This window comes from Streptohalobacillus salinus, from assembly GCF_003201605.1.
Taxonomy (GTDB): Bacteria; Bacillota; Bacilli; order Bacillales; family Amphibacillaceae; genus Streptohalobacillus; species Streptohalobacillus salinus.
This window is the reverse complement of record NZ_QJJR01000011.1, coordinates 1-57671: the sequence shown is the minus strand read 5'-3', so window position 1 is coordinate 57671 and position 57671 is coordinate 1. Positions and strand designations below refer to the sequence as shown.

General features: G+C 38.0%; 54 protein-coding genes, 1 tRNA gene and 1 riboswitch (1 of these 56 running past the window's edge). Of the genes, 30 read left to right on the top strand and 25 right to left on the bottom strand.

What is annotated here, in order from left to right:
- A protein-coding gene (gene mreB / locus DES38_RS09290) for a rod shape-determining protein (protein WP_110251846.1) crosses the window boundary here: on the bottom strand, positions 1 to 151 show its 5' end (the start). 854 nt of this gene lie to the left of the window's left edge; the window shows 151 of its 1005 coding nt (coding positions 1-151); it begins with the start codon at positions 149 to 151; its stop codon lies off the left edge, out of view.
- Between the two features lie 214 nt (positions 152 to 365).
- Here mreB and DES38_RS09285 point away from each other — a divergent pair, with 214 nt between their 5' ends.
- The 5 genes from DES38_RS09285 to DES38_RS09265 all read left to right on the top strand — a co-directional run bounded on the left by DES38_RS09285 (position 366) and on the right by DES38_RS09265 (position 5478).
- Positions 366 to 1112, top strand: a complete 747-nt coding sequence (locus DES38_RS09285; RefSeq protein ID WP_110251834.1) for a lysophospholipid acyltransferase family protein — start codon at positions 366 to 368, stop codon at positions 1110 to 1112.
- A gap of 258 nt (positions 1113 to 1370) precedes the next feature.
- Positions 1371 to 3530 carry a sensor domain-containing protein gene (locus tag DES38_RS09280; RefSeq protein ID WP_110251833.1) on the top strand — a complete coding sequence of 720 codons (2160 nt, stop codon included), beginning with the start codon at positions 1371 to 1373 and terminating at the stop codon, positions 3528 to 3530.
- A gap of 161 nt (positions 3531 to 3691) precedes the next feature.
- Positions 3692 to 4168 carry a low molecular weight protein-tyrosine-phosphatase gene (locus DES38_RS09275; protein ID WP_110251832.1) on the top strand — a complete coding sequence of 159 codons (477 nt, stop codon included), beginning with the start codon at positions 3692 to 3694 and terminating at the stop codon, positions 4166 to 4168.
- 20 nt (positions 4169 to 4188) lie between these two features.
- Positions 4189 to 4467: a hypothetical protein gene (locus DES38_RS09270; RefSeq protein WP_110251831.1), complete on the top strand. Its 279-nt coding sequence runs from the start codon at positions 4189 to 4191 to the stop codon at positions 4465 to 4467.
- Between the two features lie 21 nt (positions 4468 to 4488).
- A complete protein-coding gene (locus tag DES38_RS09265) occupies positions 4489 to 5478 on the top strand; it encodes a YihY/virulence factor BrkB family protein (protein WP_110251830.1) in 990 nt (329 codons plus the stop codon).
- A gap of 106 nt (positions 5479 to 5584) precedes the next feature.
- Here DES38_RS09265 and DES38_RS09260 read toward each other — a convergent pair whose 3' ends face one another.
- Positions 5585 to 7516 (bottom strand): heavy metal translocating P-type ATPase, encoded by a 1932-nt coding sequence (locus tag DES38_RS09260; RefSeq protein WP_110251829.1) that lies wholly within the window; start codon positions 7514 to 7516, stop codon positions 5585 to 5587.
- A gap of 320 nt (positions 7517 to 7836) precedes the next feature.
- Between DES38_RS09260 and DES38_RS09255 the strand changes: the two genes are divergently transcribed.
- Positions 7837 to 8724, top strand: coding sequence for a transporter substrate-binding domain-containing protein (locus tag DES38_RS09255; RefSeq protein WP_110251828.1), 888 nt, complete (start codon positions 7837 to 7839; stop codon positions 8722 to 8724).
- Positions 8725 to 8748: 24 nt separating this feature from the next.
- Entirely contained in the window at positions 8749 to 9432 is a 684-nt protein-coding gene (locus DES38_RS09250; protein ID WP_110251827.1) for an amino acid ABC transporter permease, read from the top strand.
- Positions 9433 to 9508: 76 nt separating this feature from the next.
- Here the strand turns inward: DES38_RS09250 and DES38_RS09245 are convergent, their stop codons facing one another.
- Complete coding sequence (locus tag DES38_RS09245) at positions 9509 to 10666, bottom strand: MFS transporter (protein WP_110251826.1); 1158 nt, start codon at positions 10664 to 10666, stop codon at positions 9509 to 9511.
- 145 nt (positions 10667 to 10811) lie between these two features.
- Between DES38_RS09245 and DES38_RS09240 the strand changes: the two genes are divergently transcribed.
- On the top strand, positions 10812 to 11201 hold the full coding sequence (locus DES38_RS09240) for an OsmC family protein (protein WP_110251825.1): 390 nt from the start codon (positions 10812 to 10814) through the stop codon (positions 11199 to 11201).
- A gap of 119 nt (positions 11202 to 11320) precedes the next feature.
- Here the strand turns inward: DES38_RS09240 and DES38_RS09235 are convergent, their stop codons facing one another.
- Complete coding sequence (locus DES38_RS09235; RefSeq protein ID WP_110251824.1) at positions 11321 to 12196, bottom strand: mechanosensitive ion channel family protein; 876 nt, start codon at positions 12194 to 12196, stop codon at positions 11321 to 11323.
- A 202-nt stretch (positions 12197 to 12398) separates the two neighbouring features.
- On the opposite strand from DES38_RS09235, the gene DES38_RS12015 reads away from it, so the two are divergent.
- Complete coding sequence (locus DES38_RS12015) at positions 12399 to 12548, top strand: SE1561 family protein (protein ID WP_170114381.1); 150 nt, start codon at positions 12399 to 12401, stop codon at positions 12546 to 12548.
- A gap of 144 nt (positions 12549 to 12692) precedes the next feature.
- Positions 12693 to 14000 (top strand): Na+/H+ antiporter family protein, encoded by a 1308-nt coding sequence (locus DES38_RS09230; protein WP_110251823.1) that lies wholly within the window; start codon positions 12693 to 12695, stop codon positions 13998 to 14000.
- A gap of 261 nt (positions 14001 to 14261) precedes the next feature.
- Here DES38_RS09230 and DES38_RS09225 read toward each other — a convergent pair whose 3' ends face one another.
- Both DES38_RS09225 and DES38_RS09220 read right to left on the bottom strand, forming a co-directional pair.
- Positions 14262 to 16355, bottom strand: coding sequence for an RNA degradosome polyphosphate kinase (locus DES38_RS09225; RefSeq protein WP_110251822.1), 2094 nt, complete (start codon positions 16353 to 16355; stop codon positions 14262 to 14264).
- A 43-nt stretch (positions 16356 to 16398) separates the two neighbouring features.
- The gene (locus tag DES38_RS09220; RefSeq protein WP_342767375.1) at positions 16399 to 17934 is read right to left on the bottom strand and encodes a Ppx/GppA family phosphatase; all 1536 of its coding nucleotides are present in this window, start codon (positions 17932 to 17934) and stop codon (positions 16399 to 16401) included.
- Between the two features lie 268 nt (positions 17935 to 18202).
- Between DES38_RS09220 and DES38_RS09215 the strand changes: the two genes are divergently transcribed.
- The 3 genes from DES38_RS09215 to DES38_RS09205 all read left to right on the top strand — a co-directional run bounded on the left by DES38_RS09215 (position 18203) and on the right by DES38_RS09205 (position 22706).
- The gene (locus tag DES38_RS09215; RefSeq protein WP_110251820.1) at positions 18203 to 20329 is read left to right on the top strand and encodes an ATP-dependent Clp protease ATP-binding subunit; all 2127 of its coding nucleotides are present in this window, start codon (positions 18203 to 18205) and stop codon (positions 20327 to 20329) included.
- A gap of 454 nt (positions 20330 to 20783) precedes the next feature.
- The gene (locus DES38_RS09210) at positions 20784 to 21590 is read left to right on the top strand and encodes a hypothetical protein (RefSeq protein ID WP_110251819.1); all 807 of its coding nucleotides are present in this window, start codon (positions 20784 to 20786) and stop codon (positions 21588 to 21590) included.
- Positions 21591 to 21863: 273 nt separating this feature from the next.
- Positions 21864 to 22706 (top strand): dimethylarginine dimethylaminohydrolase family protein, encoded by an 843-nt coding sequence (locus DES38_RS09205; protein WP_110251818.1) that lies wholly within the window; start codon positions 21864 to 21866, stop codon positions 22704 to 22706.
- 99 nt (positions 22707 to 22805) lie between these two features.
- Here the strand turns inward: DES38_RS09205 and DES38_RS09200 are convergent, their stop codons facing one another.
- From DES38_RS09200 to DES38_RS09180, 5 genes are read right to left on the bottom strand one after another with little or no spacing between them, the layout of a single operon-like run.
- Positions 22806 to 23579, bottom strand: coding sequence for an ABC transporter permease (locus DES38_RS09200; protein ID WP_110251817.1), 774 nt, complete (start codon positions 23577 to 23579; stop codon positions 22806 to 22808).
- A complete protein-coding gene (locus DES38_RS09195) occupies positions 23569 to 24483 on the bottom strand; it encodes an ABC transporter ATP-binding protein (RefSeq protein ID WP_110251816.1) in 915 nt (304 codons plus the stop codon). Before DES38_RS09195 ends, DES38_RS09200 begins: the two co-directional genes overlap by 11 nt.
- The gene (locus tag DES38_RS09190) at positions 24484 to 24696 is read right to left on the bottom strand and encodes a PLDc N-terminal domain-containing protein (protein ID WP_110251815.1); all 213 of its coding nucleotides are present in this window, start codon (positions 24694 to 24696) and stop codon (positions 24484 to 24486) included.
- Positions 24697 to 24702: 6 nt separating this feature from the next.
- A complete protein-coding gene (locus DES38_RS09185; protein WP_245882001.1) occupies positions 24703 to 25347 on the bottom strand; it encodes an SdpI family protein in 645 nt (214 codons plus the stop codon).
- Entirely contained in the window at positions 25337 to 25612 is a 276-nt protein-coding gene (locus tag DES38_RS09180) for an autorepressor SdpR family transcription factor (RefSeq protein ID WP_110251813.1), read from the bottom strand. The genes DES38_RS09185 and DES38_RS09180 overlap by 11 nt, the downstream gene beginning before the upstream one ends.
- Positions 25613 to 25737: 125 nt before the next feature.
- Between DES38_RS09180 and DES38_RS09175 the strand changes: the two genes are divergently transcribed.
- Both DES38_RS09175 and DES38_RS09170 read left to right on the top strand, forming a co-directional pair.
- Positions 25738 to 25810, top strand: a tRNA-Ala gene (locus DES38_RS09175).
- A gap of 409 nt (positions 25811 to 26219) precedes the next feature.
- Positions 26220 to 26816 carry a membrane lipoprotein lipid attachment site-containing protein gene (locus tag DES38_RS09170; protein ID WP_110251812.1) on the top strand — a complete coding sequence of 199 codons (597 nt, stop codon included), beginning with the start codon at positions 26220 to 26222 and terminating at the stop codon, positions 26814 to 26816.
- Between the two features lie 211 nt (positions 26817 to 27027).
- Here the strand turns inward: DES38_RS09170 and DES38_RS09165 are convergent, their stop codons facing one another.
- Positions 27028 to 28041 carry an LLM class flavin-dependent oxidoreductase gene (locus DES38_RS09165; RefSeq protein WP_110251811.1) on the bottom strand — a complete coding sequence of 338 codons (1014 nt, stop codon included), beginning with the start codon at positions 28039 to 28041 and terminating at the stop codon, positions 27028 to 27030.
- Between the two features lie 133 nt (positions 28042 to 28174).
- Here DES38_RS09165 and DES38_RS09160 point away from each other — a divergent pair, with 133 nt between their 5' ends.
- Complete coding sequence (locus DES38_RS09160) at positions 28175 to 28357, top strand: hypothetical protein (RefSeq protein ID WP_110251810.1); 183 nt, start codon at positions 28175 to 28177, stop codon at positions 28355 to 28357.
- A 75-nt stretch (positions 28358 to 28432) separates the two neighbouring features.
- Here the strand turns inward: DES38_RS09160 and DES38_RS09155 are convergent, their stop codons facing one another.
- The 5 genes from DES38_RS09155 to sppA form a co-directional block, all read right to left on the bottom strand.
- On the bottom strand, positions 28433 to 28624 hold the full coding sequence (locus DES38_RS09155; RefSeq protein WP_110251809.1) for a FeoB-associated Cys-rich membrane protein: 192 nt from the start codon (positions 28622 to 28624) through the stop codon (positions 28433 to 28435).
- 67 nt (positions 28625 to 28691) lie between these two features.
- Complete coding sequence (gene feoB / locus DES38_RS09150; protein WP_110251808.1) at positions 28692 to 30683, bottom strand: ferrous iron transport protein B; 1992 nt, start codon at positions 30681 to 30683, stop codon at positions 28692 to 28694.
- Positions 30674 to 30907 (bottom strand): FeoA family protein, encoded by a 234-nt coding sequence (locus tag DES38_RS09145; RefSeq protein ID WP_110251807.1) that lies wholly within the window; start codon positions 30905 to 30907, stop codon positions 30674 to 30676. Before DES38_RS09145 ends, feoB begins: the two co-directional genes overlap by 10 nt.
- 532 nt (positions 30908 to 31439) lie before the next feature.
- On the bottom strand, positions 31440 to 31922 hold the full coding sequence (locus DES38_RS09140; RefSeq protein ID WP_110251806.1) for an RDD family protein: 483 nt from the start codon (positions 31920 to 31922) through the stop codon (positions 31440 to 31442).
- Positions 31923 to 32939, bottom strand: coding sequence for a signal peptide peptidase SppA (gene sppA / locus DES38_RS09135; protein WP_110251805.1), 1017 nt, complete (start codon positions 32937 to 32939; stop codon positions 31923 to 31925).
- Positions 32940 to 33228: 289 nt separating this feature from the next.
- Between sppA and DES38_RS09130 the strand changes: the two genes are divergently transcribed.
- Complete coding sequence (locus tag DES38_RS09130; protein ID WP_110251845.1) at positions 33229 to 34938, top strand: ABC transporter ATP-binding protein; 1710 nt, start codon at positions 33229 to 33231, stop codon at positions 34936 to 34938.
- Between the two features lie 122 nt (positions 34939 to 35060).
- Here DES38_RS09130 and DES38_RS09125 read toward each other — a convergent pair whose 3' ends face one another.
- The 3 genes from DES38_RS09125 to DES38_RS09115 are packed head-to-tail and all read right to left on the bottom strand — an operon-like array spanning position 35061 to position 38851.
- Positions 35061 to 35495, bottom strand: a complete 435-nt coding sequence (locus tag DES38_RS09125) for a flavodoxin domain-containing protein (RefSeq protein ID WP_110251804.1) — start codon at positions 35493 to 35495, stop codon at positions 35061 to 35063.
- Positions 35496 to 35532: 37 nt separating this feature from the next.
- On the bottom strand, positions 35533 to 36579 hold the full coding sequence (locus DES38_RS09120) for a ribonucleotide-diphosphate reductase subunit beta (RefSeq protein WP_110251803.1): 1047 nt from the start codon (positions 36577 to 36579) through the stop codon (positions 35533 to 35535).
- Positions 36580 to 36589: 10 nt separating this feature from the next.
- Positions 36590 to 38851 (bottom strand): ribonucleoside-diphosphate reductase subunit alpha, encoded by a 2262-nt coding sequence (locus tag DES38_RS09115; protein ID WP_110251802.1) that lies wholly within the window; start codon positions 38849 to 38851, stop codon positions 36590 to 36592.
- Positions 38852 to 39160: 309 nt separating this feature from the next.
- A riboswitch (cyclic di-GMP riboswitch) is annotated at positions 39161 to 39245 on the top strand.
- 103 nt (positions 39246 to 39348) lie between these two features.
- On the opposite strand from DES38_RS09115, the gene DES38_RS09110 reads away from it, so the two are divergent.
- From DES38_RS09110 to DES38_RS09100, 3 genes are all read left to right on the top strand, one after another.
- Entirely contained in the window at positions 39349 to 41451 is a 2103-nt protein-coding gene (locus DES38_RS09110) for a FapA family protein (RefSeq protein ID WP_170114380.1), read from the top strand.
- A gap of 48 nt (positions 41452 to 41499) precedes the next feature.
- Entirely contained in the window at positions 41500 to 41889 is a 390-nt protein-coding gene (locus DES38_RS09105) for a PilZ domain-containing protein (protein WP_170114379.1), read from the top strand.
- Between the two features lie 256 nt (positions 41890 to 42145).
- A complete protein-coding gene (locus DES38_RS09100; protein WP_110251799.1) occupies positions 42146 to 43993 on the top strand; it encodes a methyl-accepting chemotaxis protein in 1848 nt (615 codons plus the stop codon).
- 50 nt (positions 43994 to 44043) lie between these two features.
- Here DES38_RS09100 and DES38_RS09095 read toward each other — a convergent pair whose 3' ends face one another.
- Positions 44044 to 44289: a YuzB family protein gene (locus DES38_RS09095; RefSeq protein WP_170114382.1), complete on the bottom strand. Its 246-nt coding sequence runs from the start codon at positions 44287 to 44289 to the stop codon at positions 44044 to 44046.
- Positions 44290 to 44487: 198 nt separating this feature from the next.
- Between DES38_RS09095 and DES38_RS09090 the strand changes: the two genes are divergently transcribed.
- On the top strand, positions 44488 to 45147 hold the full coding sequence (locus DES38_RS09090; RefSeq protein WP_110251797.1) for a helix-turn-helix transcriptional regulator: 660 nt from the start codon (positions 44488 to 44490) through the stop codon (positions 45145 to 45147).
- Positions 45148 to 45204: 57 nt separating this feature from the next.
- On the opposite strand, the gene DES38_RS09085 is transcribed toward DES38_RS09090, so the two are convergent.
- Positions 45205 to 45636 (bottom strand): helix-turn-helix domain-containing protein, encoded by a 432-nt coding sequence (locus DES38_RS09085; protein ID WP_110251796.1) that lies wholly within the window; start codon positions 45634 to 45636, stop codon positions 45205 to 45207.
- A 138-nt stretch (positions 45637 to 45774) separates the two neighbouring features.
- Between DES38_RS09085 and DES38_RS09080 the strand changes: the two genes are divergently transcribed.
- Both DES38_RS09080 and recX read left to right on the top strand, forming a co-directional pair.
- Positions 45775 to 46032: a hypothetical protein gene (locus tag DES38_RS09080; RefSeq protein WP_110251795.1), complete on the top strand. Its 258-nt coding sequence runs from the start codon at positions 45775 to 45777 to the stop codon at positions 46030 to 46032.
- Between the two features lie 476 nt (positions 46033 to 46508).
- Positions 46509 to 47324, top strand: coding sequence for a recombination regulator RecX (gene recX, locus DES38_RS09075; protein ID WP_110251794.1), 816 nt, complete (start codon positions 46509 to 46511; stop codon positions 47322 to 47324).
- 77 nt (positions 47325 to 47401) lie between these two features.
- On the opposite strand, the gene DES38_RS09070 is transcribed toward recX, so the two are convergent.
- On the bottom strand, positions 47402 to 48388 hold the full coding sequence (locus DES38_RS09070; RefSeq protein WP_110251793.1) for a metal-dependent hydrolase: 987 nt from the start codon (positions 48386 to 48388) through the stop codon (positions 47402 to 47404).
- Positions 48389 to 48502: 114 nt separating this feature from the next.
- Between DES38_RS09070 and mutY the strand changes: the two genes are divergently transcribed.
- Both mutY and ntdP read left to right on the top strand, forming a co-directional pair.
- Entirely contained in the window at positions 48503 to 49609 is a 1107-nt protein-coding gene (gene mutY / locus DES38_RS09065; protein ID WP_110251792.1) for an A/G-specific adenine glycosylase, read from the top strand.
- Positions 49610 to 49730: 121 nt separating this feature from the next.
- Positions 49731 to 50258, top strand: a complete 528-nt coding sequence (ntdP, locus tag DES38_RS09060) for a nucleoside tri-diphosphate phosphatase (protein ID WP_110251791.1) — start codon at positions 49731 to 49733, stop codon at positions 50256 to 50258.
- A 90-nt stretch (positions 50259 to 50348) separates the two neighbouring features.
- Here the strand turns inward: ntdP and DES38_RS09055 are convergent, their stop codons facing one another.
- A complete protein-coding gene (locus DES38_RS09055; protein WP_110251790.1) occupies positions 50349 to 51434 on the bottom strand; it encodes an FUSC family protein in 1086 nt (361 codons plus the stop codon).
- 286 nt (positions 51435 to 51720) lie between these two features.
- Positions 51721 to 53007: a glutamate-1-semialdehyde 2,1-aminomutase gene (locus tag DES38_RS09050; protein WP_110251789.1), complete on the bottom strand. Its 1287-nt coding sequence runs from the start codon at positions 53005 to 53007 to the stop codon at positions 51721 to 51723.
- A 204-nt stretch (positions 53008 to 53211) separates the two neighbouring features.
- On the opposite strand from DES38_RS09050, the gene bcp reads away from it, so the two are divergent.
- The 5 genes from bcp (at position 53212) to DES38_RS09025 (ending at position 57339) form a co-directional block, all read left to right on the top strand.
- Positions 53212 to 53682, top strand: a complete 471-nt coding sequence (gene bcp / locus DES38_RS09045) for a thioredoxin-dependent thiol peroxidase (RefSeq protein ID WP_110251788.1) — start codon at positions 53212 to 53214, stop codon at positions 53680 to 53682.
- Positions 53683 to 53801: 119 nt separating this feature from the next.
- A complete protein-coding gene (locus tag DES38_RS09040) occupies positions 53802 to 54785 on the top strand; it encodes a D-2-hydroxyacid dehydrogenase (RefSeq protein ID WP_245882000.1) in 984 nt (327 codons plus the stop codon).
- Between the two features lie 2 nt (positions 54786 to 54787).
- Positions 54788 to 55354: a cob(I)yrinic acid a,c-diamide adenosyltransferase gene (locus DES38_RS09035; RefSeq protein WP_110251786.1), complete on the top strand. Its 567-nt coding sequence runs from the start codon at positions 54788 to 54790 to the stop codon at positions 55352 to 55354.
- Positions 55355 to 55565: 211 nt separating this feature from the next.
- Positions 55566 to 56033, top strand: a complete 468-nt coding sequence (gene perR / locus DES38_RS09030) for a peroxide-responsive transcriptional repressor PerR (protein ID WP_425450541.1) — start codon at positions 55566 to 55568, stop codon at positions 56031 to 56033.
- Between the two features lie 430 nt (positions 56034 to 56463).
- Positions 56464 to 57339, top strand: coding sequence for a nucleotidyltransferase-like protein (locus tag DES38_RS09025; RefSeq protein ID WP_110251784.1), 876 nt, complete (start codon positions 56464 to 56466; stop codon positions 57337 to 57339).
- Positions 57340 to 57671: the final 332 nt, after the last annotated feature.

Genomic DNA, 57671 nt, shown 5'->3' with positions numbered 1-57671 from the left:
CACTTGCTTCTTTACCTATCGCTTTAACGTGTTGCGTGCGTCGATCGACCGCAACCACTGCAGGTTCGTTAAAGACAATTCCTTTTTCTTTTGTGTAAACCAATATATTTTTAGTGCCTAGGTCAATCCCAATGGTCATTGATTGAAATATCATAGTGCCTCCTTTATCGTGCTGTCGAAATGGTTTTGTTTGACGAGGATTTTCCGTTTGTAAGGTCTGGATGTTCGTGGTTCAGTGTATCATTGCTTGAGCGTTTCAAACAAAAGAACAAAGCACTAGTTCCTAAAAATAGTAGATTTGCTTCACGAATGCGCGACTTTCTTATATAATAGACGATATCGCTTGAGAGAAAGAGGAGAGAAGTATGAAAACATTTTGGATTTATACATATGCCGTTTTACTTGTCGTCAAGTCAATTCCGCAATTGATTAAGGTAAAAAAAATGAACGACCAACCTTTTGAAAAGAAAGCATGGACAATTCATCAGACAGCGGTAGATATCTGTACAAAAGCCATTAGAGAAACCAAGTCAAACGTAATGGTTCAAGGTTTAGAAAACTTACCAGAGGGACCGGTGTTGTTTGTAAGTAACCATCAAAGTTTATTCGATATTTTATTGTTTCTCGGTTATATTAATCGTCCAATAGGCTTTATCGCAAAAAAAGAAATAAAAAAGATTCCGCTTATTAATGCTTGGATGGAAGAAATGCAATGTGTTTTTATTGATCGCAGCAATCGTCGAAGTGCGCTTAAAGTTATTGACGATGGTGTAGAGAGTCTCGAAAAAGGACAATCGATGGTGGTGTTTCCTGAGGGAACACGCTCAAAAGATGGTAGTATTCAACCGTTTAAATCAGGAAGTCTCAGACTTGCCACACGTGCCAATGTACCAATTGTACCAGTAGCCATTAAGGATACCCGTTATATGCTAGAAGCAAATGATGGGAAAATCAACGCAGCAAATATTGAATTATTAGTAGGAACACCGATCATGCCAGAGACATACCAATCATTGAAAGCAACTAAAATTGCTGATAGGGTATACCGAGAGGTGCTTGAGATGTTAGGGCATGAACTTCCTAAATCAAAAGCAACTGAAACTAATGCTTAGCACAGTGTCTTAGTGGACGCATGATGATTAAGAGGTACCTGATCAGAAGCGAAATTTTAGAGTCATAACAAGTGTTAAGAAAGATCAAAATTAAAATTTTTAAAAATTATGTCGATATATAAGAGTGATTGTTTAGCTAGACATCAAGAATAGACAAACATGTGAAGGACTTTTTATTCATTTAAAGCTTTGTATCTTAAAGTTATTTAGGTATAATGGATGAAAGTGATTTGCAAATACTAAACAAAAGGTGACGCTATGACATTGAATGCTATGACTGAACTATTTAATCAGAAAACACTATCGGAAACATTAGCGCAATTTACAGATAACATAGATTTAAAACAAAAACTCGAAACGGTCATTGATAGCTACATAAAAAGTCAAGTTTTTACTGTTGATGCGTTGAACGAAACGGTAAGTCGAGCTTTTCACACGCTTATGATTGATAAGGAAGGCTATATTACATATATAGATAAGGATTTTTGTGAAAAATTAGGTTACGAAGAAGAAGATTTATTAAATCATCATTATCGCATTTTGCATGCAGGCGTCCATGATGACCAATTTTATAATGATCTTTGGCAATCCTTACAAAAAGGGAATTGGTGGCAGGGGGACATTTGTACCTCATCAAAAGATAATGAGGTTTTTTGGTACCGGACAACGATCTTACCGATGCAGAATGAGAGCGACGAAAAGACTCAATTTGTTGTATTTCGGACCGACATTACTGATGTCAAACGTAACGATAAGCGAATCATTGAACAATTAGATGATGATTACCGTAAAGTCCTGGGACAACTAATGAACTTAACTTTTCGTATTCATCAAGATAAAGAAACACATGCGTACCAATTCCGGTTGTTTGAAGGGAAACTGGTGCGGAAATTAAGTGGCTCGCACGAGACCTTTGTCACGCCTGAAGCCGTTTTCTTTAATGACGAGAAAGAACTCTTAGATGTGCACTTTACACAAGCTTTTGGTGGTGAATCTGTTAGTTTCAAACATCAATATCAAGATGCAGTTCTGTATACTACCCTTACCCCGATTTTTGAAGGGGATATGGTGATTGAGGTGGTTGGTTCTTCAAGTGATGTTACATCGTTAGAAGAAGCGAAACACAAGGCGCGACGACTGACATACTATGATTCATTAACCGAGTTGCCCAATCGAAACAAATTTAGGGAAGATCTAAAGGCAACTGTTCACCACCATCGCGAAGGACAATTTGCTGTGGCCTTTTTAGATATTGATCGGCTTAAATACATTAATGATTCATTAGGTGAAACCATAGGGGATCAAGTTATTGATGTGATTTCAAAACGAATTGATACCTGTCTTTCTGGTAAAGGCACCCTTTATCGCTATGGTGGCGATGAGTTTGCTTTGCTAATTCATGCTGAAAATTCAACCATTGCCCGTTTAGCTGACAAAATATTAAAAGACATTAAACAGCCAATTGTTATTCAGGGCCATGAATTTTTTGTAACAGCGTCAATTGGCATCAGTGAATATAATCAAGATGCTTTTAATGTTCATGAACTGGTTAAGCATGCCAGTGTAGCGGTTCACTACGGAAAAGTAAATGGGCGCAATGCTCGCCTTTTCTATACTGAACAAATGAATGAAGACTATCATGAAGTCTTAGTGCTCGATGCAGATATACGAAAAGCACTTCAGCGTAATGAATTTGAACTTTACTACCAACCACAAATTGATGTAACATCGGGTGATGTCATTGGTTTAGAAGCGTTGATTCGTTGGCATCATCCGAAAAAAGGCCCAATATCACCTGCGAAATTTATTCCGCTTGCTGAGGAGAGTGGTGTGATTACTCAAATTGGCGAATGGGTCATAAATGAAGCCTGTCGTCAACACCGCGAATGGGTTAATCAAGGGTTTGTACCGATTCGTATTGCTGTCAATGTATCAGCAATTGAGTTGCAACGTGTTGATTTTGCTGATCAAGTTGCTGAAATTATGCACCAGACAAAAATGGATCCACGTTATTTAGAAATTGAAATCACTGAAAATAGTGTCATGCAGAATACTGAAGATTGTATTCAGACAATGAATACCTTGAAACAAATGGGCATCTCGCTTTCAATTGATGATTTTGGAACGGGGTACTCATCATTTGGTTATTTGAAGCAATTCCCAATTCAGTATTTAAAAATAGATCAATCATTTATTCGCAGCGCTTTGAAAGAACAGAGTAGTGCTGCCATCGTCAAAGCGATGATTCAGCTTGCTCATAATTTTGGTTTGAAAGTTATTGCAGAAGGTGTGGAAGATAAGGATATTTTGCACCTGCTTCAACTTGAAAGTTGCGATTACTACCAGGGATATTATTTCAGTCGTCCAGTAGCAGCTCAAGTCGTTCAAGATAATGTATTAAAACGTAAAATTAATTAATGTATCTCGGATTATATAAAGCTATTGAAATCATATGTATAATGTTTAGAATAGTAGGCAGACAGGTATATTAATAACTGTCTGCTTCTTTATATCTCAAACCCAACAGTTAAAGAATTTTACGAGAATAGGCATAGAATGAAAGAAAAGGTGGTATAACTATGATAAAGGTTCTCTTTGTTTGTTTAGGAAATATCTGTCGTTCACCAATGGCAGAAGCATATTTTAGACACTTGGTCACACAACAAGGTTATCAAAATAAATTCGAGATTGACTCAAGTGGTATCGGTGATTGGCATGCAGGTAAGCCGCCATACCAAGGTACACAGAAAAAGTTAGATGAGCAGGGCTTTTCCTATGAGGGTATGTATGCGCGCAAAATAACTTTTGAAGACTTAGATGCTTTTGATTACATTGTTGTAATGGATAATCAAAACTTAGCTGATTTAAAAAGTCTAAGGCATGAAGCGCCGAAAGCACGTGTTTTTAAATTACTGGATTTTGTTACTGAACTTAACGAAGAAGAAGTACCAGATCCTTACTACACGGGTAATTTTGATGAGACCTACCGGCTAGTTGAAGCGGGGTGTCATGCGTTATTTAATTTGATCAAAAGCGAACAAGATCTATCAAAATGAAAAATAAGAGGTGCAGTTAAATGAAAAAGAATTTCTTTATGTTAAAGATGATAGGGATTGGTGCAGTGAGTGGTGCGTTAATTAGTTTGTTAGATCCGGAAGTTCGAAAAGATTGTAAAGAAACGATACGTTCGTGTAAAAAACAGGTGACCTATTCCATTGAACACCCGGCTGAGATGATGGGCTATTGTCGTGAGGGTTTAGATGTGGTAACTAATGTAACGAAAGATACTTTAGATATGACGATCTATGCCATGGATAAATTGGAAGATGTGATTGATAACATCGATATAAAATAGTGAACAAAGGAAGTGAGTCTCATGCCTTCATTTAATTTTGGGAAAATAAAGAAATTCGCAATCGATCTATTCAAAAATTTCACAGAAGATGAAGTGCCAGGACTAGCTGCGCAAATGTCTTATTTCTTTCTCTTAGCGCTCTTTCCTTTACTGATTTTTCTTGTAACTTTAGTCGGCTACTTGCCTATTGATCATCAAGCATTATTAGAGACAATGAGTGGGCTCGTTCCGGCTGATTCAATGGCCTTGATTGAATCAAACCTAGAACAAGTCGTCGATTCAAGTGGTGGTGGCTTATTATCTGTAGGGATTATTGGTACACTATGGTCAGCTTCCAATGGGATAAAAGCCATTATGCAATCGCTCAATAAGGCCTACGATGTTGAAGAGAATCGCTCATTTCTTGTAGGGCGATTAATCGCTATTTTGTTACTGATTTCAATGTTAATTTTAATTATCGTTGCGCTACTGCTGCCAATATTCGGGCGAGCAATTGGTATCTATGTCTTCTCATTCTTTGATGCTTCTGATCGCTTTATTGATATTTGGAATACGTTACGATGGGTCATTTCATCCTCAATCTTCTTTATTGTATTCATGTATCTCTACCGATTAGCACCGAATGCGAAAGTGCATTTAAAAGATGTTATTTATGGTGCACTATTTGCCACGATTGGCTGGCAATTAGTATCCTTCGGTTTTAGTTTTTATGTTAATAACTTTGGTAACTACTCAGCGACTTATGGAAGTCTAGGTGGGGTTATCATCCTCATGTTTTGGTTTTATTTATCAGGAATTATCATTATTACAGGCGGAGAAATAAATGCATTAACCGCTCGTTATCGAGGACGGATTAATAAGAAGGACAAACGCAAGCTTAATAAATCAAAAAAGCTGCCTGACAAGGAGAGAACATCCGATAATAAGCGTGAAGCAAGTGATCATGCGTTGATGGTGCGAAAAGAACATCATTTAGTAAAGCAGAAAAGGCAAAAAAACAAGAAAAAATAAGAAGAACCCTTAATTGTTTTCAGTGAACTAACAATTAAGGGTTCTTTTGTGTTAAGGAATATCTTGTTGATGCGTAAAGACTATTTATCACGGTAATCTAATGGGATTACTTCAATAAACGTAGACCGTTCAAGATGACTAAAATGGTGCTCCCTTCATGTCCAATAACGCCTAAAGGTAAGTTAATTAATTGGAAGAGATTAGAGATGATGAGTAAAATAATAACTGAAACAGAAAAGAATATATTTTGTTTAACGATCCGATTCATCCTTTTAGATAAAGATATCAAATCAAGCATTTTTTCTAGCTTATTTTTAATCAAAACAATATCAGCAGTTTCTAACGCTACATCGGTACCAGCTCCCATCGCTACACCGATATTTGCGGTAGCAAGTGCAGGCGCATCGTTAATGCCGTCTCCAACCATGATAACCGTTTTGTATTTTTCTTTTAACTTTTTTAACGCGGTTACCTTATCTTCAGGCATACAGCTGGCAACATATTCATCAATATTGACTTCTTTAGCAATTGCTTCAGCAGTTTTCTCATTGTCTCCTGTCAGCATGACTGGATGTAACCCAAGTGCTTTAAAGCGTTTGATTGCATCAATGGTGTCCTGTCTAATTTCATCCTTCAAAGCAATAATAGCAACAACTTCGTTAGCTCGTGTGAGGTAGACGAGTGTTTTCGCTTCTTCCTTTAAATTATTAGCTTGTGATTGGTACCAAGGTTCTTGATGCGATTCCTCAAAAAGTTTTTCATTTCCAATCGCCCAGGTATCACCGGCAATCGTAGCTTCAACACCTTTACCAGTAATTTCGCTCATTTCCTCAACAGCATCAATTAAACGGGTATCAATGGTTTGTTTTGCATAACGAATCATTGCTTCAGCTAGTGGATGGGTTGAGCCTTTTTCAATTGCAACAATTCGTGCAAGTACCTCTTTTTCATCTTGATTGTCGCTTAAAATCATATCCGTGACTTCTGGGTGACCAACGGTTAGAGTGCCGGTTTTATCAAAGGCAACCGCTGTTGCAGATTCTAAATTTTCTAAGTGCATCCCACTTTTGATAAGCATGCCTTTTCGCGCTGCATTTGATAGAGATGAAAGGGTTGCTGGCGTAATCGAAGCGACGAGTGCACAAGGCGAAGCAACAACAAGTAGGATCATGGCCCGGTAAAAGGTTTCATTCCAACTCCAGCCAACAACAAATGGTGGTGCTACCATCATAATCGCCGTAAAAATTAAAACTGCATAGACATAAATATTTTCAAATTTCTCAATAAATTGTTGAGCCGGTGATTTTTCGTTTTGAGCAGTACGGACCAACTCAAGTATTTTTTGGACGAAGGATTGACTGCTGTCTGTTGTTACCTTAACGGTTAAACTACCCCCTGCATTCATCGTCCCCGTATAGACGTCATCATCAATGGATTTTTCAACAGGAATCGATTCTCCAGTCAGCGCGCTTTCATCGATAGAAGTTTTACCTTTCACGATCGTGCCATCAGCAGCAATGCGTTCACCTGACTTGATAAAAATGTAATCCCCAATTTCTAGTTGGTCGACGGTGACTGTCTCTTCTTTCCCGTCTTTAATCCGTAAAGCTGTATCCGGTTGTAAATGCATCAGTTGTGACAAATCACGTTCACTTTTTTGCATGGTATAGGTTTCGAGTGCACCAGATAAAGAGAAAATGAAAATAAGAATTGCCCCTTCAGCCCAGTAACCAATAATTGCTGATCCGATAGCAGCTAAGATCATTAATAATTCAACATTTAATGTTCTATCTTTAAGTGTTTCAGTAATGCCTTCTTTAGCTTTGGCATACCCACCAATTAAGAAAGCAAAAATATTCAATGAGATATAAACGGTAGATGGAAGTTCTGATTTTAACCCCCAAGCAACCAAAATCAAGCTCCCGCTTATAATGGCACAAATCAGTTCAATATGTTTTTTGAATAGTACAGCTAAAGGGTGATCTAATTGAGAATGACTATTATTTTTATTTGTATTTGTTTTAATTGTTTCTTGCATAACTAATCCCTCGCATTCTAATTGAGAATCGTAATCACTTAATGGTTTGTAAATGTTTGTGTATAAAGGATTTATTAAATTATTTAAATAATAATTATTATAATTTAATTATAACAAACTGTTTTCGGAATACAAGTTAAATTATTAAAGTCAAGGGAGTAATATGACTATTCTGTGACAATTGATAAGCGTTATCATACGTGTTGTTTTATAACAGAAGCGAAAAAAATAATAGTACAGTTAAGTTTTTTGGTTGATTTCGCCTGAGAGACCTGTTATATTAACTACAGACAATTAACGTCAGAATATTTAAAAAGGGGATGCAAGCATTGAAAAAAATATTAACATTACTATTGGTTGTTCTAATAAGTCTTGTTGCATGTCAAAGTAACGATGATGCTTCGACTGAAACAACTAAAGACGAAAATACAACAAATCAATCAGAGGAATTAACACTTTGGGAGACGATACAAGAAGAAGGCGAAATGACTGTTGCAACTTCAGGAACCCTAATTGCTGCTTCATACTATGATGATAACGATGAGTTAACTGGTTATGACGTTGAAGTTGCAAGAGAAGTTGCGAATCGTTTAGGTGTCGATGTTAGTTTTGAGATAATGGGCATTGATGGTATGTTGCCGGCAATTGATTCAGGCCGAATTGATCTAGCGGCAAACGATATTGAAATAACCGACAACCGTAAAGAATCATTTGATTTTTCTGATCCATATAAATACTCTTATTCAACAATGGTTGTTCGCGAAAGTGATTATTCAGATATTCACTCACTTGAAGATTTAGAAGGTAAGATTGCTGGCGGTGGTGCGACAACGATTTATTCGCAAATTGCTGAACATTTTGGTGCAGAAGTAAAAACTTATGGTAACGCTGGAAATGAGGCTTACTTAAGTGATGTTTCAAATGGTCGTAGTGACGTAGTTATTAACGACTTCTATTTAATCAGTTTTGGAGTTGCTGCCTTTCCAGACTTCGACATTATGATCCATCCAGATTTGAAGTTTCATCCAACTGAACAGGGTCTAGTGATGAAAAAAGGCGAAACGGATTTCCAACAAGCGATTAATGAAGTGCTTACTGAGATGCGTGAAGACGGGACGTTAACGGAGATAGCAGAAACGTTTTATCAACAAGACGCTTCGAAAAAACCAGAAGAAGAAGTTGAAGAAATTGACGGACTAGATATCTAAAACAGTGTAGGGAGGGGTGGTCATGTGCTAACGCTAGGTTTTTTTGACGTAGACAAAGCGATTGATAATTTACCGTTAATTCTATCAGGGTTTCCAATGACCATCTATGTTTCCTTTTTAAGTATGGCAGTAGGACTTATTCTGGGATTGCCGCTTGCATTAATGCGCAGTTCACGCTTTAAACTATTGCGATGGCCAACCCGTGTATATATTTCATTTATGCGTGGTACACCTGTGCTTGTGTTGTTATTCATTATCTACTTTGGATTACCCTCTGTTGATATTGAATTTACTGCTTTTCAAGCAGCTGTAATTGGGTTTGGTTTTAATTCAGCTGCTTATATCGCAGAAGTGAATCGCGCAGCGATTAACAGCGTTGATGATGGTCAATGGGAAGCAGCATATTCATTAGGTTTAACCTATCCCCTTGCTGTTACAGGTGTTATACTGCCGCAAGCGATGCGGATTGCGATACCACCCCTTACAAATATATTTCTTGATCTCGTTAAGGCTAGTTCATTGGCGGCGGTCATTACAGTACCAGAACTGTTTCAGAAAACACAAATTGCTAGTGGAAGGTCGTATGACTTTTTAACGATGTATATATTGGTTGCTTTATTGTATTGGCCACTTTGTGTCGTCATCGCCTTTGTGCAAGAACGTTTAGAGATATATTTTACACGCTTTATTAATAAGAAAATCTATTAACAAGACGCCATGCGGAGTTTGCATGGCGTCTTGTTAATCTTATAAATATTTATAGTGAATGCGACAGCTTTAACTTTCAGGCAAGATGCTTTTTCTTAGAAAAGATTACGGTTATAATAAATAACGTACCCGACAAACTGTAAAATAGTGACGTGTTTGGGAATAAGTCGATAAATAAACCACCAAAGTATGGGCCTATCATACTGCCGATACTAAAAGCGATACCGCACATAATATTTCCAGCTGGTAGAAGCTGTCGCGGAAGAATATCCGTCATGAACGAAACCCCCATTGAAAATAGTGAACCAAGCAACATGCCACTAAGTAAAAATGTTAAGATTAAAACTGTAAAGGTGCCTTCAAACATGGCACCAAGTAAAAAGATGATTGAGCCGAACGCAGTTACAGTAAATAAGGTTTTTCCTCGACCAATCTTATCACTAAGCGCCCCTAATGGAACTTGAGTGAACAAGGTGGCAATTGAAAACAGGGGAATGATGAAAGCAATTGTATCGACATTATAGCCAATCCTAATCCCGTAGATAGGGAATATCCCGTGAAGGATAGCTTCTAAGACGCCATAAGTGAACGGCCCTAATAATGCGATCCAGGCGAGCTTTATCGTTAAGCCAAAACGTCCAATGGTTGATTGCACTTGGATTGTATGAATCCCATCATCGTTTTCAACCTGTTCATTATGAATGAACAGAACGAATCCCCAGGCAACCATACATAATAAGCCAGCTATAATGAAGGGAAAATTTTGATGGAGTTCAATAAATCGTAACATCGTTGGCCCAACTGAAAAACCAAGGCTGAAGAATAGTCCGTAAATCGCGATGATTTTCCCGCGTTTAAATTGCGGCGTGGTTGAAGTGATCCACGTTTGTGTGGCAAAGGTTAACATATGATCGCCAATACCGACTCCAAGCCGTAAAATGAACCAAAACCAAAGTGAGGGAAAGAGCGGAAATAGCAACAAGGAAACAAAGACTAAACCGCCACCAGTTAAAATCATTGGTTTATACCCGAATTTATGAAGAGGCTTTTCCATAAACGGTGACGCGATTAATACCCCTATATAAAGACCAGTGGCATGGAGACCGTTCATGCTTGAGGAGACACCCATGCCTTCTAGTAAAATGGCAAGTAATGGCAGTAACATCCCTTGCGTAAATCCTGAAATGGTAACGAAACTTATCAATATGTAAAAACGCATACGTGCTGAAAACATCTAAACTCACCTCAACTAAAAGATAGACAACAGTCTTACTTTAGTACGCAAATTATAAAAATACAATCTTTTTTTCGGAAATAGGCATATCTTTTTGCGAAAAAGGGAACTAAAAACTAACCGCACCTTAAAGGAGTAGATAATTATGTTGTTTAAATTTAAAGAAGAAGGTATCCGTGTTGAACTTGCCTATGGCATTTTAGATATATCGGAAGATCTTTATCATGGTTACAAGCCAGAACACTTATTGGTGTCATCAATTGCGGGATCAAGCGCGCAAGAATTCACGGATTTATTAGAGTTGCATCATACACATGTGGATGATTTTTTTATTCGTAGTGAAGTGAAAAAAAGTGAGAAAGACAATGGTCGGATAACTCAAATTAAATTGCACTTTGTTGTAAAAGGACGTAATTTAAATATTGATAAACTCTATCGTTTGCTAGAAAGTGCCCGTGATAAGTGTGCGATTATAAATTCAGTTGAAGATAGCATCGATATTGTGGAAACGTTAGAAATTGTCTCGTTAAATTAATACGGAAGCGTTTTGAATAAAAATTGCGGGAAAATGACCAAAAAGCAGCAAATCATTAGCAAAGAACAAAAGGCGCCAATCTCAATGGTCTACTGAGATTGGCGCCTTTTTCACCGAGCTTAGTGTTGTTCTTGTTGTGCAAAGCCTTGTTGGAGGCGAACGTTTTGTTCAGGCATAAGTATATGATTTTTATAAAAGTGTTTAGCAATAATTGTTCGGACTGTTCGTGCATTGCCAAAATAATTTAGATCTTCAACTAAACCACTGATGATATAGCGATAACCCTGATTCTCATCATTAAGTGAGTCAACGCCGAGCAAGTGAAACGGCTCAACTGGATCACCAGATAAGTCACGCTTTAAAAAAGCATCTAACTCTTGATTAAGCTCAACACAAACCGCTTCTAAAACGCTCAGTGTGATCTCGGGGTCTTGGTAATAACTCGTGGTTACCCGTTCTAAAATACGCATTTTGGAACGATTAAAGTTCTCAACGCTTTGTACTTGACCATTGTTAATGGAAACAATGGTTGCTGACCATTCACGAATCTTTAAAACGCGAAATCCAACTTCTTCGACAATGCCCTCATGGATGCCATTAACGATGACCCAATCCCCTTTTTGTAATTGTTTCTCATAAACAATAAAAATACCTGCAAGTAAATCTTGAACCAAACTCTGGGCACCGAACCCAATAATAATACCGAGCACTCCGGCCCCGGCTAACATGCTGGCAACATCTAAGCCAAACACAGTTAATACGTAGAAAATAAAGCCTAAAATCCCAATGTATCTAATGATGGAACGTAACAAAGAATTTACTGTATCTGATTCTTTTCCGTCCATCAGTGTGGTACGTGTTACGACAGAGGTAATTAGCCTTTGTAAAAGAACTACGATAATTAATATGACCAGACCACCGAATAACACTTTCGTTATATTATTTTCATAAATAAGCGTAAGAATTTCAAAAAAGCGTTGCCAAGAAAATTCCATCGGATCAATCCTTTCTTGTATAGAGTTATATTGGTATTGTGAAATTAGTTGTTGTGACCTCTGACTTAACCCAAATAGATCGATCACGACTTGAAGCAATAGTTATTATAACATAATTATGATGAAAATAAATCGAGGTAGACAGAGGTGGATTTTTTTTGTACGATGGGTGAGGACAAATAAAAGCATAAAGGGGTACGTCATGACAGAATCAAATAAAATTAGTCAGTTAAAAACACAGCTGCAAACATTTCTTGATCAACTTGATCAATTAGAACCAAGTGAAACATCCGTTGAAGACATTGATCGTCTAATTGAAATGCTTGAGCAAATGGAGCGGAAATTAAAGTAGTCTTGAACAATCCTTTTTTAGTGGGTGAAGCCATTTAAATAAAAGGATTGATTTTTTTAACGGTATACTTTACCATGTTAAAGTGGTAAACACATAAAGAATTAAATGTATCAACGATCATTATAAAAAAAGGGGAGTTATAAGTTGTTAGAATGGATTGTTATTGTTAGTGTACTTAGTTTATTATTGTTTAGTCTATTACGCGTGCACGTCTTAATCTCGTTAGTTATTTCAAGTTTGATCGCTGGATTAATGGCTGGTCTAGATCTTATCACTGCACTCGATCGAATGGTAGAAGGGATGGGAAATCAAGCAGGCACAGCGCTTAGTTATATTTTACTCGGTGCATTTGCGATTGCAATCAGCCGTACGGGAATTACGGATGTACTTGTTCAGGTTCTCATCAAGCACCTTTCAGGGAAGCGCATTACGCTCGTGTTATCTATTGCTGGGATTGCTTCACTATCACAAAATTTAGTTCCGGTACACATTGCCTTTATTCCTTTACTCATTCCGCCGCTACTAAAAGTTTTTGATCAGATGAAGATTGACCGTCGAGCGGTTGCGAGTGCGTTAACTTTCGGTTTAAAAGCACCTTACATCATGATACCGGCAGGTTATGGTTTGATGTTTCATGAATCGATTCAAGAAGCAATGCAAAGCAACGGCTTATTCATGGAACGCACGAGTGTTTCGCTTGCTTTAATTATTCCTGGGGTTGGCATGATTGTCGGCTTACTTATAGCTGTGCTCATTAGCTATCGTAGCCCCCGTGATCTGCATCAGTTAGGTGAAGTTCCTGAAGAAGCATTGGAACATGATACACCGGTGACGTTTAATCGTCAACATGCGGCGACAATGGCAATTATTGTGTTTGCACTTGTTGTTCAAATTGTTTCAGGTCAATTAATTATCGGTGCGCTTTCAGGGCTTATTTTAATGTTTGCTTTTAAAGTGGTCCCCTTCCGAGATGGCGAGCAGGTTGTCTCAGACGGCATCAAAGTGATGGGAACGATCGCGATGATTATGCTTGTAGCTGCGGGTTTTAGTGAAGTCTTAAAATCGACAGGCGCTGTCGATGCGCTCATCGAAACGACGGAGCCGCTACTCGGCAATCAGAAATTAGTAACAGCTTTCATTATGTTGTTAGTGGGTTTACTTATAACAATTGGAATTGGATCATCATTTGCTACCGTCCCAATTTTAGCTGCCCTTTATGTTCCGATTGGATTGGTCAGTGGTTTTTCTCCCTTGGCAATTGCTGCCCTCATCGGAACCGCCGCCGCATTAGGTGACGCTGGTTCACCGGTGAGTGATTCGACCTTAGGACCCACATCAGGTCTTAATGCGGATGGTAAACACCACCATATTTTCGATACCTGTGTGCCGACTTTTATGCACTATAACATTCCACTTGTTATTTTTGGTGTGATTGCTGCACTGGTTCTTTAAGAAATAAAACAAATGATACTCGTATAAAAAGCGCTTATTTGCTGAGGGTCTTCAGCTAAATAAGCGCTTTTTCGTACGTGATATGTGAGCGGTTCAACACGTAAGCATTCTGTATCACAGCCGATCAATGTAATTAAACGCGTGTTTGACTGAGCTTGAGACGTCGCATAAGAAATCAATGAGAACGTGAGCTACTGATACAAAAGAAATGTCCTTATTCCCCCTTGAAAACAAGCGGTACTGACGGGTGCTGTTTGGGCACTAAAATATATCGTCACGTATATTCCGTTCTTTATAAGCAAGTGCATAGAGGGATAGCTGAGCGTTTACCAGTGGTTCCGCTTCAGTAAGCGCCTTGCGAACATAAACACCCTCATTTGTTTGGATCCGCGCTTTTAGATTATCAGCTAGGAAGGTATCGATGATATGTTTAATGCGACTCTGATGCGTTGTATCTAATACCGGGAACAGTAATTCAATCCGTTTTGTCATGTTTCTCGTCATCATATCACACGATGCCAAAAAGATTTTTTCATCACCGTTATGTCGGAAATAGTAAATGCGACTATGTTCTAGAAAGCGACCAACGATACTTGTCACGGTAATGTTAGCACTGACGTCTTTAATGCCAGGCTTCAAACAACAAATACCACGGACAATTAAATCGATTTTCACGCCTGCTTGTGATGCTTGATAAAGTTTTAAAATAAGCGGTTTGTCTGATAATGCATTCATCTTTGCGATGATGCGTCCACCACCATAGGTCTTGTGATAAGTAATTTCATCATCAATGTAACGGATAAAGTCATTTTGAATCGAATAGGGTGCCATCGATAGATGATGGAAAGTGGGTTGTTTTGTATAACCACTTAAAAAGTTAAAGAATTGGGTTGCATCGATACAAAATTCGCGTCGAGATGAAAGGATAGACAAATCAGTATAAAGTGTCGCAGTTTGATCATTGTAATTACCGGTACCGAGATGAACAAAGCGTTCAATTTTGTGATTGTTTTTCCTAACAATTAAGGTAATCTTGCTATGTGTTTTTAAGCCATTGATCCCATAGATAACATGACAACCTGCTTTTTCAAGCATTTTTGCCCATTGGACATTGTTTTCCTCATCGAATCGCGCCTTTAATTCGACGAGTACGGTAACTTGCTTACCATTTTCAGCTGCTGTTTTTAAACTATTGACCACAGGAGAATCCCCACTTACACGATAGAGTGTTTGTTTGATTGCGAGGACTTCTGGGTCGATGGCTGCTTGTTCAATCAAGTCAACCACAACTTCAAATGACTCATAAGGGTGATGAAGCATAATATCTTTCTGCCTAATTTGTTCAAAAATATTAATTATAGGTTCTACTTCTCGTGGTGGTTGCGGAATCAATGTTTGATAAACCAAATGCTCAAACGGTTGTTTCAGTTTCTCATAAACTGAAAATAAAAAGGTGAAGTCCAAAGGCCCTTCTTGAAAGTAAATATCTTCATCATAAACATCCATCACGTATTGTAAAAAGCGGAGGAGTTTCTTATCATGTTTTTCACCCATTACTTCGAGACGGACAGCTGCACCCCAACGGCGTTTTTTTAATTCTTTTTCAATTTCTTTTAGTAAATCACGCGAACTTTCTTCATGAATCGTCATGTCAGCGTTACGAGTAATGCGGAAACAAAGCGTCGTTTTCACTTGATACCCTTCAAAAAGTGTTGAAATAAAATAACGAATGACATCCTCCAGCAATAAGTAGTGATGTTTATCTTTCACTTTAATAAAACGATCAAGCAGTGCAGGCACTTGAACGATCGCAGTGAGCACCTTATCTGGATAAGCTGTATCTACTAAGGTGACAGCAATATTTAATGATTTATTTTGCAGTAACGGAAAGGGGCGATAAGCGTCGATCGCCAGTGGCGTTAAAACAGGACAAATCAAATCAGCAAAATAATTACTTAGCCATTTAAGTTCTTTTTTAGATAATTTTTCAATAGAACCAATTTGGATCTCATTATTCTCAAGTTCTGTTTTTAATTGGTCATAGTAAGCTTGTTGTCGCTTCACAAGCGGATGTGCTTCTTTAGTAATCGCTTCTAATTGTTGCAGCGGTGTGAGTCCTGATTTATTGTCCGGTAAATTAAATCCAGCGCGCACCTGGTCTTTCAAACCCGCTACGCGAACCATGTAAAACTCATCTAAATTAGATGAAAATATCGCAATAAATCGTAACCGTTCAAGTAAGGGGTTACTTAAATCAATCGCTTCGTCAAGAACGCGCTCATTAAATCGTAACCAACTAATTTCACGGTTATTAAAATTTTTTGATTGATCGATGGTTGTTAACTCAGTTGCCATAACTGTCACCTTCTTTCATTGAAATGCTTTAGCATTGCTATGATTATTTTCTAACAAACGATAAGACAAGATCGCGTTTTAATGCTTTTTCTAAATGTTTTTTTTGTTTTTCAGCCTGATAGATCTCTGGTGCGGCATTCTTTTTTGTGTAAATTGTTAACTTGATTTTTTTGCGTTTGACTTCGACGTCAATATCAGTAACCACTTGACGTTTCGTCGCATCAAGACAATATATGAACTTTAATAAGGCACCAAGGAGTCGCAATTTCTTTCGTTCAGACTTTGTCAACCAACTTTTGTAGGGGCGGGTGAATTGTTTAAAGACTGTTTTATTTTTAAACGAACTAACAAGGGCAATTTTAAGTTTATCACGATGGCTTAATCCATCAATTGTCCGATTGGCAAGTAGATAGAACGTATGCTGAGCGCTTGATTCATTATCAATATATTCACCCAAGTTAAACACATAAGCAGCACGATTAAGCACTTGCCAATCTTGCTTATTCACGCCTTTCATCTTATGACTATAAAGCGCATTGAACACCGTGCGGGCTAGTCTTTCGATTTGGAAGATTTGTTTTAAATCCAAATTAAAATCATTGACTAACTCCTGCATACTATCTTCTAAGACATTTGGTGAATAAGGATGTGTTTTATCTTTAAAGAATAGCGCATAATTGATACCGTCACGTAGACCTTTTTGGCTTAAGACGAAGCGATCTGCTTTAATAAATTGGTGAAGGGTGATAAACGTTGTTAAAGCAGGCAAGATAATATCAGCACGATCTTTTGATAACCCTTCAACTTTTTGTCGTTTTTTTAATGTTAGACTCAACAATTGGTCCTGAATTCGATCTAAGTCTTTCTTAAGCATAGGGTATTGATGTAGACCAGCCATCGGATAATCTTTATCAACTTGATCAATTTGCGCAACATTTCTCGCACTGCCGCCAATCGCGATTAAAGGAACAGCACGATTTTTCAACCAATCTAACGTTTCGAATTGTTCGAGGACATAACGCTTAATCCGGTCGAGACTCGTTTTTTCAGCTTCCTCATACTGATACATGCGACGGAGACTTAGGGTACCAAAGCTAAAGCTGTGAGCGTGGATAATTTTACGCTCTTTAAAATAGGTAACTTCCGTACTCCCCCCACCCATATCAACGGTAATTCCCTCGGTAAGAGACGTTGAGTTAACGACAGCTAAATAGCCAAAATAAGCTTCTTCCTCTTCTGAAAGAATCTCCATCTCCCAATCAAGTTCAGCTTTAACTTTTTTGACGAGTGCCGCTTGATTTTTAGCTTGACGTATTGTCGCAGTGGCCACACAAGTGAAATGGCTGAGCGGATAAATTTTCAATACATCTTTAAAATCAGAAAGTGTATCAATCAAAATTGTCTCACCATCTTTTGATAAATAGCCATCATCGTTTAAATGGTTACGTAATCGCGCCACAGCTTTGACGTTCTCAACTTCGCGAAATCGTCCCAGTTCATTCGGTAAGTAAATAACTAGACGCATCGTATTCGAACCAATATCTATTAAAGCATAGTAATCTTCACGTTGGGTTATCAATTCACGCCACCTCTTTTTATTTGTCATAGTCTCTATATACCACGGACAACGTATCTCTAACCCTGAATCATCGTTGAACCCGTCAAATCGTTAAGAAGAGAGTCCGTTTATAAATGCATTGACTTTTCACAATGCTCTAAGTATACATGTCGTTTGTTAAGGATGATTCACGTGAAAAATCAAATAACTTGAAAGTCAAAGAAGGTCAGAGTATACTATAGTCAGGAAAGGTCAAACATTACCTTTGATCATTAAGGAGGAATTACGAATGAAATGTCAAAAATGTCAAACACGTCCCGCAAATGTTAATGTCACCTTACGTATGAATGGCCACACTGAACAGCTCCATGTCTGTAATGTATGCTTCGAAGAAATCCGTCAAGAATCTCTCCGCCCATCAGGCATGTTTGGCTCAGAAAGTTTTGGCGCAGAAGAGTCACAAGCCAATGGCTTTACGGGTAAACAAAAAAACCAAGCCCGTATGAAAACGAAACAAAATCAAGGCGGGAATGGTTTATTAGATGAACTGGGTCAAAACCTCACAGATGCAAGTCGACAAGGTCTGATTGATCCTGTCATTGGTCGTGAAGAAGAAGTAAAACGCGTGATTGAAACACTAAACCGTCGTAATAAAAACAATCCGGTATTGATTGGTGAACCTGGTGTTGGTAAAACAGCAATTGCTGAAGGGTTAGCGCTAAAAATTACTGAGGGCAACGTGCCACGTAAATTAAAAGACAAAGAAGTATATTTACTCGACGTTGCTTCACTAGTAGCCAATACGGGTGTCCGTGGTCAATTTGAAGAACGGATGAAAGCCATGATTCAAGAATTACAAGACCGAAAAAACGTGATTCTATTTATCGATGAAATTCATTTGCTCGTTGGAGCTGGAACGGCTGAAGGCTCGCAAATGGATGCCGGGAATATTTTAAAACCGGCACTTGCCCGTGGTGAACTTCAGTTGATGGGTGCGACAACACTAAAGGAATACCGTCAGATTGAAAAAGATCAAGCGTTAGAACGCCGTTTCCAACCCATTATTGTTAAAGAGCCATCGGTTGCGGAAGCGATCCAAATTTTAACGGGGATCAAGGACCGTTACGAAGCCTATCACCGCGTTAATTACTCAGATGAAGTGATAGAGCAAGCAGTCATTTTATCAAAACGCTACATTCAAGACCGATTCTTACCAGATAAAGCGATTGATTTAATCGATGAAGCTGGAGCAAGACTAAATTTAAGTCTGTCAGAAACAGATAAATCAAGCATTGACGAAGAATTAGCGTTGATTGGTAAACAAAAGTTAGAAGCCGCCGAGCGCGAAGATTATGAAACAGCGGCCAATTTGCGACACAAAGAACTACAGCTTGAAAAACAATTGGAACGTAGTGAAGATTCACCGTCGATTGACGTAACGATTGAAGCGATCCAAACATTGATTGAAGAAAAAACAGGTGTCCCCGTTCGGAAAATGCAAAAAGATGAACAAACCAAAATGAAAGATTTGCGCATACACTTAGCAAGTAAAGTCATCGGTCAAGATCACGCGGTCGAAAAGGTGGCGAAAGCGATTCGTCGTTCGCGTGCGGGTTTAAAATCAGAACACCGTCCAATCGGTTCTTTCTTATTCGTTGGTCCGACTGGCGTAGGAAAGACGGAACTTACTAAGGTGCTTGCTGAAGAGTTATTTGGTACAAAGGATAGCTTGATTCGTCTAGATATGAGTGAATACATGGAGAAACATGCTGTTTCTAAAATCATTGGTTCACCGCCTGGATACGTTGGTCATGACGAAGCAGGACAGTTAACAGAAAAAGTGCGTCGCAAACCATATAGCCTTATTCTTTTAGATGAAATTGAAAAAGCCCACCCGGATGTCCAACATATGTTTTTACAAATCATGGAGGACGGACGCTTAACAGATAGCCATGGTCGGACAGTTAGTTTTAAAGACACTGTGATTATTATGACAAGTAATGCTGGAACGGCTCATAAGGAATTACATGTGGGGTTCAACAATGACCATAATGAAGCAGTTTCGACATTAGAACAACTCAAAGACTACTTCAAGCCTGAATTTCTTAACCGCTTTGATTCAATTATTACGTTTAATGCACTCGAACAAGCGGATTTAATTAAAATTGTTGAGTTGATGCTTGATGAATTACGCGAAACCTTAACACATCTTGACTACCGTTTAGAGGTTTCTGATGAAGCAAAAGCGTTTTTAAGTAAGAAAGGTTATGATCGTCACTTCGGTGCACGGCCATTGCGTCGTGTCATTCAAGAAACCGTTGAAGATGGGATCACTGATTTATTATTAGAAGAGGATAGCGTGGAAACGATTTTTGTGGATGTTGTTAATGACGCTATTGTTGTTACGGGAAAATAAACAGAGGACACAGCAATTTGATGATTCTGCGTGCTCAAATGTTGGTGCAAGTGGTTATTATATACGAAAATCCGCCTACGCTTAGATCGCAGGCGGATTTTTTTGTTCTTAAATAAAAAGGTCAAATTCAATCAATTAGAACGAAGCGTTATTGCGCTTGTTTTTGAGCCAATTGAAGCCCTGACGAGATGTGCAGCAGTTATTTTTAGCGCGGGAAGTGTTTTAGCTAGGTCTCATATAGAGAATTCAAAGAAGTGATCGGGGTCATTAGCTACAGACTGGCCATGTAAGTTAGGTAGGGTGGCGTGATGTGTCGCTTTAAAATAGTCCCTTTTGGACACTTTCATCTGTTTAGATAAGCGAATTAATTCTATCCATTTTCATTTTACCGAACATCAGTGTATCATGATAGATAGAAATCATAATTCGTATGGCTAAATATGGGAGGTCTTTTATGTTTACTTTGGGTCGGAAAATTAGTTTGACGTATCAACCGAATCAAATGATTCTTGTTGCATCTTTGCTGTTTGCTGTGATTGGCTATTTTTTCAGCGGGGAACTGTTAACTGCTGTCCAGTTTGGTGCGAGCTTATTTCTGACTTGGGCGTTGGTAAGAGAAATTGATTGCAAGAGAGAGTATGCAGCTGTTTGTGCAGCCGGTCTCGGCATCCCTTTTCTATTGAATGATTTCCAAGTAAGTCTAGGCACAATTTTACTTATCCTTTTGCTTTTAAGAGTGATTAACCAAATCACAGGAAAGCGTCCAACAGTCGTAGATTTTTTAGTGCTAATTGGACTTGCAGCATACCTCGTGTATGCCAACGAAAATAGCCTCTATATTTTTCTCGTTTTTCTAGCTTACATTTTTAATTTGAAGGGTAATCAGAATGATAAGCAGAATTATTTGTTTATAAGCATGAGTTTTATTCTCTACATTGGTCTCTTTTGGTTCGATAATCTCACGTATTTAAGTGTTGTTGATACAGATCTTATTGACGTGTTGTTTTATGGATTTGGCTTGGTGCTTTATTTTGTCTATATCCTAATGGATGAAGACAAAGAAAGCCAGACCGATGATGGAAAAAAAGCTTCGGTCAATAAGCTATTTAAAGCACAGCTATACTACGGTATCGCCATTGGTCTCTTACTAGTCTTTAGTGAATTACCTCGTGGCAACGTTATTGTGTTTTTCTCTGCCATCTATGGTGCTGTTCTGTTTGGTCTCTATGATCACGTTCGCAAGCAGCGAAAAAAAGAATAGCTACCTGAAATCGTGTGACTAAGACACCTTTGATAATAGCCATTCATGTGTTCTGATAAGTATCCTTAATAAAAAAGTTCAGAAAAATTTTCTGAATATTTATTCATTACTATAAGCCAATCCAGAATATTTCCCGCGTTATTGAATAAAGATGTGAATATTCATGTAGGAGACTGGATAAATCCCTTTGTGGTAATGGTTAGACTGATTTTAATTGTGAAGATATTTGTTATAATGAGAACAGTTCTGGCTTTTTTGAAGGGAGAGTCAATTATGCAAATAGAAAATCACATCGGTTGTCATTCAGAATATGATGAATTAAAACGCGTCATTGTGGCACCTGCAACGTATATGGCAATTACAGAAGTTATCAATGAAACACAAAAACATTATATGCACGATAACATTGACCCGAACCGTGCTGAGAGACAGCGTCAGCAACTCGTGGATGTTTTAGAGGATGCGGCGATTACGGTAGATCAATTACCGGTAAAAGAAAAACTAAATGAACAAGTCTTTACACGAGACATTGGCTTCACCTTAGCGGATCAATTATTTATAGCTCACATGGCCAGTGACATTAGAACAAAAGAAACGACGATTTTAAAAGAATATCTCTTAAATCAAGCCTTACCTTTTCGCGATGAGTTAGTCGATCCCATTGAGGGTGGCGATGTGATGATTGATCGTGACCGAGTGTTTATTGGTGTGAGTGATCGAACCAGTGCGGCAGCAATCAAACAAATTGCAGCAGCCCTGCCGTCGCACAGCATCTACCCAATCACATTGGCTGGTGATATTTTACACTTGGATTGTACGTTTAATATCATTAGTGAAACAGAGGCGCTTATCTATCGCCCTGGTATGAAAGAAAAAGACTTAAAAAAACTTGAAGCTATGTATGATCTGATTGATGTCAGTGAAGAAGAGCAATTCACTCTAGGAACAAACGTGTTGTCGATAGGTCAAAAAAGAATCATCAGCATGCCGACTAATCAACATGTGAATAAAACGCTAAGAGAACGGGGCTATGATGTGATTGAAGTAGCTTTTGACGAAATCATCAAGTCAGGTGGTTCCTTTCGTTGTTGTACCTTACCAGTACTGCGTGCGTAGTGCAATTAAACACCATCAAAAAAGCGAGACAAAGGGTCTATCAACCTTTTGTCTCGCTTTTTAATTATGTCAAAATTACTTTTAAGTACAAATGATAAGTTATAGTTTCTCTTTTTTATCGAATAAATAAACGCTAACGGCTAAGAGCAGGAGTGATGTCCCAAAAAGGAGCACAAGATTGATGATAAGGTCGCTCGAGATTTGTTCTTGTGTCAACATCTGACCAATTAAACTGGATAAATTATTATAAAACCAAGGCATCTTATGATGGAAAAGACCATTTATAATCGATAAAGACGTCAAGGTTAGAACTGTTAAACCAAAGCCCAGTATTTGCGTGCGCACCAGTGAAGCGAATACCATGGTTACACTAATAACAAAGACAAACCAGAAAGCATAAAAGCAGATGGCCAGCAGTGTATAAAGGAAACTAATCTCACCAAATAAAATCGTCACATAATACCAGCTAAGGAGTAGACCTAAACCTAACGCTGAAGTGAAGATAATGATTTTTGCGAGCCATTTTGCGCCGAGATAGTTGCCAGTCTTGACAGGTTTGACTAAGATAAGTTCTAATACACCTGTCTTACGCTCCCCACTAATCGTTGAGAGTGTCAAGAGAATAACGATAAGGACACCAAACATACTTAGCTCACTGAGGCTCAACATGAACGCATCGACCGGTGGAATCTCAGGTATAGTAAAGACTGCACCTTCTGGCATACCACCAACTTGTTCAAGGATAATCGGTAAGTAATAGGTGGTAATCGGGTCCATGATACTCAGAACGATAAAGACAATGGGAATCCAAATCAGACTATAGTTACGCATATGCATTAATAGTTCTTTTTTCAATACGGTTTTAAATTGCATCACGTTCAATCACCTCCATGAACATTTCTTCAAGTGACGTTTTGTTAACGGAAAAGTAATCGAGTGGCCATTCTTCACTTAACGTTCGTCTGAGAATGTCTGCTTTAACCACATCAACATGGGTGACCTCTAGGAGTAAGTGACCCTTTTGTTCATGGATGGAAGTTACCCCTTCAATTGTCGCGAGCGCTTTTTTAATGTCTATCGCCGACGGTTTGAAGTGTAAGTCGATGACTTGCCGTTGATAGGTGTCTCTTAAAGAATCGAGCGTCCCTTGTTCAACAATGCGTCCCTCATTCATGACAATCAAGCTATCACAGACTTCTTCCGCATCTGATAAGATATGTGTAGAAAAGAGGATCGTTGTTTCTTCTTTAAGTTCCTCAAGTAAATTAAGAATATCCCGGCGACCCACAGGATCTAATGATGAAACAGGTTCATCAAGCAATAAAAATTTCGGACTATGAATCATGGCTTGCGCAATACCTAAGCGCTGGCGCATTCCCCCTGAGTAGGCACTGATTCGCTTGTTCTTAGCTTCTGAAATTCCTGTTTTAACAAGTAATTCATCCGCACGTGTACATGCTTCTTTTTTTGAGAGGTAGCTCAGTTCGCCGACGTAAATAAGAAATTCACGACCAGTCATCCAGCCATGGAACTGAGGATACTGCGGGAGATAGCCAATGTGCTGACGCAAGTCCTCATCATTTTTAATGTTATCAAAACGAATGTTGCCGGAAGTCGGTTTAATCAAACCGCTAATCATTCGTAATGTTGTTGTTTTTCCGGCACCATTAGGGCCAAGTAAAGCAACGGTCTGACCTTTAGCTAATTCAAAAGATAAGTGATTGACGGCTTGTTTTTGCCCAAATGTTTTAGACAATTCGCTTATGAGTAAGGTCATTTAATCTTGTCTCCTTCCTAAGATGAAGAATAGGATAGGGCCAATCGTGTTGATTAAAATAATAACAAATAGCCAGGCCCACTTATTCCCCTTTATTGTGTTGTTTTCATCGGCTTTGTACCAAGCAAAAATACCAACAATCATTAAAATGAACTGTAAAGCGAGTAGCGGTGCAATTAATCGAAGTAAGTTACCTAATTCAGCAGCTGCCATGATTTTTTATTCCTCCTTTTGTTCTTTTTGGTAAATGATATATGAATAAATGGTTGGGATTAAACCGACCATTAGCGCCCCAATGACAATAAAGTATACAGCGAATGCTGAATTGATAAAGGGAACAATGAAAAAACTAAGTCCAGTTAAAATGAATAATTTTGCCCCTAAACGATGAGTTTTACGCCAAACAGCCTCGCTTGATAACGTCCATGGGGTACGAATGCCCAAAAACCAGTTTGCTTTAACGGTTTGCATGTAGTTTCCGATAATGATAAACAAGATCCCAATCATAAGTGGAATGATGACTTCAATTCTTAAGTTAACACCTAGACTCTTAAAAATAACAAAGGCATTAACAAAGACCAGCAGCACCATTGTCGCATAGACAATCACCCAATATGCTTTTGATGTTAGGAGGTAGCCTTTCCGTTTTGGATCAAGTCTTGGGGTAAGGACAAGTATGGGGTATATCACGATAAGAATGCCAACGTTAAGCAATGCCCCAATCGCTTTTGGTGCAAACCAATTAACGGATCCATCGGGTCCCCATTGCATCGGAATCTCAGCTGGTAAATGAGGATAACTGATGAACCACATGCATACTGTTGCTAGTATTAATGCGATGGCTCCCAAATGTTTACGCATCATGATCATCTCCTTTATCTGTAAACGTCATGGCCCAACTGATGAGTTCTTGAAATACGGTAATGTTTAAATGATAATACACATATTGGCCTTGTTTCTCATCTTCAACTAGACCTGCCTGCTTTAGTAAGCGAAGATGTTGTGAAATGCTTGGCTTTGACATGTCAAAGTGATCAGCTATTTGTCCAGCGGTTAAATCTTTCGCTTTTAATAAATCGAGGATTTTGCGTCGGGTAGGGTCGGCTAAAGCTTTAAAAGCCTCTTTCATCAAGTGCGGCTCCTCTCAGTATTTTAGTATTTAAGTAATTAACTAAATACTAAAATAAAACAAATGAAATGTCAATACCTCTTGCAGATCAATAAAAAGCTCGCTATAATAAAGATATTGTTCTTGGGGCATTAGCTCAGCTGGGAGAGCGCTTGGCTGGCAGCCAAGAGGTCAGCGGTTCGATCCCGCTATGCTCCACTACAAAAAGCCATCAATCATTTTAATGATTGATGGCTTTTCTGATAAAAGGATGAGCAAACAATCCTTGCTATAGCCATTAGCGGTCTATCCTCACTAGGATAGACCAGTTGAACCTATCGGGGGTGTCTTTTAGAGATGTTGCCATGGGTAGTTAAAAAGGAAGACATATCAATTCCCGCATAAGCTGTTGCAGTGGTTACCAAAACGTTCTTGCCAGTCTCTTTTAATGAAAATCACGGTTAGCAAGTAATCATATTTTTCATAAGCAAGTATTGGCAATAGGTTGTTAAATTTGCTACAATCGGAAGCGGTTGCATGTATGATACATATAATGAGTTTAAGTATGAAGAGCAGGAACTAGAAACGACATCATTACGTTAAGATAATAACGGAAAGGGATGAGAAGATGAGAAAGTTAGTCTTTTTTATTGTGTTGCTCGTTGCAATAACAGGTTGCAACGTAGAAGATAAGCAAGAAGAAAATGCGGACAAACAAGCGGATGATCTACCTAGAACGGAAGAGATGTTAAATGAGCAAGAAATAAATCGTTTGACTCAGGAGGTTTCTCAATTAGAAACAGAATTATACCAAGAAAAAAATCGTGGAAATAAAGCAGAAGAAGAAAGAGACGTCTTGCTACAGGTAAATGAACAGACAAGGAAATATCTTCAAGCCATGCTTGATAAAAAGATGGATAGCCTAGGAACCTTAACGCATCCTTCACTGTTAGTCTTTGAGAATCGGATTGAAAAAGTAGTTGATCAAGAAATTGTTGAAGTGTATTTTTCAGATCTACAGACAGAAGCTTTTAAAGCTGAATTTGAATATTTTGTCATCGAAGATTATGGCTATATAGGGACTGGGGAATTTGGTATTACTTATCAGGCTGTTGATGAGCAATCGAATGCGTTGTCTTCAGTAGAACTCGCGCTAAAAGAAGACGAAGGGCGCTGGAAAGTATCAGATATATCCTTTTTTCTCAATTATGAACAGCTTGATTAAATCACTGGCGATACATTAACCGAGGATTGCTCTAAAAATAAGCGCGTGATAAAAAACGATTAAAAAGCAGAAACCCATTTGATGTCTTGGTTTCTGCTTTTTAGTATTAACATAGGGTGATTGTGCAGTAGTCGTTTGTAAAAACCCAGACATGCGCAAATAAAATCTGAATGGTAACAGACATGATTCATGTTAAATGCAGGTGTTCTTATTAATCAATTAATTCCCCTAGCAGCTGATATGAGAACCGTCTATCCTCATGATTATATAAGTGTGCAGTAAGCATCAATTCATCAACACCGGTTGCTTCGATCCGTTGTTTTAAGGCATCAGCTACGGTTGCTTTACTGCCGACAATACTTCCTTCTAACGCTCTTAGTACAGCAGCTTCTTCAAAAGGCTGCCAAACTGTTGACATGTCTGTCGGCGGCTTAACAGCGCCTGATTTCCCATGGAGTAAATCAAAAAACAACTGTTGCATCGAGGAGAAGAGCCAGTTGGCTTGTTCGTCTGTTTTTGCAACGACCACATTTAAGGCCAACATCACATAAGGTTCTGCGAGATCAGCAGAAGGTTTAAAGTGCTCCCGGTAAACTGTGATGGCTTCTTTAATCGAACCGGGAGAGAAGTGACCAGCAAATGCATAAGGACGACCTTGTTCAGCAGCTAATTGTGCACTAAAGGTACTCGATCCTAACAACCAAATAGGTACATCTTGTCCCTCAGCGACAAATGCACGCACTTGTCTTTGGGTATTGATTTGTTTATCCGCGAAGTAGCTGGATAGTTCTTCAACTTGTTGAGGGAATTCAGTGGCTAACCCACGATGTAAGGCACGAGCAGTCACTTGATCCGTTCCTGGCGCGCGTCCAAGCCCTAAATCAATCCGATGTGAATGGAGCGAAGCTAAGGTGCCGAATTGTTCGGCTACAACTAAGGGGGCGTGATTCGGTAACATAATGCCTCCAGAGCCCAGGCGAATGGACGTTGTTTCGTTCGCAAGCTGATTAATCACAATTGCTGTCGCTGCACTTGCGCTTGAAGCGGTATTGTGATGCTCGGCGACCCAATAGCGATTATATCCTAATGCTTCTGCATCTTTCGCAAGCGTCACCGAATGATTCAGAGCATCAGTGGCTGTTTCTTCTGTATTAATTGGAGAAAGATCTAAAATTGATAAAGGAATACCTTGAAATGTTTTAGCGTTCTTTCGAATGAGTTGCATCGTTTTGCCTCCTATAGCTGGCATGAATTACCCTGTTATTCAAACAGGGGTTATCTTGATTTAAAACTAAAAAGTAAGTCCCTGTCAATTTTTTTGTTTGGCAAAGTAATGGTGGAGTGATAAAAAGATACCAGTGAAGTCACAAGAAAAACGAGACTTGGTCAGTAAAGGTAATCGAACGGATTTTAGGTTTTTAGACCAAGGATTAGATGATTATTTAACGTTTGAAACGTTTACCTGTGAACAGGCAGTTGCTGAAGATGATGTAACAGGACTATCACTTGAAACGACCAGCTCAAACAACGTCTGTCAATAGTGACGTTTTGTTTGAGCTGGTCGATGTGTTTATCTTAAACAATTTGATCGATAACTTATTCGAGATAAGTCTATTTTAAGATCTGTTTGTATCAAAGAGATCTAGCTGATAGGTAGCGGAAGGGTCGCAATGACCATCGACAGAGGAACAATTTTTCTTGAGCGGACAACCTGCACATTTACTTTTTTTGCTGTTTTGAATATGACGGTAAATCATGAAGCTAGCATATCCAAAAATAATGATACCGATGATCCAATTTAAAATCATTGATGACACTCCTTTGTATCGTTCCATCACTTAGTTAGAAAGACAACGATCAGACTAAGGTAGCTATTTAAATGATTCGTGATCCAACTTGATTAATGATAAAGGAAAGCAGGTAAGCAAGAATAAATGCGTAACCAATACTAAACCAAGCAAGTCGTTTTGATTGGGTTTCCTTATTAATGGCGGCGACTGTGGCAAGACAAGGAACATAGAGTAAGATAAATACCATAAAACTATAAGCCGATACAGGCGTGAAAGCTTGCTGCAAGACTTCTTGCATGCCTGTTTCAGGAACGACATAAATAATCGCCATTGTCGCAACCACAATCTCTTTGGCCAAGAATCCAGTTAATAATGCTGCGGCTGCTTGCCAAGTGCCGAACCCAAGTGGAATTAATAACGGAGCAAAAATACCACCAATCATCGCAAGGAAACTCTCATCCATAGCGACGTCAACCCCTCCGGGTCCGCTATAAGACAGAAGCCATATAAAGACTGAACCTGCAAAAATAAATGTTCCTGCTTTTTTCACGAAGCCTTTCCCTTTGTCCCAAGTACTACGACTTAACGTTTTCCACTGAGGTAACCGGTAAGGCGGTAACTCGACGATAAAAAAAGACTGTTCATTTTTAAATAACGTTTTGGAAAACACAAAAGCCAAAATAAAAGCAACGACAACCCCTAAAACGTAAAGGGATAGCACAATGAGTGCTTGATGCTGACTGAAGAAAGCACCGACAAATAGTGCATAAACGGGTAATCGTGCTGAGCATGACATTAAGGGTGTGAGTAAAGTCGTGATTAAGCGTTCTTTTGGTTGTTCAATCGTCCGTGCAGCCATAACACCCGGCACATTGCAACCGAAGCTAATGATCATTGGAATAAAAGCTTTTCCATTGAGTCCGACACTCTGCATGATTCGGTCCATAACCGTTGCGACTCGAGCCATATATCCAGAATCCTCAAGTAATGAAATAAAGAAAAAGAGAATAAATATTTGTGGTACGAAGACGAGGACCCCGCCGACACCACTAATGATTCCATCAATGATTAAAGCTTCAATAAATGAACTGGCACCAATCAAATTCAACCCAGCCTGAATAACTGATGTTAGCGGACCAGAAAAGAAAGCATCAAGTAAGTCAGAAATAGGAAAACCGAGCCAATCGAAGGTCAACATAAACATGATATACATCAATGATAAAAAAATTGGTATGCCTAGATACCGGTTAGTGACAATCCGGTCAATTCTTTCTGATAGCGGCGTTGTCTGATTTTTTTCTGTGCACACAGTGGAATTAATCAACGCATCAATAAATTGATCGCGGTACTGATAAATGACTTGTTCGAGGGTTCGGTTTGACGATGCGCTTATTTCCTTATTAGCATCAAGGCGTATCTGTTGCATGACAGTGATGTCACTTGTTTTATTTAAATAGTCTTCGATTTCATGATTACCTTCCAAAAATTGTAGGGCTAACCAGCGTTTATTAAGGCTAGTTTGAGAAAGGTGGTTGGTAATCTTTGCGATTGCATGTTCAATAATAGCTCCGTAATCAATGACGAGTCCAAGTTGATTTGTAGTTTTTAGTTCGGGTAGATGTGATAGTAACATATCAATGCCTTGACCTGTTCTTGCCACAATAGGCATGACTGTCAAATCGAGCGCTTGGGCAAGTCTTTCTGTATGGATGGTTATCCCTCGGTTTTTTGCAACATCAACCATATTAAGGCCAACAATGACCGGGTTACCTGTCTCGCGAAGTTGAAGCGTAAGGTGAAGGTTGCGCCGAAGTTGAGCAGCATCAATGATATTGATCAATCCTTCACAAGTGTCTTCAAGTAAATAGTTAGTGACCACCGTTTCATCCTTTGAGATCGGATTTAATGAATAAACGCCAGGAAGATCGATTAATTGTCCGGATTGATCTACGAATTGCCCGACTTTTTTCTCAACGGTGACCCCGCTCCAATTACCAACATATTCATAAGAATTCGTTAAGGCATTAAATAATGATGTTTTTCCTGTGTTTGGATTACCTAGTAAAGCTATCTGCATGACTTTTCCACCTGAATTGTGCAAATATCTTTTTTACGTAAGCTAACAGCTTGTCCTTTACAGTCAATGACACAGGGACCACCAAAGGGTAATTTATTTTTCAAACAAACTTCACACGCTTCTGAAATACCTAAGTGTGCTAAACGTTTTTGTAGTAACACTTGAACTTGACTTAAATTAGTTATTTGAGCAGTTTCACCTATTTTTAATTCATTCAGAAACATGAAGCATCCCCCATTCTTAATCTATATGATAATGATTCTCATTATTAGTTATGAATCTATCATATACGTTAGGAAGGAAGAGGTAAAGTGAATTGTAGATAATGTCACAAAAGGTTCACAAGATATTTACAGTGCTGACTAAATAGCGTGATACGTGAATGCAATTAAAGATTTGGTGGTGCGCGGCTCAATCGAGTCATTGAAAAAGATTTTAAACGTATACTGAAAAGGGCATTCTTCTACAAATAGTTGCCTTTAAATAATAACAGGAGGGTATTTATAGTCTAGACGATCGCTTAAGTGTAGCAACTTTCCGGTCTGGTTGAACGTTGTGAATTCTAAAAGTCTTTGACCACCACAAGCCTGTAACTTTAATCATAGATTGTCAACATTAGGGATCATTAAGTTTGTAATTTAGCTTGATAACCTTAAACAATAAAAAAGGGCAATGTATCTCCCAATATTTTAGATTAGGAAATACATTGCCGTCTTCATAGAGAATAATAGAGTCATTTAATGACTATTTTTTTGCTTACTCAGCTACGAGTGCTTCATTGACAAACGCAGGTTGATTCATCTGTTCCTTTTCAAGCAAACGTAAATAATTAATGGTGACAACAGACGTATCGCTAAGAAGGTCAACGACATGCTGTTTATAGCGTGTGAAGATTGTAAGGGTATAAAGAATCAAAAGGACCTTTTGCAAGTAGCGTCCAAAGCCTTCTCGAACAATAACGGTTGTCCAAGATAGTTTTTCTTCCTTTAAACAAATAACTTTGATACCAAAAATCATTTTTCCTAACGTTTGACCATGATTAAACTTAGTAAGCAGTATAAAATAAAATAAGTAAATCGCTAACGAAAGACTTGTTTTTAAGGTGCCATCAGTAAAGTAAAACAACGTCATACGTTGGACTGCGCCAATCATGATAAGGTCGATGGTAAAAGCGAATAATCGAATAAAGAATCCACTATAGAAATAATCAGGATAATCTTCAAATGATTTAATCATCATTTATAACCCCCTGTACATGTACATAAATTGCGGTGCCTCTTCGTTCGTATCAATTTCGGATAAAGGTGATGTTTGTTTGGGTAAAAGACCTTCAAAACTGAACATAAACTGACTGAACCAATCCATTTCATCGACTTCATAACGGATCACTTGGGCATTTTCCAGATCATAACTTTCTTGTAAATCATCGATGGCATCATTAAAGTATCCAAGCTCATCAACAAGCCCGTTTTCTACAGCTTGCGTCCCATCATAAATACGGCCATCGGCTAAAGCGTAGACTTCTTCACGGGTCAGATCACGACCGGATTCAACGGTATCAACAAAACGTTCATACATATTGTCTACTAACTCCTGTAAGACAGCGAGTTCTTCAGAAGTGGTTTCTCGTGTCGCTGAACCAAGGTCTTTCAAATCACCACTTTTTATGGTCATGTCTTCAATTCCTAATTTGTCTAACAGCTCACTAATGTTAAACCCTTGCATAATAACGCCAATTGAGCCCGTAATTGTTTCACGTTGAGCAAAAATCTTCTCTGAATTAGCGGCAATGTAATAACCCCCGCTCGCAGCCATGCTTTCCATAACCGTATAGACTGGAATGTCACGCGCTTCTTTAACTGCATTGATTTTGTCTGTTAACTCTGCACTCGCGTAAACACCACCACCTGGTGAGTCAATCCGTAACACAATTGCTTCAATCGATTCATCGTTTTTAATGTGTTCTAAATCACCGAGTAGTTTTTGATGATTGTAGCCAGTAGCCGCGAAAGGTGTCGCTTCTTGATCGATAATTTCACCCTTAACATCTAAGACGGCAATGCGGCTAGTTGAATCACCCTCTTCTAAGACGGTGACACTCGTTGCCTCTTCTAAAAAGCTATTAAAAAATCCTCTGTCTGTTTTATCTTCATTTTCGTCATCTTCTACAATCAATTCGCCAATTTGCGGAATGATGAGTGAGACGATAAGAACGATGATTGCTAGTCCAATTGCTAGCCAACGCTTGTTTGTCATTAAGTTCCCTCCATTAATATAAGTAGATTCGAATCCAATATGTAAAAAGACTCACATGGTTTAGTCTACCAAAAACAAGAAAAAGATGCTAGAGTAAAATGGGTATTTTTTGAATTATCTATCGGTACAGTTGTGTTCTTCTTTTTATCTATTGATTCTTTTTTTAGTAAGAAAGAAAATTACGGAAAGGAATCCATAATTTAAAGCATTTCTGCCGTGCAATCCATTTAGATATGCTATATTAAGCTAATGAATACTAATAAGAATAAAGGTTAGGACGGGGATTATGATTTTAAAACGTTTTTTTAGTTATTATAAACCATATAAAGGATTGTTTTATTTGGATTTTAGTGCAGCCGTTTTTGTCGGATTATTGGAACTGGGGTTTCCACTTGCGGTCAATTATATAATTGATGAATTACTACCAAGTGAGAACTTTACCGTTATTTTGTGGGCTGCTTTTGGGTTATTGCTGATTTATTTAATGAATACGGGCTTGCATTTTGTTGTGACCTATTGGGGGCATATGTTAGGGATTAATATTGAAACAGATATGCGACGAAAGTTATTCAAGCATCTGCAGTCGTTGTCCTTTGGTTATTTTGACAATGCCAAAACAGGTCATTCCATTTCTCGGTTGACCAAAGATCTTGAAGAGATCGGTGAAGTTGCACACCACGGTCCGGAAGATGTCTTTGTTGCGATTATGACCTTAATTGGCTCTTTATGGATTATGGTTTCGATTGATGTACAATTAGGTCTCATTATCTTTACTGTTGTCCCAGTGATTGTTGTCTTTGCAATTCACTTCAATAAAAAAATGACCATTACATTCAGACGGATGTTTCAAGATGTCGCGAATATTAATGCACGAGTAGAAGACAGCATCGGTGGAATTCGTGTCGTTAAAGCGTTCAGTAATGAGGCGTATGAAGAAAACAAGTTCCAAGCGAATAATAGTGATTACCGAGCGACAAAACTCAGTTCATATAAAATCATGGCTCAAAACGTGACAGTCAATTATTTTCTCATGCGTTTGATTACGTTATCGACACTTATGTTTGGTTCATATTTTGTCATTGGAGATGTACTTTCACATGGTGAATTTGTTGCGTTTATTCTCCTGACAAACATTCTGATTGGTCCTATTCAAAAAATCAATGCTGTCATCGAAAGTTATCCAAAAGGTTTTGCTGGGTTTAAACGTTACACAGAAGTGTTGGATACGGAACCGGAAATTAAAGATGCTGAAGACGCTCAGGATTTGGAAATCAACGGTGACATTAGGTACGATGATGTTCACTTTGGTTATGAAGGTCATCAAGATGTTTTATCTGGGATTAATTTGACAATTAATCAAGGGGAAACAGTGGCTTTTGTCGGTCCTTCAGGTGCGGGGAAGACAACCTTATGTAATCTGCTCCCCCGTTTTTACGAGGTAACACATGGAACGATCACTGTTGATGGTATCGATATTCGAAAAGTCACTCAACAAAAGTTACGCGAACAAATCGGCGTGGTTCAACAAGATGTGTTTCTATTTTCAGGAACAATTAGAGAAAATATCGCATACGGAAAACTAGATGCTAGTGATGATGAAATTATGGCAGCTGCTAAACAGGCACGCTTAGATACATTTATTTCAGACCAACCTTATGGTTTAATGACGATCATTGGTGAACGAGGCGTGAAACTTTCTGGTGGACAAAAACAGCGGTTATCCATCGCAAGAATGTTTTTGAAAAACCCACCGATTCTAATTTTAGATGAAGCAACCTCAGCACTAGATACTGAAACAGAAATCATGATTCAAAAGGCGCTTGAAGAACTTGCCGAAGGACGGACAACATTAGTGATTGCGCATCGACTGGCGACAATTAAACATGCAGATAAGATTGTTGTTGTTACGACGGAAGGAATTGAAGAGGTTGGCCCTCATGCGGAGTTAATCGAGAAACAAGGCGCTTATTATCGCCTACACCAAGCACAATTTAATTAATATACACCCACAAAAAACGTTACAGAAAACAATGATAAATACACCCCATGGATTAATTTTTATAGGGGTGTATTTATAGTTAAGATTATTTTTTGAAAAAATAAAATTAAAGAGACAATCAACTAACTCACTTGTACTGCTAACATTCTATCGACAAATATAGGCACCTTATTGTAATCCGTTTGTTGAGGTGAGAGTTCGACTTTAAATGTAACCGCAAGATCCGTTTTCTCATACAACATATCGCGGAACCGATCCACTGCACCACAAAAAAGCGGGTAAAATCGATCACCTGTCCCAAACACAGCTGTACGAAGGTGCTTGTTGGCATGCGTTTCAATCCTTTGGTATAAAGCTTTCATTTCAGTTGGAAGTTGACCATTTCCCCAGGTATAAGTACCAATAATGAAATAATCATACATGTTTATTGTTGAAAATTCAAAGTTATCAATCGACATAAGATCCGTATCAATATGAGAAACAAGTTGATTATAGATGGCTGTAGCAACTTCTTCAGTGTTACCTGTCGTTGACGTATAGACGATACAAGCTTTCAAAAGATCACCTCTTTTTATCCGTTTTAAATCGATTTAGTTAGAGCTCGTCAAAACCATTAGATGAGGATACTTTGGTGTACGTACGTGATTTCTGCTCAAAGAAATCAGATTTTGTTTCGTTCATCATCTCGTCAGAAAAGACATGAATCCAAGCCATCGGATTGTCTCGTTCTGGATAGTAGTTATCTAATCCGAGCTGACGGAATCGTTTATTTGCAAGGTATTCTAAATAATTATGGAACTCATCTAACTCGATGCCATCAATATCCTTTAAGATATGATCTGCCCATTCTTTTTCCAGTTCAATCGCTTTACCAATCGTTTGATAGATATACTCGATATTTGCTTCTGTGTTTAATTCTTTGTTTTCACTTAAGAGAATCCGAATAAATTGTGAGATGAAATAGGCATGTTGCATCTCATCGCGTTGAATGTAAGAAATCATCGTGCTCGTTTTTAACATCTTTTGTTGACGCGCTAAATGATAGAAGAAGGCAAAGCCACTGTAGAAATAAATGCCCTCTAAATTAATTGAATTAACGGCGAGTTCAAATAAATGTTGTGGTGTCGGCCGATCGATAAATTGTTGATACGCATCCAGTATCAACTGGTTGCGTTTTTGGACGATTGGATCCTCTTTTGCTTCATTGAAACGTTTATTTTGTTCACTAAGCGGAACAAGGGAACTTAAGATGTAAGAATAAGATTCATTGTGAACAGCTTCTTGTTGACTAATAACGGCTAAAATAGCTTTAAAACTTGAATCCGTGACATAATGCATCACCTCTGTCATTGTCGGTGTTTGTAAACTATCAAGTGATGCGAGTTGCGTGTTTACACGCAAGAAAATATCCCGCTCAGTATCAGATAAACGATCCCACTGCTTTACATCATCTTGCATATTGATTTCTTGTGCTTTCCAGAAGTTACCAAGCAATGTTTGGTATAATTCATACATTTGTGGATGACTAATATCGTTCCAGTTTAAAATGCCTGACGACTGGCCATTAATAATCCCTGTCGATTTATTCGGTTGAGCTGGATTTAGCAATTTGATTGATTGTAAGGGTTGGTCTACTTTCATTCTTTCACTCCTAACTGTGACATGCTTCGCACTCTTCAATTTCCGTTTGTGATGTGCTTCTTACATAATAGGTTGTTTTTAAACCAAGACGATAACTTTCAAGGTGAAGATCGAGCAATTCTTTTGCTTTAATATCATGTCTGACATAAAGATTAAAGCTAATGCCTTGATCAATATGGCGTTGTCGCATCGCGTTTTGTCTTATGCTTGCATGTTGATCAACTTCGTGACGCGCTTTAAGATAATAAGGATATGTTTTCGGCGTTAAGTCCGGGACTGTGACTTTGAATTTAAAGTTTTTCTTTTCCTCTGCATACATAATCGCATAGATAGGATCGATCCCATCGGTGGATCCACCAATTTTAGCTGTTGATGAGTTAGGGGCAACAGCCATCAAGTAACCATTTCTAATCCCTGATTGTTGCACATCTTTTTGAAGTTGTAGCCAACGTTCAGATGTATATCCTCGACGCTTAAAGTAGTCACCGGTTTCCCATTCAGACCCAGAAAACCTTGAATAAGTTCCCTTTTCTTTAGCAAGCGTATGTGAGGCTTTAATTGTTAAGTAAGCAATTTCTTCATAAAGCTCATCTGCGTACTGAGCGGCAGCATCTGACTCCCAGTAAAGTTGTTTTAGACTTAAAAGATGGTGCCAGCCAAACGTTCCAAGTCCAACCGCACGATAGGCTTTATTGGTTGTTTCTGCTTGTTTTACGCTAATGGTGTTCAAGTCAATCACATTGTCTAAAAGTCGAACTTGAATTGGAATTAATCGCTCAAGCACATCACCCGTTACAGCTTTCGCTAAGTTAATTGATGATAAGTTACAAACAACAAAGTCCCCAGGCTTACGAACGATGACAATGTTTCCATCTGTATCTGTGTATTCATTTACGATAGTAGTGGCTGACATATTTTGTGCAATTTCAGTACAAAGGTTACTCGAATAAATAGACGTGTAGCCTACACCACGCACATGTTTATTGGCATTTTTACGGTTAACTTCATCGCGATAAAACATATACGGGGTACCTGTCTCAAGTTGGGCAACCATAATTCGTGCCATTACATCCATAGCTCGGTACGTTTTTCTTGGCAGTAGTGGATGATCAACAGCTTCTTGATACTTTTCTGTGAAATATTTATGATCGACCTCATCATAAAAATCTTCAAGGCCTAGTGGTTGTCCTGACGCGTCTTTCCAACCCATCACTTGTTTTACTTGGTGTGGACAGAAGGTATGCCACTCTCCGACACTCCGACCAGAAGCATCAGTGATTTGTAACTGTTCCATAAACAGATCGGGAATACTAACGCCAGTGAAGATGTCGTGCGCTTTACGACGTTCATCGCCGTTATTCGTTTTAAGATCTAAAAATCCGTTCATAATGTCTTTATGGAAGATATCTAGATAGACAGCGACAGCCCCCTGACGTTGGCCAAGTTGATCAACACTTACTGCCGTATCATTGATTAGTTTAATCCACGGGATAACGCCTGAAGAATTACCTTTAAATTTCTTAATATCAGATCCTAATGCGCGGACTTTTCCATAATAAACACCGATACCCCCACCATCTTTACTAAGTCTAGCAATGTCCCAGTTGTTTAAATAAATGCCATCAAGTGAATCATCTACAGTATCAATAAAACAAGAAGAAAGTTGTCCAAATGATTTGCCTGCATTGGATAAGGTCGGTGTTGCAACAGTCATGTAGAGGTTACTTAGCGCCCAATAAGCTTCCTTAACTAAAGATAATCGTTCTTCAGCTTTTTCATGTTGCATCAGTGTCATTGCGATAATCATGAAACGTTCTTGTGGAAGTTCGAAAAGTAGTTTATCATGGTCACGTGCTAAATATCGATCACTGAGTAAAAACAACCCAATATAATTAAATAATTCATCTTTCTTCGGATCAATCACTTTTTCTAGCTTGTCGATATCTTCTTTAGAATAACTGGCCAATAGTTCTTTACTATAAATACCTTTTTCTGTTAGGGTATCAATGAGCCCGAAAAAGTTAACATAGGCTTTTTGGTTCTTTCGGTGTGTACTAGCTTCATGATATAGTTGTTGAAGATAAAATCCACTGGCTGCGAAGGTCCAGTCAGGTGCATCAATATCAATATGATTCAGTGCGTAAAACAGTGCCGTTTCACTATGTTTTTCCTCGTCAGTAATGGTGGCTAACTTTTCTTCGAGTGCAGAAAAATCTAACTTGTAATTTGCTTTTAAATGCTGAATGATTTCGTTCGTTTCTAATTGCTGCATATTATTCCCTCTTTCCAAACTGTATTCACAAATTCTAAATAACAAATGATAAATGACGCCGATGAATACTATATGTAGTATTATTGGTGTTTTTTAAATCTATATATAGTATACTACTCGTTTTTGATCGATTTGTCTACAATAAATACAAAAACGTTTATAAAGTATGAATAATAGGATGGGTGTTTAGTTGGGTAGCAACTAGGGAAAATATAGCAGTAATACCAAACGGCACATTATATTAAATAAGTGTGCACGATACGATTGTAAAAGCATAGAGCTTCTATTAAAATGAAATTAAATCAAATAGAATAAATGGGGCAAACTATTCGAAAGATTAGGACGCAAAGCCACGGGTCTAAAGCATTATCGTTAAGATCGCCGGGCTACTTATTAATGGTTAAGCCCACCTTATCTATGAGGTGGTTTTTGTTTTTAACGATTATTTCAATGGTAAGGAATAGAGAATGACACAGACTGTGTGCGAGGTGAATTCAATGCAAACGTTTATTTCGAAAGAGAAGACTGTTAAAGAAGCAATACGTTTAGGGTTACAATCACTTAACCTTTCATTAAATCAAGTTCAGATTGAAGTCATTCAACCTGAATCTAAAGGTGTACTTGGTATGGGTGCAAAGGATGCAATTGTGAAATTGAGTTATGAGTTAAATGAGCAACCTAATGCACCTAACCCAATCGTGGTCAATGTCGCGAAAGACAATCAAGTTGAACGTGAGGATATGGCATTAGATCAATTCCTTAGCTATATTGAGTCGTCAGACCAAGCATTAGATGATGACCGTCTTGACACAGAAGAAATAGATACAAATGACTTTTATGACCATGCCTCATTAAAAGGAAAGGCATGGATTAAGGATTCCACATTGCATGTAAAAGATAGTGAGAAGCATACCCCATCGATTCATTTAACCGATGGTGTTCATGCAAAAAAAGATGGCAAGCGCATAGATAAGCGCGTTTTGTTTGTATCCGAGAAAGAATTAATTACGTTTGACCTAGAAGAAACCTTTGAAAAAACAGAGTGGTCAGTGAAGGTTATCAATCAAGACTTAGCCGTTGAATTAGCAATTAAACCTGGTGTTAAACATACCCGTCAGTTGAAGGATACAGCCCCCAGCCATCAAGTGAAGATTGAATCTACAGAAAAGGTTGAATTACACCAAACGGTAACAGCTGTTGAGATAAAGCAACAGTTAGCGGATTTATCTGTACAATATGGTATCTTTGAAGAAGTGATTCACGAGGCTCTCAACACTTTTGAGGGGGGGACCTTTATCATTGCCGAAGGGAAAGCAGCAACAGATGGCAAAGATGGTTGGTTAGAAAAGATGGTTGCGACAGATGTCTTAGACCTTTCTAAAGAAAATGATGACTTAGCAGCGGTTGATTATCGAGAACGAAAGAAGTTACCAACTGTAGAAAAAGGTCAGATAATCGCGATTATTCATGATCCAATCGAAGGTAAACCTGGGGTTAATGTTCATGGAAAAGAAGTAGCGCCTCGTCTTGCTAAACAGTTGCATGTAAAAACGCAAAAAGGGACATTACTTTTAGAGGACCGGATCATAGCGAATGAAAATGGTCGTCCTTATATTGAGCAACGCGGACAGTACGTCAAAACAAAAGTATTACCCCAAATGGTTCATAATGGTGATGTTGACTTAGGTTCAGGTAATATTGAATTTCGAGGCGATATTGAAATTAAAGGTGAAGTAAAAGAAGGCATGAAAATCCAATCAGGCGGGCATGTGGAAATTCATCAAACGGTTAATGGTGCGACAATTCACGCGCAAAAATCAATCAGAATCAATGGTAGTGTTAACGCAAGTGATGTATCAGCGGGTAGTCATGTTGATGTGGAGATGCAACACTTACTGGAATCGATTTATCAAAAGTCTGAGCGTATGTATATCATGTTGAAACAAATTTTTAAATCAAAAGAATTTAAAACGAGTTCTTACAAAGATACATCAGTCACTTCGCTTATACTGTTGTTAAAAGAAAAACGTTTTGGGAATTTACCGAAAGAAATTGAAAAATTCAATCAGCTTGTCGAACAGGAACAAGCAGTACTAATTGATGAGGAATGGCTTAAGCTTGTTGAGCAATTAAAACATGTTTTCTTCAAAATTCCACAAGTGGATATATCATTGGTCACATTTCAACAAATGATAGAAAATATGAAATCATTAATTGAATTAAGTGCCATTCAAAACGACCAGGATGTTGAACTTATGCTTAAAAATGCATTGAATAGTCGTCTGATTTGCGCTGGTGATGTAACGGTGACGGGGAGATCATGTATTAATACCTATATTGAAGCAGATGGTTTTGTTGAAGTGAAAGGTATATTAAGAGGTGGCCATGTTTTTGCAGGTGCTGGATGTAACATTAATGAAGTCGGTGGTCGTCTCGGAGCGAAAACAATTGTGCGGGTACCAGAAGATCAAAAAATAAGGTTAGGTAAAGTATTAGAGGGCACGGTTATAAAAATTGGTGATATGCAACATATTTTTGAGCAGAGTGAAATGGGTGTTTATGCGCGTCTAAATGCTGAAGGTGATTTGCAGTTGCATTAACGTAAACAGTTAAGGTACACTTTATCTGCAAGAAAGGAAGGGATGAAGATGCGTTATAAAAGAAAAGAGCCCTTTCGGTATCAATTTTTAGAACCTGTGGATGGCGCTTTTGTGATACTGCTGAATCATGAAGATACAGAAAAAATAAAGCGTACAGATTCTGGGGCAATGAAGATTATTGATATCAGTCCTAAAGGGATGCGATTTAAGAGTAAATTAAACTTGCCTACACACAAAAAAGAATTTTTAATTGAAGCTACTTTCTCGCTAGAGGGCACAACATTGACGATGCTAGGAAAAATCGCTTGGAAAAAAGAAGAAAATGATTATTATCATTACGGTATTGAAGGATTTGAAGACGCTGAACGTGAACAGGGGATTACACATGCAGTAAAAGAGTACAGTAAACGACGCACAGATGGTGGGGGCTTAGTCTAAGCGACTAGGTCTCTTATTTTGGTTAAATAGTCGGAAAAATATTGTGCTAAGCAGTTGTTTTGAGCGTTGTATAAGTCCTTAGTGTTAACAATTTGTGAATCTTTAGAAATGATCTATACATTTTAAAATAAATTTATTAAGAATTACCTTGAACAAGCCGATAATAAAATAGTATGATGGAATTAGAGTTTGTTCAGGCAATAAATTATCTTTTATTGGAAATTGAAAGCGCTTTTATAACAGGAGGGTATCGGTCATGAAATTGTTAAGAAAAGGTAAAGAGAAAGTGTCTAAAGTAAAGAAAGAAAAGATTAAAAAAAGTAGAGGTGGAATTAACAAGATAAAGCATCGTGATGCTAAAGGAAAAGCAACTAAAAACAATAAAAAATTCAGTCTACATAATATTTCAATTGGTTGGAAATACGGTATTGTCATTATAACTATTTTTATATTATTATCAATTTCAACGGCGTTAGTTTCCCAAACTTTATTTGACATTCAAGATAATATGGATACTGTTGAAGCCCAAGGAGATCGAGCTGTTCTTACAACTGAACTCAGTGCTCAAATTCAATCTAAAGGGTTATCAGCCATGAACTTTATTCAATTCGGTAATGAAACACACCGATCAGATTTTGAAACAAAAAAAGCACGTATTGATGAATTGCTAGAGTTTTTGGGTGAAAATATTCAAAATGAAAATCAACAATCATTATATAATGAAGTATTAGCGAACAATCAAGCCCTCGACGATATGTTTTATAATGATATCATGGAAAACGTTGGTGCAACTGAAGATATTCGACGTTTGTATAGCAATCGGTTCAGCAGTTCAACAAATACAACCTCGTTATATTTAGAATATTTACGTGACATGATCATTGAAGATCGTGATCAAGCAGTAGCTGATGCTGATCAGTCGCAAGCATTTGCAATGACGATGTTGCTTGCGTCAATGCTCATTTCACTAATCATCGGTTTAGTTCTGGTATTGATTATTTCACGCTATGTTTCTAAACACTTGAATCGTGTTGTTAAGACCAGTGATCAGATTGCCACTGGTGATTTAACAGCTGAAACAATCAATTATCAAGGGAAAGATGAAATCGGGCGACTGTCTTCTTCAATCAATACAATGAAAGCACAGCTTATTACAATGATTAACCAGATCAGTGAGACCTCAAATCAAGTGCGCAGCGAGAGTGAACAACTGAATCAATCCGCGAATGACGTGAAGACTGGTACAGAACAAATTGCGATTACAATGGAAGAGTTGGCTACTGGAACAGAGTCTCAGGCAACCTATGCTGGTGATTTAGCTGAGACAATGAAAGCCTTTGCTGATCGAATTAATGCTATCGGTGCGAGTAGTGAAACGATTAATGATTCATCACGTGTGGTACTAGAAGAAACGCAAGCTGGAAATACGTATATGGAAAAATCAATCAGTCAGATGACAACGATTGATCAAATCGTAAAGGATGCTGTGAAGAAGGTATCAGGCCTGGATGAACAATCAAAACAAATTACCAAACTTGTTGGTGTGATAAAAGATATTGCTGATCAAACGAATTTATTAGCATTAAATGCAGCGATTGAGGCGGCACGTGCCGGAGAGCACGGTAAAGGTTTTGCCGTTGTCGCTGATGAAGTACGTAAATTAGCAGAACAAGTGAATGATTCGATTGGGGATATTACAGGCATTGTTCAAACGATCCAACAAGAATCACGCTCTGTATCTGATGCGTTGTCTAAAGGTAATCAAGAAGTTGAACAAGGGAAAGATGATATCGAACGCACCGGGGTTCGGTTTAAGTCAATCGAAGAAGCGATTGCGACGATGACAACCCATGTTCAAACAGTAATGGATGGACTCGTAACCTTGGCAGCTGATAGTGAACAGGTCAATGGATCAGTTCAAGAAATTGCTTCGATTTCAGAAGAGTCAGCAGCAGGTGTTGAAGAGACATCAGCTTCTGCTGAGGAAGCATCAACATCGATGGAAGAGGTTGCAAGTGGTTCTCAGATGTTAATGGATTCAGCAAATCGCCTGAACGAGTTGATTCGTCAGTTTAAAATTGATGAAAAGCACAATAAAATATAAGATAAAAAACAATGGCGTTGGATTTGATCCAACGCCATTGTTACATGTGTTTATTTATAAAAAGCCAGTTCTTCTTCAATTGCACGACGAATGTTAGTTAGGCAATCATTAATATCTTTACCTTTAATTCGACGACCATTAACTAATGCAAACGGTCTGAGCCGGCACAAACCACAAAAAGATAGACATTCACTTGAAATAACCGAGACTTCAGGGTATTCTGATTCAAATAAGTCTTCTGTTTCGATGGTTTGTAATAGATTACTTTCACAAATCTCAACAATGACAATACCGATTGTACCCACGCCCCTATTGTTATGTTATACTGAAAGAAAAGTATAAAGCAAATCGACAACGTTGTCATTTCATCTGCTCACCACCGTCATGGTCAACAACATTCTAAACTTTTATAATAAAAAAATAAAAAAATCAAAGTTTGTTATTTACTTCACAAACTTTTTTATGTACTATAGTCATAAGGGCAGGTGTTGGAAATGGCGAAAGATAAATCGACAAGAGAAGCTGTGTTAGAACTCTTAAAGAAAAAACAGGAATTATCAGTGAGTGGCTTAAAGGAATTTCTTGATATAACGGAAATGGCTGTGCGTAAGCATTTGATTAAGCTCGAAGGAGAAGGTCTGATTTCATCTCGAACAGTGAGACAACCAATGGGCCGTCCGGTAATATTTTATAGTTTAACTAAAGCGGGTAATGATTTATTTCCGAATAGTTATGGAAAAATTGCTGTTGAAATTTTACATGATATAAAAGATAGTATGGGTGAGGACGCGATTGATATCTTGTTTAATAATCGTGAACAGCGCATGCGGAAAAAATATCAACGTCGTATTTTCATTGATGATCCTTTAGCTGATCGAGTTAAACAATTGGTAGATGTCCAAGAAGAAAGCGGCTATATGGCAGAGATGGCGAGCGATCCGGAATTAGGAGATGGCGCGGTTACTTTTGCTCAATTCAATTGTCCAATTTCAGCGATTGCCAATGAGTATGATAAGCCGTGTGAATGTGAATTGAAACTCTTTAAAGAGGTTTTAGGAACGGATGATGTTGAACGGGTTTCATGTATCGCTAAAGGCGGTAAGAGCTGTAAATATGTTGTTAAGGAAGATAAAGTGAAAAACAGTCAAATATAGCTGAATAAAGCTAACAAAAAACCCCTGCATTGATATCTTTATCAGTGGAGGGATTTTTTATTGCTTTCTCATTTCTTCAAGAACTGACGCGAAAATTTTCTCGGCAGATTTCTGTTGCTTAATTGATAACGCCATATAGGTTGATAATTGTTGCTTTAAACTAGGATGTTTAATAATAAAATCAATTAGATAATTGAAGGATTCTTCATCGAAGTCTATTTGTTCCGCAAAAGGTTCACTACTGTAATGTGCTTGATAGTCACTCAGTAAATTTTGGGTAACGTTTGTTTTACCAACAAACTCATCAAGTGTTATTTGAAATAACTGACTTAATTTTAAAGTGTTGTTAAGGTCAGGTAAGACGTGACCATTTTCCCATTTGGCCACAACTGACCGTGAAATGTTAAGTAAATCAGCAATCTGTTGTTGGGTATAGTCATGTTTCTTTCGGTAGTATTTTAAATTATGAGCAAATCGATTGATTAGCATTATTACCACTCATTTTCTGTGTATTTATACTAAGTATGTGGTAATCCTATCATGTTTAGTGTTTGTTTAACGTGCACAGATTGTTCTTATTAGGTATATATTGTATGATGTTCTTAAAAAGAACATTAGAGGTGTCTCATGTATAGTTATCTATTGGTAGAGAAGACAAATTGGGACGCAGCTAATTATGCTGCGCATTCATTTCGCTTTTTGACCGCCCCTTTCCAGTTACGCCAATATGAAATAATGAAAAATAATCAAGTTTTAATTGTATTTCAACATGACTCGATGCTGACCATAAAACAACTAACTTTAGAACTTACCTGTCAATCGATTAAACATCAGCATGCAACAGCGGAAACATTACCCTTGCTGATGAAAAAAATTAAGCCATAACGTTTGTTGGGTGTAATAGATGACTAAAAAAAGTCAATTGAAATTTGGGCGTCGCAAGGTTTAATGTTGATTGATACAAGCTTTCTTTATCTCTGTTGCTCATTTCTATCCGATAGTCCATCTGCCGTGCATGTTTAAGTGTTAAGTGACAGATGCGTTAAGCGTTCCTTAGCGTTTTTCATTGAAACCTTTGAAAGTGGTGTGCAAACGAGCGTTTTCGGGGCTATTCCACTTGTTTCTGATGCGATGCTGGGAGCGTCTATCTTTGTGTGCCTTTTAAATATGATTTTGCTTCTTTTGTGAATCCTGCGTAACTATAATGTTGTTATTAACAATAACTGTAAAGGCGTCTAGCATTTTTGTTGGGTAAATCAAAGTATGGCTAGTTATTTCAAATGAATACTAGCGATTTTAAGGATTTACATGTTATACTCGTATAAGAACGAACGTTCTTTCGAACGCGAAGGAGGGGTTTTTTGCCGAAAATCTCACGCATTACCATGCAAATGAAACGTCAAGATCGTTACAATATTTTTTTAGAAACCGCAGGTAAAGAAGCATACGGTTTTAGTGTTGAAGAAGAGACGCTAATTAGTGAAGGTCTGACAAAAGGATTAGATTTAAGCGATGCGGATTTACATGCTTTAAAGAGTAAAGATTCGATCAATCGAAGTTACAATATGGCTCTCCATTATTTGTCGTATCGTATGCGTGCAACAAAGGAAGTTAAAGACTATTTAATAAAAAAAGAGGTTGACCCTGAACATATTGATGAGATTATTCAGCGATTAACTCATGTTAAGTTATTAGATGATCAAGCATTTAGTGAAGCGTACGTCCTAACTAAAAAACAAACAACCTCCAAAGGACCAAGAGTAATAAAACAAGAGTTATTCAGGAAGGGAATTGATCAACACGTGGTAGATAAAGCAATGGATTTGTATACGCAAGAAGAACAAGTCGATATGATCACCCAGTTAATTGAAAAGGAAAACAATAAGCAAACAAAAACGAGTCAAAAAATAGTTCAACAAAAACTTAAACAGCGGTTAATGCAAAAAGGTTATGCGAGTGATGCTATTTCAATTGCCTTTGAAGGTGTAGAAATAGAAAAAGACGATGATGAAGAATGGGAAGCGTGTGTCTATCAAGGCGAAAAAATACTGAAGCGTCATGAACGTAAACATTCGGGCTATATGCTCAAACAAAAAGTGAAAGCGAATCTTTATCAAAAAGGATTCGATGGTAGTTTAATAGATCGCTTTGTTGAAGAGCATGTTGAAGGCAATTAATTGTATTTTTAGTGGGGATAAACCCTACTTTTAAAATAAAAAGATAACTAAAACGCAGGCAGTCATTTGCCTGCGTTTTAGTCATCTTCGATTAGCAATTTATCTTGCAATTTGTCTTCTGAAAAAATCCAACCTGTGTAAGAGTTAAGAATATCAAGATTATTACTTATTTTAACAACTGCTACAAATGGATAATGATCTTTTGAGCGATAACGTAGATCAATGAATCTGATTTCTTTATAGTTCTCATATTCGACCATTTCCCAACGATATACTGATGAGAAGGAGAGAAATGCTGCTACATTTTTATCTGTTTTAGCGGTTGCGATGAGTTTGTTATTCGGTAACGGTACACGTGGAAATTGGTGAACAATTTGTATGTTACCGTCAATGGCTCTTGCAACATAAAAGCTGTTTTTTGTCGTGACGGCAAGTCGCCAAATTGATTGTTTGATGGTGGGAGAAGTATAAATACCTTCTACTTCATTTTCACCATAATATAACAACAATTTATGTTCTAAGACGCGTTTTTGCCAGTAGCGCTTAAGATAATATAAACTAAGCAAGCCATATATAGAAAGGAAAACAGCGGTCGGATGTAACCCGATTCCCCAAAGTCCAAACCCGATCAAGTGGGCTACAAAGATAACCGGATCAAATGTGTTGATGAACCCGAGAGCAATCCAACGATTTGAGAATGGCCGTAAGGCTTGTGTACCATAAGCATTAAAAATATCAACAAACACGTGAATGACAACAGCTAACGCAGTCCAACGCCATAAGGTAAAGTATGGTGAATTTGGAACGGCGATATAGAGTAAGCTAGAGATAAAGAACCCCCAAAAGATTACGAGTGGAATAGAGTGGGTAATTCCACGATGGTGTCTTAAGTATACGGCGTTATTTTTAAGCTTTAGTACGGTATCAAAATCAGGTGCATGTGAACCAACGATTGTTCCTACCATGACAGCACCGAATAGCACGGGGTTATCATGAATGGTTGGATCAATTGTAGCGATGCCACCGAGGGCAACGCCCATGGCGATATGTGTACCCGTATCCATTTTTGACTCACCCCTTTAACAAACAATTAAAAATAGACTATACTTAGTAGTAGCCATTTTGAAGGTAGTTTAAACCTAGCATGATTGATTATTTTCACGACAAGGAGGAAAGTCATGTCACCCACACAAAAAGAATTAGAACAAAATCTTCAAGTTGATACATATACAAAAGCTTTTAATGAACAGGCTTTTCAGAGTGATTTGATTAACTGGTTTCAAATCGTTAAGCGAGATTTACCATGGCGTCAAGATCAAGACCCGTATAAGGTTTGGGTCTCTGAAATCATGTTACAACAAACGCAAGTTGACACGGTCATCCCATATTTTAATCGTTTTATTCAGCAGTTTCCTACGGCAAATGCATTAGCTGATGCGGATGAACAAGAGGTGCTAAAAGCCTGGGAAGGTCTCGGTTATTACTCGCGTGCAAGAAACTTACATCACGCTGTCAAAGAAGTGAAAGCAAATTATGGAGGGGAAGTGCCAAAAGAAATACAACAACTTTCAACTTTAAAAGGGATTGGCCCCTACACGCTCGGAGCAATAATGAGTATTGCTTATGATACGCCGGTACCTGCTGTTGATGGAAATGTTATGCGTGTTTTGTCGCGTGTTTTACTGATTGGCGAAGATATAAAAATGCAAAAAACACGTAAGCTTTTTGAACGCGTGATTGAACGAATCATTTCTCAAACTGATCCGTCGAGTTTTAATCAAGGATTAATGGAACTGGGGGCTTTGATCTGTCGACCTAAAAATCCAGATTGCATAAATTGTCCAGTCAAAATGTATTGTTTAGCGTTAAAAGAAGATAAAGTTGCTGATCTGCCAGTTAAAGCAAAAGCTAAAAAACAAAAAGAACGCAATTATTTTGTAGCTGTCATTGAAACAGAAGATCATCAATATTTGATTGAAAAACGGACTGAACAGGGGTTACTGCAAAATCTGTTTCAATTTCCTATGTTTGAAACAACCCAAATTGATGATGTGTTATTTAATGAGTATGTTAATGCGTACTTTAATCACCCCATCAAATTCACTGGGAAATTAGCACCCGTTAAACATGTCTTTAGCCACTTGATTTGGCATTTGGATGTCTATCATTTCAAAGTGGAGGGAGCTTTTACAGCTGGTGAAAACAAGCGTTGGGTGGAGCAAGCGGCGTTAACAGATTATCCTTTTTCGGTCTCGCATCAACAGATTATCCGGCAATTTGATTAACCGATGCGGTTGCTTAAACCTAATATTCGTACTACTATATTAATAATGAAGTTAATATATTTTCAATTGTTAACCATTATCGTTATAATAAATGTAGCTAACAATTAGAAAGGAAGATATGATGGCTGGCCCCAAGCAAGGCAAACCAATGCAAATCAAAAGTTATAAACATAACGGGCAGCTTCATCGCACGTGGGAAGAAACGTTGGTGCTAAAATCAACCAGCACTAAAATCATTGGTGCAAATGATCGTACACGAGTGATTGAAAGTGATGGACGTTCTTGGATTACGCGAGAACCAGCCATATGTTTTTTTTATACCAAACACTGGTTTAATGTAATTAGTATGTTGCGTGCAGATGGCATTCACTATTATTGTAATATAAGCTCTCCTTATGTATTCGAAACAGACGCCGTTAAGTATATCGATTACGATCTTGATGTTAAAGTGTTTCCTGATATGACGTATACGTTACTAGATGAAGATGAGTATGATCAACACCGTGTTGAAATGAGTTATCCTGAAGGAATGGATGATGTTTTATGGAAGAGTGTCGATGAACTGACAAAAATGATTCATCAGCGTAAGGGTCCTTTTTCTCATGCATACATCGAACAATTATACGAACTCTTTTTAACGTATCGTTAAACCAAGATGCCCCGCAGTTTTTTAAACTGCGGGGCATCTTGGTTGTTATAGCGTTGATCTATACATTTAGCAACGGGGTATAGGTAACAATTAACCCGAACCCAGATCGCGAGATTTAGGTAAAATATCTAGTTTTTCCTCGCCATGGAATTGATCGTAACTGTTCAAGAGCGTTTGGAGGTGCTTTAAATCTTGATGATAATTCATTAACATCGCTGCTAAAGGTAAGAAAATCAAATAATCGGCTTCGTTTTTCTGATAGAGCTCAAGTAAACGATCAACAACATCAGGAATGTTTGATTCACGTAAATGATGAATCGGTCGTTTTTGATTACGTTTAATTTTTCGCATAAACCCAAGCATTATATTCTCGTGTGCATTAATGACAATATCAATTTCTTCAATTAAACGCTTTTGTAAATCAGCTGGCATAAGATTTGCGCGGTTGTCTACTTTTTGAATCGATTTAAGAACGCGAAAACTCCGATGGGTTGTTTTGGTCAATTGTCTGAAAACAACGAGCTTACGAGCGCGTATTGGTCGACGTTTACTGCGGTAGACACGTTCTTCAGCAAATAAGGAATGGAGTTCATCCATTCGGTGCAAATCCTTTTCGATTTTAGTTAATTCTTTCTTTAGTGAAGGGTCATCAGACAGATGACGTGTTGTGATCCGTAACCACTTTAGAATTTCAGTTGTATTTTCACTGATTTTTTGAAAAAGCGTTGTTTCGTACCGTGGTGGGATAAATAATAAATTCACTAAGAAAGCTGAAAAAATACCGAGCATTAATGATGAAAAACGCATTAAACCAAATAGATAAATATCCATCGATGTGTTCTCCATTGTCGAGATTACCGCGATTAACGCAATCGATACAGCACTTTTCTCAATGCGTAAATAGCGGCAAATACTAATGACGAACACAACAGAAATACCAACGACGATTGGATCATTACCTAAAATGTATCCAAGTGTAATCGCAGTAACTACACCGATAAAGTTTGCTTGCAGTTGTTTTAAAATCGTCATGTATGATTGATAAATGGAAGGTTGAACCGCGAATACAGCAGCAAAACCAGCAAATACTGTTGATGGAAATCCAATGATCGATGCCGCGTAGAGTGCTATTGCAACGGCTAATCCTGTTTTAAACATTCGTGCACCTAATCTCATATGAGTGAGTGCTCCCTTCTTGAAGGCTCCGTTATATAGTATATTTCCAATAAAACATAAGATTAAACGATAAAAAGGACCTTTTCGAGTTTCTCCACTCGAAAAGGCCAAGTAACTTTCATGCTTTGAAGGGAAGTCATACAAATCGACAAAATAAAGCATGAGTTGAAATATTAAATTTCATAGCTAATATAGCATATTCCGAATAAATAATCAATTCAAAAATAAATAAATATTCATAAAAGTGTATATTATTCAGTTTATTAGGATCTGCTGCTAATAATTATTACATTTTTGCAAAAGCACGCTCAACAGCGACAAGTGTCTCGTCAATTTCTTTGTCGGTATGAGTAATTGTCAGGAACCAAGCCTCATATTTAGAGGGGGCTAAATTAATACCTTGTTCTAACATCAAGTGAAAGAATTGACCGAATTTTTCACTATCAGTCGCTTGAGCATCGGCGAAGTTACGCACAGTTTTATTCGTGAAATATACAGTTAAGGCACCTTTCAAACGGTTAATTGTAATTTCAATACCATGTTGATTTGCGGCGCGACTGATTCCGTCAGCTAACTTTTCACCCAATCGATCAAGCTCTTCATAAATGCCATTTTCTTGCAAGACTTCAAGGCAAGCAATGCCGGATGCCATTGATAGTGGATTACCAGCCATCGTACCTGCTTGATATGCAGGGCCAAGTGGTGCAACCTGTTCCATAATGTCCACACGTCCGCCATAAGCACCGATAGGTAAGCCGCCACCAATCACTTTACCTAACGCAGTTAAATCGGGTTCAATATTATAGAGCTGTTGAGCAGAACCGTACATAAAGCGAAACGCGGTAATTACTTCATCATAGATGACTAACGAATCATTTGCATGTGCTAGCTCATTAACAGCCTGTAAAAAACCATCATCCGGTTCTACAATTCCGAAGTTTCCAACAATGGGTTCCACTAATACCGCAGCAATTTGATCCCCCCAGAGGCGAAGCGCTTCTTTAAAATTAGCCAAATCATTGAAAGGTACAGTGATAACTTCGTTGGCAGTACCTTTCGTAACACCTGCAGAATCAGGATTTCCTAGCGTTGAAGGACCAGAACCCGCTTGAACAAGAACGATGTCACTGTGACCATGGTAACAGCCGGCGAACTTGATAATCTTTTCGCGATTGGTGTATGCACGAGCAACGCGAATTGTCGTCATCACAGCCTCAGTTCCTGAATTGACAAAACGTACTTTTTCCAGAGAGGGGATGGCTTGTTTAAGCATTTTAGCGAAGGTGTTTTCTTGTGCGGTTGGTGTTCCGAATAAAACCCCTTTTTTTGCTTGGTTTTGAATAGCTTTGGTGATATGTGGATGAGCGTGACCAGTCACTATAGGACCGTAAGCGGCTAGGTAATCGATGTAACGATTGCCATCAACATCGTAAAAGTAAGGACCTTCTCCTCTTTCCATGTAGATGGGTGTACCACCGCCAACGCCTTTATATGCACGAGAAGGTGAGTTCACCCCACCGACGATGTGTTGTTCAGCTTCTTTATGTAACGCAATTGATTGTGTACATTTCATTTTATAACCTCCGAGAAAATATTGATTTCCTATCATTATACATGATTCTACATATTTCGTAACAAGTGTTTGTTCTCTGCTAACAGGAATAGGAAGTGAAAGTAGTAGCTACTTTAATAAGCAATTGCGTTTAAGTTTGCTAGGAGTTGGGTAAACAAATAATATATGAAAAGAAACTATATACTTATTTAGGAGGTTTTATAGATGGCAATAAAAAAAGGTGACTTTGTTCCAGAGCTTGAATTAATTACAAGTGAAGGTGAAAAAATATTTTTACCGGATTTTAAAGGTCAATCCGTCGTGCTGTATTTCTATCCGAAAGATAAAACATCAGGATGTACAGCTGAAGCATGCAGTTTCCGTGACCATAAAGAGACTTTTGATGCACTAGATACTGAAATTATTGGTGTTAGTCCGGATTCGAAAGAGAGCCATGAAGAATTTAAAAAAGACTATAATTTACCGTTCACCTTAGTGGTTGATGAATCCCATCGCTTAGCAGAGGCGTTCGGAGTTTGGAAAGAAAAAGAAAAAGATGGGAAAGTTTATCACGGCAATGAGCGTGCGACTTTCATAATTGATAAAGAAGGTTATATTGCGAAGGTTTATCGGGACGTTGATGTCGATGGTCACGTAGAAGATGCATTACAGTACATTAAAGAACATATGAGCTAAGAAGAATAAAGTGACACGTGCTAGTTTAAGAGAGGACTTAGACTAGCACATTTCTTTGACTTTATTTCCGTTTCACTTTACATTATAGGTAACAATTACATAGATTCTGGTGCGCTTATTTGACGAACCAGGGAAAGAAAGAAGGGATTCATGTTATGATTGTCGTTTCTGCTACGCACTTTAGTGAAACTATAGAACAACAATTAATTGAGCGTTATCCAGCAATAAGCTTTTATTTTTATCATTCGATAGAAGAAGCAGTAAATTTAAATAAAGCAGAAGTATTGTTGACATATGGAGAAGATCTAACGAGTGAACATATAAATCAGGCGAAAGCTTTGAAATGGATTATGGTTCTCTCTGCTGGCATAGAAGAACTGCCGTTTGAGGCAATTATTGAACGAGAAATACAGGTAACCAATGCGCGTGGTATTCACAAAAAGCCGATGGCAGAATATGCTTTAGGAATGTTATTGGCTCAGTATCGTAATGTGTATCAGTTTGACAAACAACAACAAAATAAAGTTTGGAATCAAAAGCTTCCAACCCGCGAAATTAATCAGCGCGTCTTAACTGTTGTTGGAGCTGGAGCAATTGGTGAAGAACTGGCAAGAATTTGCCGGATTTTTGATATTGAGACGCGAGCGGTAAGTCGTACAGGTGAAGATAAGCCGTACTTTGATAAGTCTTATTCTCAGTCAGAGTTGATCACAGCACTTAGAGGTGCTGATTTTGTTGTATCTATTTTACCAAGTGTTGCGGAAACACGTCCTTTTTATCATAAAGAAGCATTCAAAGCAATGAAACGCGATGCGATTTTCTTAAATATGGGAAGAGGCGATGCGGTTGAAACAGAGGTGTTACTAGATGCACTTAATGAAGGAGAAATTGAGCATGCAATTCTAGATGTGTTACCAGAAGAGCCGTTACCGGTCGAACATCCATTTTGGATGCACGATAAAATAACAATCACGCCACATATTTCAGGGAAATCTAAAATGTACGTTCCGAGAGCGCTTAGCATCTTTGAGGAAAATCTTAGCGGTTATTTGGTTGATGGCTCACTGCCTGTAAATCAAATTAATCCAAAGCGGGGGTATTAACAATGAGAATATACACACGGTCCGGTGATAGTGGGGAGACATCATTAATTTCAGGAAGTCGGGTAGCGAAAAACCATTTGCGTGTAGATGCTTATGGGACAGTGGATGAAGCGAACGCTGTGATCGGTTATGCAATAGCTACGATTGATCAAGGGTTGACGTGGTCATTATCTGATCGTAAAATTTTTATAACTTGCATGGAAGATGTACAAAGAATGTTGTTTCATGTCGGTTCAGAATTGGCAACGCCAGAAGGGCATGACGTTCCTTGGCCAATAACTCAAGCGGCTATCGATCGTATGGAAGCAACAATTGATAAGTGGGAAGAAGAAACACCTGACTTAAAACAATTTATTTTGCCATCAGGTCACCCTTCGGCAGCAACACTGCATCATGCCAGAACGATTGTTAGACGAGCTGAACGGATGACAGTTGGACTGAAAGATGAGGTAAGTCCGTTAGTATTAGCATATTTAAATCGGCTTTCAGATTTATTATTTGTTGCTGCACGTTTCATTAATATATTCAGTGCATATGATGAGAAGCCGTTCACTTATGAAGCTGAATAATAGGAACACATGATATCTATTACAGTAGGAACGTTTATAAAATAGCCTAGTCCTAGGCTATTTTTCATTTGACAAACCTGGTTAAAACCTAGTACACTAATTATAAGAATTATAAACTAATAATTGAAGTTACAGAATAACAACTTCTATTTAAAGATTTGTTAAGAAGTAGCCATCTAATAATTACGGATAGAAAATGAAAGAGAGGTGGATGGCCATGCATGAACATCATGATCATAATCACGACCATAGTCATGACGAGTTAAAAGAAGCGGTAGAGCGATTAAAGACTTCAGGTATTAGGATTACGCCACAACGTCATGCGGTGCTAGAGTTTTTGATTCATGCTCAAACACATCCGACCGCCGATGATATTTACAAAGCACTAGAAGGAAAATTTCCAAATATGAGTGTAGCAACTGTCTACAATAATTTACGTGTATTTAGAGAAATTGGCTTAGTCAAGGAATTAACCTACGGTGATGCATCAAGTCGCTTTGATTACAACACATCAAAACATTATCATGTGATCTGCGAATCGTGCGGTAAAATTGTTGATTTTCACTATCCAAGCCTAGATGAAGTTGAAGCGTTAGCTGAAACTGTCACAGGTTTTGATGTCAGTCACCACCGTATGGAAATTTACGGTACCTGTCCGGATTGCAAAACAAAACATTAAACCTCAGTCAAAAAACTTCCTTCCTACCTATAATAGGAAGGAAGTTTTTTTGTGCTACTTTAAAGTAAGACCTGTGAAACTATTGAGGAATAGCGGATTAAATATGTGGATGCAAAGGGTTTAAATGATTAAGTGAAAAGTCGTAAGTGTAAATGATGAGGTTAATGTTTTTAATTACACACCGACCATTGGTTCGTGCAATACTTATGCGTATAGATTTAGTAGTTAGCATAAAAAATGATATGATAATTAAAGAGTTTAAATAATTGAACAGGATATTTGTACTTGGAACGAGAATACTATATTAAATAAGTCGTTTTTTTAAAATGATGAAGATGTGGTTTGTATCTAGGATAGGGTAAGAAATTACCTGACTTTAATAAGGGTGTTGAAGAATCGGTCGCTAAACTTAATAGAAGAGGTGAAGGTTGTGGAAGATTTATTACGTCCAATATATCAAGAACGTGCGAGTGATCCGAGAACACTAGGCGTTTTAAGAGTTGAAAAGCATCTAACAAGTAGTCCGGTTACTGATAATTTTGATACGATTTTGTTAATTGTTGTGACTGAACAAGCTTCAGAGTGGTCGGTGAAGCACTATGAGTTTGAATCTGGAACAGCAGCACTACACAGTGTTACCGCTGAGAAACTGAGAGAATGGATTGAGTTCTCTGGTTATCGCCGTATGTTTCAGTGGGTATCGCAAGGGCAAATTTTGTTTGACCGTAACGAGTACCTCTACAATTTGAAGGAAGAAGTGAACATGTTTCCGAAAGAACAACGCGAATTGAAAATGGCAATGGAATTTGCGAAAGGTGCAAGAAGTTACAAAGAGGCAGTCGAATTGTATGACACGTCTAATTTACTTGATAGTTATAATAAAATCATTCGTTCACTTCATGCGTTGGCACGCCTAACGATTTTAGAGCAAGGTTACCATCCAGAGCTTATGGTCTGGGAGCAAGTGAAACGAATTGATCCTGCTATTCATAAATTGTATCAAGAACTTATTACAAGCGATGAACAATTAAATGAACGGATTGAACTGATGATGTTAGCAATTGATTTTACCTTAGGAAATAAAGTTGATGTGGCGATTAAGCATTTGCAAAGTGTTTTAAAAGAAAAGAATGAACCGTGGGCATTCGGTGAGTTGAAACAGCACCCTGCTTTAGCGCCGTATGCTTTAGATTTGGGTATGATGGTGCATTATCTTGTTGATAAAAATCGTTTGAAGGTCAAGCGCATGAAAACAAAAGGAGAAGGGGTTTATCACCGACTTTACCAACTTACTGATCAACCATAAAGCGATAGTAATGATGGATGTGGGTGGATTTTTTTAAATTTTGATTGACGACCTATCCGCCCACGTGATATAGTAATAAACGTTGCTTCGGCGATAACTTAGTAAAGCAAATGATTTTTCCTACTATATTAAGTGTCGTAGCCAAGCTATTAATAAAACTGTAAAAAGTTATTGACATTCAAATCTGTCTGTTATATAATTTAATAGCTGTCGAAAACGACGGCAACACATTGAACATTGAAAACTGAACAAAACACACAGTATGTTAAGAAAAACAAGTAAGTAAAGCTAGTGCTTTAACCAGAGTTATTATGACTCTTTCAATTATATTG

What these genes read in the sequence shown, in the direction of transcription:
- DES38_RS09285 (WP_110251834.1), top strand. Translation starts at nt 366, where the DNA reads ATGAAAACATTTTGGATTTATACATATGCCGTTTTACTTGTCGTCAAG.
- DES38_RS09280 (WP_110251833.1), top strand. Translation starts at nt 1,371, where the DNA reads ATGACATTGAATGCTATGACTGAACTATTTAATCAGAAAACACTATCG.
- DES38_RS09275 (WP_110251832.1), top strand. Translation starts at nt 3,692, where the DNA reads ATGATAAAGGTTCTCTTTGTTTGTTTAGGAAATATCTGTCGTTCACCA.
- DES38_RS09270 (WP_110251831.1), top strand. Translation starts at nt 4,189, where the DNA reads ATGAAAAAGAATTTCTTTATGTTAAAGATGATAGGGATTGGTGCAGTG.
- DES38_RS09265 (WP_110251830.1), top strand. Translation starts at nt 4,489, where the DNA reads ATGCCTTCATTTAATTTTGGGAAAATAAAGAAATTCGCAATCGATCTA.
- DES38_RS09260 (WP_110251829.1), bottom strand. Translation starts at nt 7,516, where the DNA reads ATGCAAGAAACAATTAAAACAAATACAAATAAAAATAATAGTCATTCT.
- DES38_RS09255 (WP_110251828.1), top strand. Translation starts at nt 7,837, where the DNA reads ATGCAAGCATTGAAAAAAATATTAACATTACTATTGGTTGTTCTAATA.
- DES38_RS09245 (WP_110251826.1), bottom strand. Translation starts at nt 10,666, where the DNA reads ATGTTTTCAGCACGTATGCGTTTTTACATATTGATAAGTTTCGTTACC.
- DES38_RS09240 (WP_110251825.1), top strand. Translation starts at nt 10,812, where the DNA reads ATGTTGTTTAAATTTAAAGAAGAAGGTATCCGTGTTGAACTTGCCTAT.
- DES38_RS09235 (WP_110251824.1), bottom strand. Translation starts at nt 12,196, where the DNA reads ATGGAATTTTCTTGGCAACGCTTTTTTGAAATTCTTACGCTTATTTAT.
- DES38_RS12015 (WP_170114381.1), top strand. Translation starts at nt 12,399, where the DNA reads ATGACAGAATCAAATAAAATTAGTCAGTTAAAAACACAGCTGCAAACA.
- DES38_RS09225 (WP_110251822.1), bottom strand. Translation starts at nt 16,355, where the DNA reads ATGGCAACTGAGTTAACAACCATCGATCAATCAAAAAATTTTAATAAC.
- DES38_RS09215 (WP_110251820.1), top strand. Translation starts at nt 18,203, where the DNA reads ATGAAATGTCAAAAATGTCAAACACGTCCCGCAAATGTTAATGTCACC.
- DES38_RS09210 (WP_110251819.1), top strand. Translation starts at nt 20,784, where the DNA reads ATGTTTACTTTGGGTCGGAAAATTAGTTTGACGTATCAACCGAATCAA.
- DES38_RS09205 (WP_110251818.1), top strand. Translation starts at nt 21,864, where the DNA reads ATGCAAATAGAAAATCACATCGGTTGTCATTCAGAATATGATGAATTA.
- DES38_RS09200 (WP_110251817.1), bottom strand. Translation starts at nt 23,579, where the DNA reads ATGCAATTTAAAACCGTATTGAAAAAAGAACTATTAATGCATATGCGT.
- DES38_RS09195 (WP_110251816.1), bottom strand. Translation starts at nt 24,483, where the DNA reads ATGACCTTACTCATAAGCGAATTGTCTAAAACATTTGGGCAAAAACAA.
- DES38_RS09190 (WP_110251815.1), bottom strand. Translation starts at nt 24,696, where the DNA reads ATGGCAGCTGCTGAATTAGGTAACTTACTTCGATTAATTGCACCGCTA.
- DES38_RS09185 (WP_245882001.1), bottom strand. Translation starts at nt 25,347, where the DNA reads ATGATGCGTAAACATTTGGGAGCCATCGCATTAATACTAGCAACAGTA.
- DES38_RS09180 (WP_110251813.1), bottom strand. Translation starts at nt 25,612, where the DNA reads ATGAAAGAGGCTTTTAAAGCTTTAGCCGACCCTACCCGACGCAAAATC.
- DES38_RS09170 (WP_110251812.1), top strand. Translation starts at nt 26,220, where the DNA reads ATGAGAAAGTTAGTCTTTTTTATTGTGTTGCTCGTTGCAATAACAGGT.
- DES38_RS09165 (WP_110251811.1), bottom strand. Translation starts at nt 28,041, where the DNA reads ATGCAACTCATTCGAAAGAACGCTAAAACATTTCAAGGTATTCCTTTA.
- DES38_RS09155 (WP_110251809.1), bottom strand. Translation starts at nt 28,624, where the DNA reads ATGATTTTAAATTGGATCATCGGTATCATTATTTTTGGATATGCTAGC.
- feoB (WP_110251808.1), bottom strand. Translation starts at nt 30,683, where the DNA reads ATGCAGATAGCTTTACTAGGTAATCCAAACACAGGAAAAACATCATTA.
- DES38_RS09145 (WP_110251807.1), bottom strand. Translation starts at nt 30,907, where the DNA reads ATGTTTCTGAATGAATTAAAAATAGGTGAAACTGCTCAAATAACTAAT.
- DES38_RS09140 (WP_110251806.1), bottom strand. Translation starts at nt 31,922, where the DNA reads ATGATGATTAAATCATTTGAAGATTATCCTGATTATTTCTATAGTGGA.
- sppA (WP_110251805.1), bottom strand. Translation starts at nt 32,939, where the DNA reads ATGACAAACAAGCGTTGGCTAGCAATTGGACTAGCAATCATCGTTCTT.
- DES38_RS09120 (WP_110251803.1), bottom strand. Translation starts at nt 36,579, where the DNA reads ATGAAAGTAGACCAACCCTTACAATCAATCAAATTGCTAAATCCAGCT.
- DES38_RS09115 (WP_110251802.1), bottom strand. Translation starts at nt 38,851, where the DNA reads ATGCAGCAATTAGAAACGAACGAAATCATTCAGCATTTAAAAGCAAAT.
- DES38_RS09110 (WP_170114380.1), top strand. Translation starts at nt 39,349, where the DNA reads ATGCAAACGTTTATTTCGAAAGAGAAGACTGTTAAAGAAGCAATACGT.
- DES38_RS09105 (WP_170114379.1), top strand. Translation starts at nt 41,500, where the DNA reads ATGCGTTATAAAAGAAAAGAGCCCTTTCGGTATCAATTTTTAGAACCT.
- DES38_RS09100 (WP_110251799.1), top strand. Translation starts at nt 42,146, where the DNA reads ATGAAATTGTTAAGAAAAGGTAAAGAGAAAGTGTCTAAAGTAAAGAAA.
- DES38_RS09090 (WP_110251797.1), top strand. Translation starts at nt 44,488, where the DNA reads ATGGCGAAAGATAAATCGACAAGAGAAGCTGTGTTAGAACTCTTAAAG.
- DES38_RS09085 (WP_110251796.1), bottom strand. Translation starts at nt 45,636, where the DNA reads ATGCTAATCAATCGATTTGCTCATAATTTAAAATACTACCGAAAGAAA.
- DES38_RS09080 (WP_110251795.1), top strand. Translation starts at nt 45,775, where the DNA reads ATGTATAGTTATCTATTGGTAGAGAAGACAAATTGGGACGCAGCTAAT.
- DES38_RS09070 (WP_110251793.1), bottom strand. Translation starts at nt 48,388, where the DNA reads ATGGATACGGGTACACATATCGCCATGGGCGTTGCCCTCGGTGGCATC.
- mutY (WP_110251792.1), top strand. Translation starts at nt 48,503, where the DNA reads ATGTCACCCACACAAAAAGAATTAGAACAAAATCTTCAAGTTGATACA.
- ntdP (WP_110251791.1), top strand. Translation starts at nt 49,731, where the DNA reads ATGGCTGGCCCCAAGCAAGGCAAACCAATGCAAATCAAAAGTTATAAA.
- DES38_RS09055 (WP_110251790.1), bottom strand. Translation starts at nt 51,434, where the DNA reads ATGAGATTAGGTGCACGAATGTTTAAAACAGGATTAGCCGTTGCAATA.
- DES38_RS09050 (WP_110251789.1), bottom strand. Translation starts at nt 53,007, where the DNA reads ATGAAATGTACACAATCAATTGCGTTACATAAAGAAGCTGAACAACAC.
- bcp (WP_110251788.1), top strand. Translation starts at nt 53,212, where the DNA reads ATGGCAATAAAAAAAGGTGACTTTGTTCCAGAGCTTGAATTAATTACA.
- DES38_RS09035 (WP_110251786.1), top strand. Translation starts at nt 54,788, where the DNA reads ATGAGAATATACACACGGTCCGGTGATAGTGGGGAGACATCATTAATT.
- perR (WP_425450541.1), top strand. Translation starts at nt 55,566, where the DNA reads ATGGCCATGCATGAACATCATGATCATAATCACGACCATAGTCATGAC.